Origin of the sequence: Nocardioides imazamoxiresistens (genome assembly GCF_032378595.1) — a bacterium.
GTDB classification, from domain to species: domain Bacteria; phylum Actinomycetota; class Actinomycetes; order Propionibacteriales; family Nocardioidaceae; genus Nocardioides; species Nocardioides imazamoxiresistens.
Map to the genome: position 1 here is coordinate 314,074 of NZ_JAVYII010000005.1, position 57,671 is coordinate 371,744.

A 57,671-nucleotide genomic window follows, 5' to 3' on the forward strand; every position below is an offset into this window, starting at 1 on the left:
CGTCGTCACCGTCCCCCGCGCGGGCTCGACGTTGGTGGAGTAGCGGTAGGTGGGCTGCGGGAAGGGGAACGGGAACCCGGCGACCAGGTCGCGGGCCAGGTCGCCGGCCGGGGCGGGCGTGCGCGGGGTCGCGGCGAGGGTCACAGGGCCACCTCCAGGTGGGCGCGGCCGTCGGCCGCGGGCAGGGCGCGGGAGACGCAGGCCATCACGACGTCGCCGCGGGCCCGCTCGTCGTCGGACAGGAACAGGTCGCGGTGCAGCACCGGGCTGCTCCCGGCCGCGACCGGGACGCGGCACTCGCCGCAGACGCCCTGGCGGCAGAGGTTCGGCACCACGCGACCGGCGTCCTCGAGGGCCTCGAGCAGGCTGGTGCCGGACGGCACCTCGACGACCTCGCCGCCGAGCCCGACCGTGAACGGCTCGCCGGGGTCGAGCGCCTCGACGCCGAAGGGCTCGAGGTGCACCCGGCTGGCGGGCCAGCCGAGGTCGGTCGCGGTGGCGACGACGGCGTCCATGAACCCGGGCGGCCCGCAGGTGTAGAGGTGCGTGCCGAGGGGCTGGTCGGCCAGGCGGACCGCGAGGTCCGCCGCCAGGTCGGCGCGGTCGTGCAGCACCGTCACCCGGTCGCCGGCGAGCTGCGCCAGCTCGTCGACGTGGGCGCCCCGGCCGTCGCGGCACACGTGGACCAGCTCGACGTCGCGGCCCCACCGCACGTGGGAGCGCAGGTGCGAGAGCAGCGGGGTGATGCCGATGCCGGCGCTCACCAAGAGGTGCCGGGTGGCCCGGTGGACGGGCGCGAAGGCGCTGCGGGGCGGGGTCGCGGTGACGCGGTCGCCGACGGCGAGACCGTGCACCCAGGCGGACCCGCCCGCCGCCGTACCGCCCTCGGCGGCGGGTGCGCAGCGCAGCACGGAGACGGCGTAGTGCTGCGGGTCGATGCTCTCGCCCGTCAGGGAGTACGCGTTCGCGCCGCGGCGGGCGCGTCCCTCACCGGCCGGCACGTCGATCACGAGGTGGCTGCCGGGCGTGTAGGAGGGCAGCCGCCCTCCCCCGGGCGCCACGAGGGTCAGCGACCGGGTGCCCGGGACGGAGTCGTCGACCGTCGCCACGACGAGGTCGAGACGGGCGCTCACGCGGCGGTCTCCGCGTCCACCATGAAGCCGAGGTGCGCGCCGGTGCGGCGCGAGACGTGCGGGTAGACGAGCAGGCGGCGTCCGCACCCGGTGCAGGCGACGACGTCGTCGATCGCGGCCGCGGCGAGGTTCGTGGTGTCGCAGTGCACGCACCACACCGCCCGCTCGGCGGTGTCGAGGACCCCGAAGGTCATCTCGTCGTCGGCCAGGCCGGCCCGCACACCGGCGCCCCGCACGGCGAGGCACTCCCGCGCCGAGCCCGCCACGAGCACGCGGTGGCCGACCCGGGCGGTCGCCAGGTCGGCGCGCAGCGCCGCGACCGCCGCGTCGGCGTCGGGGCAGTCGTGCCGTCGCACCGCGCGGCCGGCCAAGGCCTCCGCCCAGGCGTCGGCCACCACCCGGGCCCCGGGCAGGACGAGGAGCGTGAAGGTGCGCCCGCGCGGGTCGGGTGCCTCGAGGGGCGCCTCGTCGTCCCACGCCCAGCGCGGCACGCTGGTCTGGCTCATGCTGACCACGACCACCCTCCCCTCGTCCGGCGCGGAGCCCGCTGCTCGCGGGCGGTGCGCCCAGTCGACACGTGGCTCGTTTCCGCGCCGTGAAGCGCCTGTTCCACGTCCACGTCACCCCCGTGGATCCCCGTGATTTGGCTCACGACGACCTCCCGCGCAGCCCTGCGGAGCCCGTCAGAGCAGCGTCGCGTCGCGGTCGCCGGCGTAGAACGCCAGGGCGTACGACGGCGTCGAGAACGCGATCCGCGAGCCCTTCGGGAAGAAGATCGCGTCCTTCGCCCGGGCGACGGTCCGCTGCCCGGTGTCCACGTTCTCGAGGAGGAACTCGCCCTCGAGCACGACCTTCATCTCGTCGTACTCGTAGAGGTAGACCAGCGGCTCGTCGGTGTGCTTGAGCTCGAAGAAGCCGGAGCACATCGTGCTGCCCTCGGGGTTCTCGTAGACGTCGCCGATGTAGCCCTCGGCCTGCGGGAAGTCGGTCATCCGCGGCAGGCCCTCCCAGGCGCCGGCGGTGACCCGGAACGCGGGAACGGGGGTGGTGGCGGCGGGGGCGTCGGGTGTGGTCGTCACGGCGGGGCTCCAATCACAGCAGGAAACGATGTCCGCTCTGATGAAACTCATGCCAGGTTTCGCGCCGTCCGACGCGACGTAACGATCGCGTGACGGGGCCCGCCGACGGCAGGCCCCGCCACGGCGAGGAGGGAGAGGGCGCGGGCCTACGCCGAGGTCGCGTGCCAGCGACCGTTGAGGCGACCCACCTGGATCGGGTGGTCGAAGGCCGCGCTGACCAGCTCGCTGGTCAGGACCTCGTCGACCGGCCCGGCCGCGACGAGCACGCCGCCGCGCACGAGCGCGGCGTGGCTGGTCGTGCGGGGCAGCTCCTCGAGGTGGTGGGTGACCAGCACGGTCGAGGCCGTCGGATCCTCGGCCACGACGTCGTCGACCGCGGCGAGGAACTGCTCGCGGGCCGCCAGGTCGAGCCCGGTGGTCGGCTCGTCGAGCAGCAGCAGCCCGGGGCGGCCCACCAGGGCGCGCGCGATGAGCGTACGGCCCCGCTCGCCCTGCGACAGGGTCGGCCACCGCTCCCCCGCACGCGTGGCCATCCCGACCCGCGCGAGCAGCTCGTGCACGCGGGACGCCTCGTCGGGCGTCGGCTCCCAGCGCCGCGGCAGGTCGGCCGAACCGGTCAGCCCGGTGAGCACGACCTGCTCGACGGTCAGCGAGGCGCCCGCGGTGTGCCGCGGGTTCACGTGCCCGATCATCCGCCGCAGCGTCTGCACGTCGATGCGGCCGAGCTGGTGGCCGAGGATCCGGACGGTGCCCGACGTCGGGTGGTTCTGCGCCCCGCACAGGCTGAGGATCGTGCTCTTGCCGGCGCCGTTGGAGCCCAGCACCGCCCAGTGCTCGCCCTGGCGCACCCGCAGGTCCACGCCGCCGAGCAGCTCCTTGCCGTTGCGTCGCAGCGTGACGGCCTCGAGCTCGAGGACGGGCGGGGCGCCCGCCTCGGAGGTCGTCGCGTCGGACGTCGTGGACAGGACCGCGGCGGTCGTCACGGCAGGGAGCTCCTCGTCAGGACGGGGTGGTGGGCACCGTGAACGGTAGTCCTACGACGCGTCGGGCCGGGCGGCCGGTCCACCCACCGGGAACCGGGTGGTCGCGGGACCGGCCAGCTCCTCGGCGTAGTTGGCCAGCAGCGCCAGGTTGCGCTCCTCGAGGTGGTCCCAGCGCTGCGCGACGCTGGAGCCGGGGGTGAGCCGGGCCATCGCCTCGTCGGGGTGCAGCCGGGCGCTGACCCAGCCCTCGTGGCTGGCCGCCCGTCCGACGACCTCGGCGATCGGGGTGACGATCATCGAGTTGCCGAAGTACGGCGCGCCCGCGGGGTCGACACCGGTCGCGTTGGAGGCGACGACGTACACGTGGTTGTCGTACGCCCGCGCCCGCGTGGTCAGCTCCCACAGGTCGGCGCTGCGCAGCAGCGCGGAGGGCCGCGCGATGATCTCGGCGCCCTTGACCGCGTTGATCCGCGACAGCTCGGGGTAGTCGCCGTCGAAGCAGATGATCATGCCGATGGCACCGATCTCCGTCTCGACGACGGTGACGTGCTCGCCGCGCGTCACCCAGCCCCCGCGCTCCACGTCCTCGCTGCAGAACGGGTGGGTCTTGTGGTAGGTCCCGAGCACCGTGCCGTCGGGGCCGGCCAGGTGCGCGGAGTTGTAGACGACGCCGCGCTGCTCGCCCGGCTCGTACGCCCCCCACACCAGGTGGATGCCGAGGCGCTGGGCCAGCGCGGTGTACGGCTCGGTGCCCGCACCCGGGGCGCTCCTCAGGAGGTCCCACAGCTCCTCGGGACCCATGGCCGGCCCGAAGCCGGTGGTCACCGTCTCCGGCAGCACGAGCAGCTCGGCGCCGGTGGCCTCGACGGCGCGGGCGACCTGGTCGAGCGCACGCTCGGTGTTGCCGGCGATCGTCTCCACGCTCAGCGGCGAGGAGTCGGGGGCCACCTGCACGGCGGCCACGGTCACGTCACGCATCAGGAGCTCCTCCGCGACAGCAGGGCGCCGGCGACGACGCCGGCGAGGACGAGGGCGGCGCCCGTGAGCGCCCCCTTGAGGAACGCGTCGGGCGAGCCCACGGCGGCCGGGGTCGTCGCCGCCGCACCGGGGCGGGCGAACGTGCGCGGGGCCGACGAGGAGGTGCTCTCCCCCGCGGCGGCGTTGCCGGCCCCGCCCTCGGCGGTCTGCGCGGCGGAGCGGTCGGTCTCGCTGATGGCGCCGGCCGTCGGTCCGGCCGGCGCGGCGACCGGGCCGTTCGTCAGGTGGTCGTCGACCGCCTTGAAGAACTCGGCCGCGAGCCGCTTGCCGACGCTGGCGAGCATCCGCTGGCTGACGCCGCCGATCATGCCGCCGACGACGGCGTCGGCGACGAAGGCGATCTTCGTGCCCGAGCCCTCGGGCTGCAGGTCCACGTCGACCTCGACCTGGATCGTGCCGGGGCCGCCGGCCCCGGAGGCCACCATCTTGAGGTAGCCGGGCTCGCGCTTGTCCTTGAGGTGCACCTCGCCCTCGTAGGTGCCGCGGATCGCGGCGACGCCGGCGCTGATCGTCATGCGGTAGGAGTCGTCCTCGACGGTCTCGAGGCGCTGGCACCCCGGGATCGTGGCGACCAGGACCTCCGGGTCGTTGAACGCCGCCCACAGGGCGTCGATGTCGCTGGTCAGGATGGCTTCGCCTGAGACCTTCACGCGCGTGCCTCACTCTCGGTCTGGCTGTCGGTCGGGAGGGCGCCGGGGACGCTGCCGGGGGCGACCCAGCGCACGCTGCCGGTGCCCGGCATGGTGTTGACCAGCGGCTCGGGGCGCTCGGCCCGCCGCAGGTCGAAGAGCTCCGAGGGCGAGATGGGCATCCGCACGATCGGGATGCCCTCCGCGTCCTCGATCGCGGCCGCGATGGCCGCGCTGGTCGGGATGACGCCCGCCTCGCCCGCGCCCTTGATCCCCAGCGGGTTCAGGGGCGACGGGGTCTCGAGGTGGTCGATGTCGATCGACGTCGGCACCTCGGAGACGTAGGGCATGAGGAAGTCCATGAACGACGCGTTCGCGAGCTGGCCCGCCTCGTCGTACGCCATGACCTCGTACAGCGCGCCGCCCACGCCCTGGGCGACACCGCCGTGGATCTGCCCCTCGACGATGCGCGGGTTGATCATCTTCCCGCAGTCGTGCACGACGGCGTACTTGAGGATCGTGATCTCCGCGGTGTCCGGGTCGGTCTCCACGATCACGGCGTGCGCGCCGGCCGCGAAGGTCGAGTAGGGCGGCGAGTAGTAGTCGGTCTCGTCGAGACCGGGCTTGCCGCCCGGGGCGACGGGGGGCTGCGAGTAGTCGACGGGACCGCCGCTGAACTGGGTGGCCGCCTTGCTGGCCTCGTCGAAGGCGTACCGCAGCGGGTTGGACAGCACCGCGACCGTGCCGATGCCCACCGCCGTCGACGGGTCGCCCTTGACCTGCACCATGCCGTCCACGATCTCGAGGTCGCCGGGGTCGGCCTCGAGCGCGTCGGCCGCGAGCCGCAGCGTGCGCTCGCGCACCTTGCGGGCCGCCAGCGCGATCGCGCTGCCGCTCATCACGGCGCCGCGGGAGGCGAACGTGCCCACCGAGTAGCCGAAGCGACGCGTGTCGCCGGTGGTCACGATGACGTCCTCGAACGGCACGCCCAGCTCGGTCGCGACGATCTGCGCGAACGCGGTCTGGTGGCCCTGGCCCTGCGACGTGATGCCCGTGGCGACCTTGACCTTGCCCGACGTCAGCACCTGGACGTGCCCGCCCTCGTAGGGGCCGGGGCCGGTGCCCTCGACGTAGAAGCCGAGGCCGATGCCGACCTGGCGTCCCTCGGCGCGCGCCTCGTCACGGAACTTCTCGAAGTCGTCCCAGCCCACCAGCGCGCGCAGCTTCTCGGCGAGCGCGGGGTAGTTGCCGGAGTCGTAGCGCAGCGGGCGACCGTCCTGGAACATCAGGCCGAAGTCGACCGGGAAGTCCTCGGGCTGGATGAAGTTCGCCGCGCGCACGTCGAGGCGGTCCTTGCCGAGGTACTGCGCGATCCGGTCCATCGTGCGCTCCATGGCGTAGACGCCCTGGGGGCGGCCGGCGCCGCGGTACGGCGTGACCAGCACGGTGTTGGTGTAGAGGCTGGTGAACGTCACCCGGTACGCCCCGGGGCGGTAGGGCCCCAGCAGCTGGGTGGAGGCGTTGATCGGCACGATCAGGCCGTACGGGATGTACGCCCCGTGGTCGTGCAGGATGTCGACCTCGAGGCCCAGGACCCGGCCGTCGTCGTCGAAGCCCACGTCCACCGTGAGCAGCTGGGCGCGCTCGTGGGCGCTCGAGACGAAGTGCTCGCGGCGGTCCTCGGTCCACTTCACGTCCCGGCCGAGGCGGATCGCGGCCCACGGGACCATGATCTCCTCGGGCCACGGGTGCACGATCTTGACGCCGAAGCCGCCGCCCACGTCGGGCGTGATCACGTCGACCTGCGTCAGGTCGAGGCCGAGCTTGGCGGAGACCGCGCCGCGCACGCCGGTCGACGTCTGCGTCGCCGTCCACAGCGTCAGCTTCTCCTCGTGCGCGTCCCAGCGGGCGTGCACGCCCTTGCCCTCCATGGGCATGCAGGCGCTGCGCTCGATGTCCCACTCGAACTGCAGGCGGTGGGGCGCGTCGGCGACCTGCGACGCGGCGTCGCCGTACGCCTGGGTCGAGACCGCGGCCGCGTTGCCCGGGATGTCGTCGTAGACGAGCTCCTCGCCGGCCGCGGCCTTGCGCAGCCCGACCACGGGCTTCAGCACCTCGTAGTCGATCTTGACCAGGCCCGCCGCGTCCTCGGCGACGTAGCGGTCGCGGGCCACCACCATGACGATGGCCTCGCCGACGTGGTTCACCTGGTCGCGCGCCAGGGCGTACCCCGTGCGCGGGTGGGTCAGGTCGGGGTGCGGGATCAGCAGCGGCAGCGGCTCGGCGGCCGGGCCCTGCAGGTCGTCCCAGGTGTAGACGGCGACCACGCCGTCGACCTCGTACGCGTCGTACGGGTCGATGTCGCGGATCCGCGCGCGGGCGTGCGGGCTGCGCACGAACGCGGCGTGCAGCGTGCGGTCGTCGCCGATGTCGTCGACGTAGCGGCCCTTGCCGGTGACCAGGCGCGGGTCCTCGGTGCGCTTGACCGGCTCGCCGAAGGCGCTCGTGCTCATCGGGCGTCCTCCTCGGTGTCCGTCCCGGTCCCGACGTCGGCGCCGCTGTCGGCGGCCCGCTCGCGGGTGATCTCCGCGGCGCGCAGCACCGAGGCGACGATGTTCTGGTAGCCGGTGCAGCGGCACAGGTTGCCGCCGATGGCCTCGCGGGCCTCCTCCGGCGTCGGCTCCGGGTTGTCGCGCACGAACGCGCTGATGGTCGTGAGGAAGCCCGGGGTGCAGAAGCCGCACTGCAGGCCGTGGCAGTCGACGAACGCCTGCTGGGTCGGGCTCAGGGAGCCGTCGGCCTCGGTGAGGCCCTCGACCGTGGTCACGTCGTGGCCGTCGGCGGAGACCGCCAGCATCAGGCAGCTGCGCACCGGCTCGCCGTCGAGCAGCACGGTGCAGGCGCCGCACACGCCGTGCTCGCAGCCGACGTGCGTACCGGTCAGCTCCAGGTCCTGGCGCAGCGCGTCGCACAGGGTGCGCCGCACCGGCAGGTCCAGCCCCCGGGGCACGCCGTTGACCCGCACCCGCACGCTCGCACGCTGCTCGCCCGTCTCGGTGGGCTGGTGGGTGCTCGTCATGAGGGGGCTCCTGCCGTGCGGGGGGACGGGGCGGACGCGTCGGCGGCGTCGGGGGACGCCGCGAGGGCTCGTTCGGCGGCCTCACGGGTGAGGCGCCGGGTGAGCACGAAGGCCAGGTGGCGGCGGAAGTCGGCGCTCGCGTGGATGTCGGCGGCGGGGTCGACGACGTCGCGCACGCGCTGGGCGACGACATCGTGGTCGACCTCGTCGTAGGCGGTGCCCTGCACCAGGTCGGTCAGGTCGATCACCTCGGGCAGGTCGCTGATCGAGACCAGCGAGACCTTCAGCGAGGTCAGCTGCTCGGCCTCGTCGAGCGTCGCGACGACCCCGGCGCCGCACAGGGCGTAGTCGCCGTGGCGACGGGTGATCTCGTCGAACGCCGTGCCGAAGCGGCCCACGGGCGCCGGGAAGAGGGCCGAGACGGCCAGCTCGTCGTAGGCCAGGCACGACTCCATCGGGCCGACGAAGAAGTCGGCCGCCTCGATGGCGCGCTCGCCGCGCACCGAGCGGGCGACGACGTGGCCGCCGAGGAGGGTCAGGACGGTCGGCATCTCCGCCGACGGGTCGGCGTGCGCGAGGCTGCCGACGGTGGTGCCGCGGTTGCGGATGGTCGGGTGGGCGACGTGGCGCAGGGCCTGGCCGACCAGCGGGACGGCGCGGGCCGTCGCGGCGTCGGACTCGAGGCGGGAGTGCCGCACGAGGGCTCCGACGTGGGCGCCCTCGGCGTCGACGTGCAGCCCGCCCAGCTCGTCCGTGAGGTGGTTGATGTCGACGAGGTGGGCCGGCGAGGCCAGCCGCATCGCCATCACCGGGATCAGGCTCTGACCGCCGGCGAGCACCTTCCCGTCCGCGTCGTGCTCGGCCAGCAGGTCGAGCGCCTCCGCGACCGTGCGGGGTGCGTGGTACGTGAACTTCGGAGTCTTCATGGTCTCCCTGTCCGGAGGGGAGGCTCGCACCCTCCTGCGAGCCTCCCCGTGTGACGTCCGTGTTCTGCGGTTGCGTCGATCAGTGCGTGACGGGGCCTTCCGCCGGGCCGCCGGTCGGGCCGGGCGTGCCGGCGCGGTCGTCGGCCGGGGTGTCGCCCAGCCAGTCCTTCGGGGCGAAGGGCTTCACCGCGTGGTACGCGACGATCGTGACGATCGTGCCCAGCGCGATGCCGGTGATCGAGAAGCTGTCGGTGAAGACCAGCGCCACGTCGCCGATGCCGATCACGAGGCCGGCCGCGAGCGGGACCAGGTTGAGCGGGCTGCCGAACGAGACCTTGTTGTCGACCCAGATCTTCGCGCCGAGCAGGCCGATCATGCCGTACAGGACCACCGTGATACCGCCCAGCACACCGCTGGGGACGGCCGAGACGACCGCACCGAACTTCGGCGAGAAGCCGAACAGGATGGCGACCAGCGCGGCGACGTAGTAGGTCGCGGTCGAGTAGACCCGGGTGGCGGCCATGACGCCGATGTTCTCGGCGTACGTCGTGGTCGGCGAGCCGCCGACGAAGCCGGCCAGCGCGGTGCCCGCGCCGTCGCCCATGAACGCCCGGCCCATGTAGGGGTTGAGGTCGCGCTTGGTCATCTCCTCGACGGCCTTGACGTGGCCGGCGTTCTCGGCGACCAGGGCGATCACGCCCGGGACGATGAGCAGGATGAAGGTGGCGCTGAAGGTCGGCAGGTGCGCACCCGAGAGGACGGTGCCGTCCGGCTGCGTGATGCTCTCCGGCAGACCGATCCAGGCGGCGTCACCGACGGCGCTGAAGTTGATCCGGTCGGCCTCCGAGCCGTCGGCCGTGGTGAGCGGGCCCGAGACGACGTCGAGGAGGTAGGAGAACGCCGTGCCGAACAGCAGGCCGAGCAGGACCGCGACGCGGGAGATGAACCCGCGCAGCACGACCGAGACGACGATGACGAAGATCATCGTGGCCAGCGCGGTCCACTGGTCGGCCGGCCAGTAGATGTCGGCGACGACCGGAGCCAGGTTGAAGCCGATCAGCATCACGACGGCGCCGGTGACCGCCGGCGGCAGCACCTTGTCGATCAGCCGACCGCCGAGGAAGTGCACGACCACGCCGATGCCGAACAGGATCACTCCGGCGACGAGGATCGCGCCGGTGACGTCGGAGCTCTCGCCGCCCTGGGCGCGGATCGCGCCCGCGGCCGCGACGAACGCGGCGCTGGTGCCCAGGTAGGACGGGATCTTGTCGTTGACGATCAGCAGGAACAGGATCGTCGCGACGCCGGACATGAGCACGGCGAGCTGGGGGTTGAGCCCCATGATGATCGGGAACACGAACGTCGCGCCGAACATGGCGACGACGTGCTGGGCGCCCAGGCCGATCGTCCGGGGCCAGGACAGCCGCTCGTCGGGGGCCACGACGGCCCCGTCACCGGGCGTGCTGCCGCCGGCGTAGAGCTTCCACTTCAAGGCCATGGCAGGTCTCCTCTCGGGGTCTCGCGCAACGTCTGCCGAGAGCCCAGTGCCGACCAGTGGAGCGAGTGCTCGGGGGTGTCGTGGGCCACATCCGTGCGGCGTGGAGCCGACACTACGAAGACCTCAGCGCGACGCCATCATCCATCCTTGCCATCATCGCACCGGCTTATTGTGCGTTGTCGACAAGGAGGCCTTGCCCGAAACACGCTCGTCGACGGAGCGCAACGTGAGGGCCTGGAGTGCTACGGCCACGTTAAGACGCAGGTGGGGGTCGGTCGTGAAGGGACCGATCATCCGCTCGAGCTTCGTGATGCGGTAGCGCAGCGTGTTGTAGTGGAAGAGCATCTGGCGCGCGGTCTCGGCGACGTTGAGGTTGTGGTCGAGCAGCGCCTGCAGCGTCTGGCGCAGCTCGACCTTGTCGGGCTCGTCGGAGACCAGCGAGCCGAGCGTGTCCTCGACGAACTCGGCGAGCTCCGCCGGGTCCGAGACGAGGCTGAGCAGCCGGTGGATGCCGAGGGAGTCGAACTCGACCAGCGCACCCGGACCGTGCAGCCAGCGCCCGACGCGCACGGCGCTGCGCGCCTGCTCGTAGGCGGCCGGCAGGTCGGCCACGTCGTGGCACAGGCGCGAGAGCCCGGTGCAGAACGTGCGCCGCCCCCCGCCGCCGTCGCCGGTCACCCGGGTGACGAACGGGCGTACGAACTCCTCCGCGTCGCCGTCGAAGCCCGTCGGCACCCCCAGGACGGCCACCACCTCGCTGCTGAGGCCGACGACCGCCGACGTCGGGTCGTGGGCGCGCACCACCGAGCGCCAGGCCGAGATGAAGCGGTCCTGCGGCGGCGACGCGCCCGCGTCGGGACGGAAGTGCGGCGTCGGGTCGTCGTGCTGGGCGACGAGCACCACGACGGGGCGCTCGAGGTCCCAGCCCAGCATGCCGGCGCGCGCGACCACCTCGGCCGGGTCGCCGGCCGTGCCGGCCACGACGTCACGCAGGAAGTCGCCCTCGTACTTGCTCTCCACCGCGGCCAGCTCGCGCTGCTTCGTGATGCTCAGCGCCACGACCGTCGCGGCCCGCTGCAGCGCGTGCTCGTCGGTGCGGGAGAGGGGGGCGTCGACCGCCGTGGCGATCATCCGGCCGTGGTCGTGGCGCCCCGCGACCACGGGCACGACGATCCGCGCCGGGTCGCCGTCCGTGAAGCCGTAGGAGAGGTCCTCGACCCGCACCCGGCCGGTGGCGTCGCGCTCCAGCCCGTCGCCGTGCACCGGCACGGTCGCGACCCCCTCCTCGCCGTGGCTGGCGTCGGTCTCGACGAGCACCCGGCCGTCGGCGGTCGTGACCAGGATCCGGGCCCGCACCAGCCGCGAGACGTGGGCGGCGACGTCGGTGAGTCCCTGCCCCGCGACGATGCGCTGCAGCAGGTCCTGGTGCAGCTGCTCCGAGCGGGCCAGCAGCGCGCTCTGGCGGTCGAGCACCTCGGAGAGCACGACGGTCAGCACCTCGTCGAAGCCGATCGCGGGCAGCGTCAGCAGCGGGATGCCGAGGCGGTCGGCCTCCTCGAGCGCGCCCGGCGGCACCTCGTCGAGGTAGCGACCCAGCTTCACCGCGAGGCCGGCCGCACCCCGCTCGTGCAGGTCGCGGACCAGCTCGACCAGCGCCTCGGGGCGCTCGCGGACGGGGTAGCCGGTCGTCAGCAGCAGCTCCCGCTCGCGCACCCAGGGCGCGATGTCGGGCACCTCCATCACGTTGAGCCGCTCGATGCGCCGCACCAGGCCCTCGGCCCCGGCGACGCAGGCGATCCCGGCCAGCGCAGGCAGCTCGAGCATCTCGGCCACGGAGATGCCGTACCCCCAGGACTCCTGCACCCGGCGCTCGAACACCGCTGACAGGTTTCGGGAAGAATCGGCCGGATCCTTGGCACTTTCGTACATGGGTGGACCGTACTCGCCCCCGATAGCGTCGACGGCGTGACCACCGCCGACGCCGACCTCGCGCTCGCCGCCCGGGTCGCGTCCGCGCCGCAGCCGCTGCGGCTCCAGGTGGCCTCGCGCGCCGCGGCGTACCTCGGCGTCGACGACCGGGCGGTCTGCGCGGTCGTCGAGCACCACGGCGTCGTGGTGCCCGACGCGGTCGTCCTCGCCCCGGGCGTGTCGTGGGAGGCGCTGCTGGACGCGCACCTGCGCGACGGGGCCCCCGTGCTGCTGGGCGAGGGACGTCTGCGCTGCGGCGAGCGCTCGGTCGCCGTGCGGGCGACCCGCGACACCCGCGTGCTCCCCGACGCAGGACTCTCCCCCGCCGACGCCGCCCGGGCCCGCGCCCGCCTGCTGGCCCGCGCCGGCCGGACCACCGACCGTCCCGGACTGGCACACGCCTGGACCGGCGGTCACGCCACCCCGGCCGCGCTCGTGACCGACGCCCCGGGCCTCGTCGGGCGCGGCCCCGGCCTGACCCCGTCGGGCGACGACCTGTGCTCGGGCGTGCTGCTGGTGCACCGCCTCGCCGGTACGCCCGGCACCGCGGCCGCCGCGCGCCTGCTCGACGACCTCGCGCCGCGGCGTACCACCGCGGCCTCCACGCTGCTCCTGCGCGCCGCCGGCGAGGGCCGGGCGGCACCGGTGGTGGGCCGCGCGCTCACCACCCTCCTCGACGCGACCGCGTCCGGGCCGGCGCTCGACACCGTCGTCGACGCGCTGCTCGCCCTGGGCCACACCTCGGGCGCCGACCTGGCCGCCGGCCTCGTCGACGGCCTGGACGCGGTCGTCCACGCAGGGTCCGCGACCCTTGACCCGTCCCACGAGAGGAACTGCGCATGACGCTGAGCACGACACCGGGCGCCACAGGCGTGCAGCACGTCGAGATCCGGCGGGGGCGCTACGTCGACTCCGTCTCCCTGATGCAGGTCTCGGCCGGCGTCGCGGGCGTCGACGGCGTCCGCAAGGCCCAGGTGGCGATGGCCACCGAGCTGAACCTCGACGTGCTGGCCCAGATGGGCTTCACGATCCCGCCGGAGGCCGGGCCGAACGACATGGTCGTCGCCGTCGTCGGCGACGACGACGCGGCCGTCGCGGCCGCCCTGGAGGCCGTGGACACCGCGATCGCGGCGATCGGCACCGGCGGCGGCGCGGGCGGCTTCGGCGGCGAGCCGGACGCCCGCACCACCCGCTGGGCCGCCCGGCGCGCGCACGCCTCGCTGGCCGTCGTCTCGGTGCCGGGGGAGCACGCCTTCGCCGAGGCCATGGGCGCCCTCGAGGCCGGCAGCTCCGTCCTGGTCTTCAGCGACAACGTGCCCGTCGAGCACGAGGTGCGCCTCAAGGAGGAGGCCGACGCCCGCGACCTGCTCGTGATGGGCCCCGACTGCGGCACCGCCATCGTCAACGGCGTCGGGCTGGGCTTCGCCAACGTCGTCGGACGCGGACCGGTCGGCATCGCCGCCGCCTCCGGCACCGGCGCCCAGCAGTTCACCAGCCTGCTGCACGCGGCCGGCGTCGGCGTCTCGCACTGCCTCGGCCTGGGCGGGCGCGACCTGTCCGCCGAGGTCGGCGGCCGCGCGGCCCGCTCCGCGCTGCGGGCCCTCGACGCGGACCCCTCGACCGAGGTGATCGTCGTCGTCTCCAAGCCCCCGCACCCGGACGTGGCGCGCGAGCTGCGGGAGTACGCGGCCACGCTGGCCACCCCGGTCCACTTCGCACTGCTGGGCGCCGGCCAGCCGGACATCACCGCGGGCGTCGAGAACGTGCTCGCCGAGCTCGGGCACGAGGTGCCGGCCTGGCGGACCTGGGGCACCACGACGCCGGCGCCCGCCGTGGTCGGCGAGGCCACCCTGCTGCGAGGGCTGTTCGCCGGCGGCACGCTGTGCGACGAGGCCATGCTGATCGCCGAGGAGAGCCTCGGCGACATCGCCTCCAACATCCCGCTGCGCCCCGAGCTGGCCCTGCCCGCCGACCTGCAGCACGACGGCCACCTGATGATCGACTTCGGCGACGACACCCTCACCCAGGGCCGTCCGCACCCGATGATCGACCCCGCGCTGCGCCTCGCGCGCATCGAGAGGGAGGCCGCCGACCCGCACACCCGCGTGATCCTGCTCGACGTCGTGCTGGGCTTCGGCGCGCACGCCGACCCGGCCGCCGAGCTCGCGCCCGTGCTCGCCCAGGCCCGACGCACCGCGACCGACGCCGGCCGCGACCTCGCCGTCGTGGTCTCCCTGTGCGGCACCGACGCCGACCCCCAGGGCCTCGACGCCCAGGCGAACGCCCTCGCCGAGGCGGGCGCCGTCGTCTTCCTGTCCAACGCGGCCGCCGCCCGTCACGCGGTCGCCCTCGTCACCGGAGGCACCCGATGACCACGCACGACCTCCTCACCGGCACCCCGTCGGTCGTCACGGCCGGTGCGGCCCTGTTCCCGGACGCGCTGCGCACCCAGGGCGTCGAGGTCACCGAGGTGACCTGGGCCCCGCCGACCGCCGGCACGTCGGGCCACCTCGCCCGGGTGCTCGCCGACCCGCGCCGCGTCGAGGCCAACCGCCTCGCCGCCGAGCGGATGCTCGCCGCGGGCGCACACCTCGTCGACGTCCGTCCCGCCTCCGAGGCCCTCGGCCTCGAGCGCGGCCAGTTCCTGCACGCCGGCCCCCCGGTCACCTGGGAGAACGCCTCGGGTCCGCTGCGCGGCGCGCTCATCGGCGCGGTGCTCTTCGAGGGCCTGGCCGCCGACGCCGACGAGGCCGAGCGGCTGCTGGCGTCCGGCTCCTTCTCGTGGGAGCCGTGCCACCACCGGGGTGCCGTCGGTCCGATGGCCGGCGTCGTCAGCCCGTCCATGTGGGTCTTCGAGCTCGTGGACCCCGCCGACGGCCGCACGGCCTGGTGCTCGCTGAACGAGGGCCTGGGCAAGGTGCTGCGCTACGGCGCGTACAACGAGGAGGTCGTCACCCGCCTGCGCTGGATGGCCGACGTCCTCGGCCCGGTCCTGCAGGCCGGCGTCCGGCGCGCGCGCTCGCGCGGCGCCGAGCTCGACATGCTCGCGATCGTCGGCCAGATGATCCAGATGGGCGACGAGGGCCACAACCGCAACCGCGCCGGCACGCTGATGCTGATGCGCGACCTGCTGCCCGACGTCATCGAGAGCGGCGTCGACCCGACCCGCCTCGCCGAGGTCGTGCGCTTCGTCGGCGGGAACGACCACTTCTTCCTCAACCTGGTCATGCCGGTCTGCAAGCTCGTCACGAGCGCCGCCGCCGGCATCGAGGGTTCGAGCGTCGTGACCGTGATGGCCCGCAACGGCACGGAGTTCGGCATCCAGACCTCCGGCACCGGCGACCGCTGGTTCACGGGCCCGGCCCAGACGCCGAACGGGCTGTTCCTCGGCGACTACGGCCCGGACGACGCCAACCCCGACATCGGCGACTCGGCGATCACCGAGACCGCCGGCATCGGCGGCTTCGTCATGGCCGCGGCGCCCGCGATCGTGCGCATCGTCGGCGGCGAGGTCGGCGACGCCCTCACCGCGACCCGGTCGATGTACGAGATCACCACCACCGAGAACCCGCGCTTCGGCGTCCCGATCCTCGACTTCCGGGGCGCGCCGACCGCGATCGACGTGACCTCCGTGATCGGCTCCGGGGTGCTCCCGCAGATCAACACGGGCATGGCCGGCCGGGTGCCGGGCACGGGCCAGGTCGGCGCCGGTCTGGTGACGCCCCCGATGGAGTGCTTCGTCGGCGCGCTCGAGGCGCTCGCCGACGCCGCGCCCCCGCTGGGGTGAGCGACCGGACCGGCCGCTCTGGGGGGTCCGGCCGGTCCGGTCCCTGGCTCGCCGTCGTCCTCGCCGTCGTGGCGGTGGCGGCGAGCCTGCGCTCCCCGCTCACGTCGGTGCCGCCGCTGGCGGCCGACCTCGACGGCGACCTCGGACTGGGAGCGGGAGCGCTCGGCCTGCTCACGGCGCTGCCCGTCCTGTGCATGGGCCTGCTCGCCCCGCCGGCGAGCGCGCTCGCCGCACGCATCGGCCTCGACCGCGCCATCGCGGTCGGGGCCGTCGCCGTCGCGGTGGGGACGTGCGTACGCCCCTGGGGCGGCGCCGCCCTGCTGGTCGCGGGCACCACGCTGGCCGGGGCGGGCATCGCCGTCGTCGGGGCCCTCGTCCCGGCCGCCGTGAAGCGCCACGTGCCGCACCGCCCCGGTGCGGTGACGGGGGCGTACATGGCCTCGATGATGACCACCGCCACGCTGGCGGCCGCGGTCGCGGTGCCGCTCGCCACCGCGCTCGGCTGGCGGGTATCGCTGGCGGTCTGGGCGCTGCCCGCCGTGCTCGGCGCGGTCGTGTGGCTGGCCCGCTCGCGGCCCGGTGCGCCCGGCTCCCCCGATGAGCCGGGTCCGGCCCGCAGCGCCGACCCGGCGGTGGCGGCCGACCCGCCCGCACCGACGGGCCTGCCCTGGCGCAGCCGCACGGCGTGGCTGGTCACGGCGTACCTCACGTGCTGCTCGGTCAGCTTCTACACCCTGATGGCCTGGGTGGCGCCGGCCTACGTCGAGCGCGGCTGGAGCGACGAGGCCGCGGGCGTGCTGCTGGCCGTGTTCAGCGGCGGCCAGCTGGCCGCCGCCCTCGTCGTGCCCGCGCTGGTCGACCGGGTGCGCGACCGTCGGGCGTGGTACGCCGCACCCGCGCTCGCCAACGCCGCCGGGCTGGTCGTGCTGGTCACGGCCCCCGACGCCGCGCCGTGGGTCGTCGTCGGCGTGCTCGGTGTCGCCAACGGCGCCGCCTTCTCCCTCGGCCTCACCCAGCTCGTCGAGCACGCGGCGGGGGCCCACGACTCGGCGCGGCTGGGCGGCCTCGGGTTCGGGGTCTCGTACGCCGTCGCCGCCGCCGGCCCCGTCGTCGCCGGCTGGACCCACGGCCTCACCGGCACGTACGCGATCGCCTTCGGCGCCGTCGCCCTCGTGGCGCTGAGCCAGGTGCTCGTCGCGAGCCGCCTCGGCCCCGGGCGGCAGGTCGGTGCCGGCGCGGACTGAGCGCCGGCGGGCGGCTCAGGCTCCTCTGGATTACCCGGTTCACCGGGTAACGCTCGACTTGGGCCCTGTTTGAACGGGGTCGAGGTCGAGCGTTCCGGCACAGAGTCGGGGGCTCGGCCCTACCCGGTTCCGTCTCTCCACAGCGTGGGTCGGCGTGGGGCGGAACTGTCGGTGGCGGGTGCTTGAGTGGGTCCATGGCAGGGGGAACGGGGACCTTCTCGCCGGGATCGGGGCATCCGGTCTTGGCGGCGATCGGGCGCGCCGACGAGCACGTCGGGGACGCGCTCGAGCTGGGTCTGCTCACACTCGGTGAGGCGGATGCGCGGTCGGCGCTGGTGGCTGCGCAGCAGCTGATCAGTCGCGCGTCGGGGCTGGTCGCCAAGCTGGCCGCGCGGGCCGATGAGCTGCAGGTCGGTCGGGTGGACGGATCGCCGTCGACGGCGGTGTGGTTCGCGAACGCGACCGGGACCACGCGGGGTGAGGCGCACCGGGTGCTGCGGGTGGGCGGTGCGCTTGAGCGGTACGTACGTCTGGCCGCGGCCGCCGCAGCCGGCGCCGTGTCGCTCGACCAGGCCGATGTGATCGTCCGGGCGCTGGATGCGTTGCCGGACGAGGTCGACGCCGACACCGTCCGGCGTGCCGAGCAGGTGCTCGTCGACAACGCCGGCCGGTTCGACGCCCTCGCTCTGCGCAAGCTCGGCAAGCGCATCCTCGACGTCGTCGCGCCCGAGATCGGCGAGGCCCACGAGGCACGGCTGCTGGCGGCCGAAGAACGGTCCGCGATGGCCGCCGCGTCGCTGACGCTGCGCGACCTCGGCGACGGCAGGACGTCTATCCGCGGTGTGCTGCCGACCCTGCACGCCGAGATGCTCGGCAAGGCGCTCGACGCCTACGCCGCACCGGGCCACAAGAACGCCAACCCCGACGAAGCGGACCGGTTCACGACCGGGACCCCGTCGCCGCTGCGCCGCGGTAAGGCGTTCATCGAGCTCATCGAGGCCCTCGACGCCCGCGACCTACCCGAGGTGGGCGGCACGAACGCCACCGTCGTCATCAATCTCGACCTCGATTCCCTGCTGCGTGACCTGGGCGTCGCCACGTTGGACACGGGCGGGCGGATCAGCGCCGCCGAGGCCCGCCGGCTCGCCTGCTCGGCGAACCTCGTGCCGGCCGTCCTGGGCGGCGGCAGCGAGATCCTGGACCTCGGCCGGGCGCAGCGCTATCACTCCAAGGCCCAGCGGCTCGCGATCGCACTGCGGGACAAGACCTGTGTCACCGACGGATGCGACCGACCGGCCCACCAGTGCCAGGTCCACCACTGGACTCTCTGGTCCGCCGGCGGTGGCACCTCGACGAAGGACGCCGGACTGCTGTGCGGCCACCACCACCGCAAGGTCCACGACCCCCGCTACGAGACCCGCCGCACCCGACACCCCCTCGGCCACACCACCGTCAGGTTCGTCCGACGGTCCTAGACCGACCTGGGGAGCTCGACCTGACCGATCAACGGTGGCGACTCCGGACGCCCGCGCCCGCGCACCTCAGCTCGTCGGCGGGTCCGCGCGCAGCAGGCCGGAGTGGATGGGCCCGTCGAGGTCGCGCAGCGGCGTGCCGCGACCGCCACGCTGCAGGCTCACGATCTCCGCCGCGATCGACACGGCCGTCTCCTCGGGCGTACGCGCGCCGAGGTCGAGGCCGATCGGCGAGCGCAGCCGGGACAGCTCCGCCTCGCCCAGGCCGATCTCCCGCAGCCGCTGCTCCCGGTCGTCGTGGGTGCGCCGCGAGCCCATCGCGCCGACGTAACCGGCCGGTCCGCGCAGCGCCACCTCGAGCAGGGGCACGTCGAACTTCGGGTCGTGGGTGAGCACGCAGATCACGGTGCGCTCGTCGACCTCCGTGCCGCCGAGGTAGCGGTGCGGCCAGTCGACGACGACCTCGTCGGCCTCCGGGAAGCGCTCGGGCGTCGCGAACAGCGGGCGGGCGTCGCACACGGTGACGCGGTAGCCGAGCACCTTGCCGACCCGCACCATCGCGCGGGCGAAGTCGATCGCGCCGAAGACCAGCATCCGGGGGGTCGGCGCGAACACCTCGACCAGCACGGTGACGTCGTCGTCGAGCAGCTGGCCCTGCGGGCCGAAGCCGAGGGTGCGGGTCTCCCCCACCGCGAGCAGCGCCCGCGCCTCGGCAGCCACGACCGCGTCGAGCGCCGCGTCGCCCAATCCGCCCTCGGACTCCTCGGCCCACACGGCGAGGCGCGCGCCCAGCGGCGCCGGTCCCCCGATCACGGTGGCCAGCGCCACCGCCCGCTCGGTCTCGATCGAGTCCGCGACCCGTTCGAAGAGCGGGAACGCCTCCGCGTCGACCGGTGCGACGAAGACGTCCAGCACGCCACCGCAGGTCAGACCCACCGCGGCGGCCTCGCCGTCGGAGACGCCGAACCGCTCGAACCGGGGGCCAGCGCCGTCGATGGCCTCACGGCCGAGGTCGTAGACGGCGCCCTCCACGCAGCCGCCCGAGACCGAGCCGACCACCGTGCCGTCCGGGCCGACCGCCATCGTGGCGCCCGCCGGTCGCGGCGCGCTGCGCCACGTCGCCGCGACGGTGCCGAGCGCGAACCGCTCCCCCGCCGCCCACCACGCCCGCGCGGCCTCCAGCACCTCACGCACGACGGCCTCCTCGGGCGATCTCGTCGACCAGCGCCTCCAGCGCGGCCAGGCTGTGCCCGTCGACGAACGCGTCGACGTGCGGCAGGGCGGCCCGCAGACCGGCGGTCGCGGGCTCGTAGCCCGGCCGCGCCCGGTTCGGGTTCACCCACACGACCCGGTGCGCGAGGCGCTGCAGCCGGGCCATCTGCTCGCCCAGCAGGGTGGCGTCGCCGCGCTCCCAGCCGTCGGAGAGCACCACGACCACCGCGCCGCGGGCCAGGCCGCGGCACCCCCAGCCGTCCAGGAACGCCTTCACCTGGTCGCCCAGCCGGGTGCCGCCGCTCCAGTCGGCCACGCGCTGCGCGACGGCCTCGACCGAGCGCTGCGGGTCGCCGGCACCGAGGGCCCCGGTGAGGCGGGTCAGGCGCGTACCGATCGAGAAGACCTCGGAGCCCGGCGCCGAGCGCACCAGGGCGTGGCCGAGCAGCAGGTACGTCTCGGCGTAGCGCCGCATGGACCCCGAGACGTCGAGCAGCAGCACGACGCGACGGGTGCGCACGCCCGCGCGGCGGCGGTGCCAGCGCACCGGCTCGCCGCCGGTGCGGACCGCCTCGCGCACCACCCGCCGCACGTCCGTGCGGCCCCGCGTCGAGGAGCGGGCCCGGCGGGCGCGGCGCAGCGCCGGACGCAGGGCGAGCCGACGCACCAGCGTGTGCACGAGGCGCCGGTCGTCGGCCTCCAGCTCCGCGACGTCGCGGTGCCGCAGGACCTCCAGCCGGCTGGCCGTCGGCGGCGCGGTGCGCGCCTCCTCGCTCGCGGCGTCGGCCTCGTCCCCGTGCTCGGGGGCGTCGCGGTAGGTCGGGACGACGGTGCCGCGGTGCACGTCGCCCGCCCACTCCGCCCGGCTGAACCACAGGTCGAAGACCTGGTCGTAGACGCCGAGGTCGTCCGGACCGGAGCACAGCGTGAGACGACCGGCCCAGTAGGTCGCGGACCGGTCGGGGGTGCCCAGCGCGGCCAGCGCATCGACCGTCGTGGCGACCCCGGCGCTCGGTACGCCGACGCCCGCGCGCCGCAGCGCGGCCGCGAGCCCCGTGAGCTCGCGGACGAGGTCGGGCGCGGCCACGCTCACGCGGGCCCCTCGACGAGCCGGGCCAGGCTCGCGGCGATGCGCTGCTGGTCCTCGCGGTACTTCACGACCGCGCCGAGGGTGCGGGCGGCGGTGGCCACGTCGACGCGGGTGGCGCCGAGCTCGTGCAGCGCCCGCGCCCAGTCGATCGTCTCGGCGACGCCCGGGGGCTTGAGCAGGTCCTCCTCGCGCAGCCGGGCGACGACCCGGGCGACGCCGTCGACCAGCGCGGCGTCCGCCTGCGGGACGCGACGGCGCACGATCGCGATCTCCCGCTCCAGGTCGGGGTGCTCGACCCAGTGGTAGTAACAGCGGCGCTTCAGCGCGTCGTGCACCTCGCGGGTGCGGTTGCTGGTCACGACGACCACGGGCGGCACCTCGGCGCGCACGGTGCCGAGCTCGGGGATGGTGACGGCGAAGTCCGCCAGCACCTCGAGCAGGAACGCCTCGAACTCGTCGTCGGCGCGGTCCAGCTCGTCGACCAGCAGCACGCTGGGGCGCTCCAGCGACGCCAGCAGCGGCCGCGGCAGCAGGAAGCGCCGGCTCCACAGCTCGCCCTCCAGGGCGTCGACGTCGAGGGCGGCGCGGTCGTCACGGGCGTCGCCCCCGCTCGAGCGGGCGTCGCGCTGCGCCGCCTCGAGCGCGCGGACGTGCAGGAGCTGGCGCGGGTGGTCCCAGTCGTAGAGCGCCGCCGCGGCGTCGATCCCCTCGTAGCACTGCAGCCGCACGAGGTCGCGGCCCAGCACCTGCGCGAGCGCGGTGGCCAGGGACGTCTTGCCGACCCCGGGCTCGCCCTCGAGGAGCAGCGGGCGCTGCGTGCGCCACGCGAGCCAGGCCGCGGTCGCCGTGCCCTCGTCGGCGAGGTGGTCGGCCTCGTCGAGCCGGCGCACCAGCTCCGCCACGTCCTGCGGCCCGTCCACGTCCCACCCCGTCTCTCGCCGTCCCCGTGCGTACCCCGTCGTCCTGCTCACCCTAGGTCGCCCCCGGACGGGATTCACCGCGCAGGCCTGCCGAAGGGACCCACCGGGCGTTGGCGCCGGTTGCCAACACCGCACCGCCGCGCGCCGCGCCACGAGCCCGCCCCGACCACGGTGACGCGTTCGTGGAATTCACCCAAGAAACGGACGTTTCTCGGCGAGGTTTGACGAAGCATGTGTCTCCCGCCGCCGCTTGAATGGACGCCGAACGCACCAACGAACCTGGAGGCTGCATGAGCGCCACGCGTCGTATCCGCATCGGCATCGACACCGGCGGGACCTTCACCGACGTCGTCGCCGTCGACGAGGAGACCGGAGAGCTGGTCACCACGAAGACCCCGTCGACGCCCGCGAACCCCGCCGACGGGTTCCTCAACGGCATCGACAAGGTCCTGGGGGTGCTCGGCCTCGACGGAGACGCCGTCACCGCCGTCAGCCACGGCACCACCGTGGCGACCAACAAGCTGCTCGAGGAGAAGGTCGAGAACCTCGGGTTCATCACGACCGAGGGCTACGGCCACCTCCTCGAGATCGCCCGTCAGTCGGTCCCCGACGGCTACGGCAACTCGTACTTCTGGGTGAAGCCCGACCGCATCGTCCCGGTCGACCTGGTGCGCGCCATCGGCGGCCGCCTCGCGGTCGACGGCAGCGAGGTACGCCCGCTGGTCGAGGCCGACGTCGTCGCGGCGGCGCACTACTTCCGCGCCCGTGGCGTCACCACCATCGGCCTATCGTTCCTCAACTCCTACGCCAACCCGGTGCACGAGGAGCAGGCGCTCGCCATCCTCCAGCGGGAGTACCCCGAGGCCGACTACTCGCTGTCCTCGCAGGTGCTGCGGGAGTACCGGGAGTACGAGCGCAGCGTCACCACGCTCGTCGACGCGGCCGTGAAGCCGAACATCCGGGCGTACGTCAACAACATCACCGAGCGACTCAACTCCTTCATCGCCCGCGCCGACGCGAGCGACGAGACGGAGCACCGCGAGGTGCCCTTCTACGTCATGAAGTCCAACGGCGGCGTGCTCTCGGCCGAGGAGGTCGTGCGCCAGCCGATCACCACGGTCCTGTCCGGCCCCGCGGCCGGCGCCCTGGGCGCCGCCGTGATCGCGCAGCGCGCCGGCTTCGACAGCGTGCTGACCTGCGACGGCGGCGGCACCTCGACCGACGTGACCGTCGTGATCGACGGCCACCCGGCGCTGACCACCGAGGGCACGGTCGGCCCGTACCCGAGCAAGATCCCGATGATCGACGTCGTCACCGTGGGCGCCGGCGGCGGCTCCATCGCCTGGATCAGCCCCGAGGGCACGCTCAAGGTCGGCCCGCAGTCGGCCGGCGCGGACCCGGGCCCCCTCTGCTACCGCAAGGGCGGCGAGGAGCCGACGATCACGGACGCCCACGTGCTGCTCGGCCGGATCCCCCCGCACCTGCTGGGCGGCGAGATCCCGCTCGACGTCGACGCCGCGCGCGCCGGCATCGAGGACATCGCCGGCAAGCTCGGCCTGGGCCTCGAGGAGGCCGCGGACGGCATCCTCGAGATCTCGGCCTGGAACCAGGCGAACGCGCTGCGCCAGGTCACCGTCAAGCGCGGTCTCGACGCCCGCGACTTCAACATGGTCACGTTCGGCGGCTCCGGCTCGCTGCTCGCCTGCCGCCTCGTCGACATCCTCGGCCTGCAGGGCGTCATCGTCCCGCTGAACCCGGGCAACACCTCGGCGTACGGCCTGCTCACCGTCGACGTGCGCAACGACTACGTGCGCACGGCGATCAGCAAGCACGACGACCTCGACCGCGAGCGCGTCGAGGGCCTGCTCACCCAGCTCGCGAGCGAGGCCGACGAGGCCCTGGCCCGCGAGGGCTTCGAGCCGGCCGAGCGCCAGTTCTCGCGCACCGCCGACCTGCGCTACGTGGGCCAGGCGTTCGAGGTCCGCGTGCCGGTCCCCGACGGCCCGGTCGACGACACGCTGCTCGCGGCCGTGGCCGACGCCTTCCACGCCGAGCACCACAAGCTCTACGGCTACGACTTCCGCGGCGACGCCACCCAGCCCGTCGAGTGGGTCAACCTGCGCGTCTCGGGCATCGGCCCGATCCGCAAGCCCGAGCTGCGCGAGATCGCCGCCGGCACCGGCTCCGAGGGCGCCGTCACCGGCACCCGCCGCGTCTACTTCGACCAGTGGTACGACGCGCCCGTCGTCGCCCGGGCCCAGCTGGGCGCCGGCGACGTCGTCACCGGCCCGGCGATCGTCGAGGAGTTCAGCTCGACCGTCCCGCTGCACCCCGGCTTCGTCGCCGAGGTCGACCGCTTCGGCAACCTCCTCATCACCCGCAAGGAGAACCTCTCGTGACCGACGTGCTCACCACCCCGCCCGGCGCCGAGACCGAGGCCCCCACCGTCGTGGGCGTGCGCGCGCCCGGCGGCGACGCCCCGTACCGCCTCACCGAGGGCATTGACGTCGACCCCGTCGTCGTCGAGATCGTCGAGGGCTACCTGGCCTCGGTCGAGCAGGAGGTCGAGACCTCCATCGGCCGCACGAGCCGCTCGCCGATGATCCGCGACGCCCACGACTACCGCGCGGGCATCCACGACCGGCACGCCCGCAAGCTGACGGGCCGCTCGTACTCCGCGCTCGTGCAGCCGGTGATCCGCGACTACCCGGCCGACACCATGCGGCCCGGCGACGTCTTCTTCCACAACGACGTCTACCTCTCCGAGGGCGGCATCGGGCACCTGCCCGACCTCTGCATCACGGCGCCGGTCTTCCACGACTCCGGCGACGGCCCCGAGGTCGTGGCGTTCGTGCAGGCCTTCGGCCACCACGACGACATCGGCGGCTCGGTGCCCGGCTCGATGCCGAGCACCGCGACCAGCGTGTTCGAGGAGGGCCTGATGGTCCCCCCGATCAAGCTGTGGGACGCCGGCGTGCCGAACGAGGCCGCGCTGAAGATCATGACCCGCAACTCGCGGATGCCCGACTCGCTGGCCGCCGACCTCGACGCCGAGTGCTCGGCCTGCCTCCTGGGCGCGCGTCGCCTCACGGAGCTGTTCGACCGCTACGGCCGCGACCAGGTGTTCGCCGCGTTCGACGCGATCCTCGACAAGACCACGCAGACGTTCCGCCGCGAGATCCTCTCCAAGATCCCGACCGGCACGTTCGTGTGGGAGGACTACGCGGAGCAGGACGGTGTCGACGACCCGAAGCTGCACACGCAGCGGATCACGCTGACGAAGGAGGAGACCGGCGGGCCCGACGACGGCCCCCGCCTGGTCATCGACTTCACCGGCACGGCCGCGCAGGCCAAGGGCCCGATCAACCACTGCGGCGACTACGCCGACGGCGCGTTCCTCAAGAAGTGGATCGCCCCGATCCTGCGCAACCTCGCCGACACCCCCGAGCGGATGGCCGAGCTCGACGTCAACGAGGGCATCAGCCCGCTGATCGAGATGCGCTTCCCGCCGAAGGGCACGCTGCTGACGCCGGAGTTCCCGGCGCCGACGAACGCGCGTACCTTCGTCATCCTGCGCCTGCTCGGCGTCCTGGCCGGCGTGGTCGCCAAGGCGGTCGACGGGCGGATGCCCGCCGACCAGGAGACCATCCGCTACACCGGCGTCTACGGCAACGACCTCGAGGGCAACCCGTACCTCATGCGCGAGGTCCTGGGCGGCGGCTCCGGCGGTCGCTACTACGCCGACGGCGAGGACACCATCCACGTCGTGCCGGACTCGCGGAACCTCCCGACGGAGTTCACCGAGTCGCGCTTCCCGTTCCGCGTCGAGAGCCTCGGCCTCGCGCTCGACTCCGGCGGCGCGGGCCAGTTCCGCGGCGGCCTGGGCTACGAGAAGCAGATCCGGATGCTCGCCGACGCGCACTTCATGTCGATCGCGGACCGCTCGATCCTCGCCTGCTGGGGCGTCAAGGGCGGCAAGGCCGGCAAGCCGTTCCGCGTGACGATCGACCCCGACGGCCCGAACGAGCGCGAGGTCGACGCCCTCGTCGACGCGATCGAGGTCAAGGCCGGCGAGGTGATCCGCATCCGCACGACCGGTGGCGGCGGCTGGGGCGACCCGCTCGACCGCGAGCCGGCGTCGGTGGCGCGCGACGTGTGGTGGCGCAAGGTCTCGGTCGAGGCGGCGCGCGAGGACTACGGCGTGGTCTTCGCCGGCGACGTCGACCTGGACGCCACGGAGGCGCCCGCGGTGGACGAGGCGGCCACCACGGCCCTGCGCGACGAGCTGCGCGGCGCCCGCGAGGGCGAGGCCCCGTTCTTCGACCGTGGCCCCGGGTACGCCCTGCTGTCCGGCGGCGCGACCAGCTCCCCGTACGACTTCCTCTGAGTCGACGATGAGCTCCCCGCGTCCCACCCTCCGCGTGGCGGTCACCGGCGCGTCCGGCAAGACCGGCGCGGCGGTGGTGGCCGGCCTCCTCGAGGCCGGCCACCGCCCCGTGGGCCTGGTACGCCGACCCGAGGCCGCCGAGGCGCTGCAGACCAGCGGTGCCGAGGCCCGGGTCGTCGACCTCGACGGCGGGCGCGACGACCTCGTCGCCGCGCTCGCCGACGTCGACGCGGTGCACCACGTGCCGCCGAACATGCACCCGGCGGAGGACGAGCTCACGGCGTCCGTCGTCGAGGCGGCCGAGGCGGCCGGCGTCGACCGGTTCGTCTACCACTCGGTCCTGCACCCCTACGTGCCGGCGATGCCGCACCACCTGCGCAAGGCCGTCTCGGAGCTGCGGGTCCGCCGCAGCGCGCTGCGCTGGACGATCCTGCAGCCGGCCAGCTACGCGCAGAACCTCCTGCCCTTCTGGGAGGCGGCCCGCGACACGGGCACCTACCGCGTCCCCTACGACGTCGACCGGCCGTTCACGCCGGTGGACCTGGCCGACGTCGCCGCGGCGGTCGTCGCGGTGCTGGACGACCCGGCCACCGCGCACGGCACCTTCGAGCTCGTCGGGCCCGAGGTGCTGACGAGCCGTGACATGGCGGCGGCACTGGGCGAGGCCGCCGGCCGACCGGTCGTGGCCGAGCCGCAGCCCGTCGCGCAGTGGCGCGCCGGGGTCGACCCGTCCGGCACCCGCCGCGACCTGGACGACCTGGCGGCGATGTTCGACTGGTACGACACCCACGGCCTGGTCGGCAGCTCCCTGGCGCTGCGCACCCTGCTGGGCCGGGAGCCGACCACCCTGCGCGCCGCCCTGCGGCGCGACCTGGGGCTGGGCACCACCCCGGCCCCCTGACCTCCGGCGACACCTCGGGCCGGCCGTCACCGCCACGGCGGGACGGCCGGCCCGACCCGTTCCTCCCCACGCACCACCGCAGCACCACCGCAGCACCACCGCAGCACCACCGCACCGACGGCACTTCCTGCCAACAGCGGGGCCCGAGCTCGGGCACCGCTTGCCCTACGCCCCCAGCGTCGTCCCGCCTAGATTTCGAGGGACGGCGAGAGGCAGATCACACGGACGGAGATTCTCGTGCGCGCGCTCATCGCACTCGGCGGAAACGCCATGACGGCACCGGACGGCACCGCGACGGTCGACGCGCAGCGCGCGGCGATCGGCACCGCGGCCGACCGGATCGCCGACCTCGTCGCGACCGGCACCGACGTCGTTGTCACCCACGGCAACGGCCCCCAGGTGGGCAACCTCCTGGTCAAGAACGAGCTGACCGCCCACGTCGTCCCGATGGTGCCCCTCGACTGGTGCGGCGCCCAGACCCAGGGCACGCTCGGCTACACGCTGACGGCCAGCCTGGACGCCGCCCTCGCCCGCCGGGGACTCGACCGTCGTGCCGCCGCCCTCGTCACCCGCACCGTCGTCGACCCGGACGACCCCGACTTCCTCGCGCCGAGCAAGCCCGTCGGCCGTTTCCTGCCCGAGGCCGAGGCCCAGCGCTTCGTCGCCGAGGGCCAGAACTGGCAGGACCGCGGCGAGCGCGGCTGGCGCCGGGTCGTGCCCTCCCCCCAGCCCCGCGAGATCGTGGACGCCCCGGCCGTGCAGACCCTCGTGGACGCCGGCTACGTCGTCGTCGCCGCGGGCGGAGGCGGCATCCCCGTGCTGCGCGAGGCCGACGGGACGCTCACCGGCGTCGAGGCGGTCATCGACAAGGACCTGGGCGCCGCCCTGCTCGGCACCCTGGTGCGTGCCGACGTGCTGGTGATCGCGACCGACGTCGACAACGCGATCGTGGGCTGGGGCACGCCCGAGGCCCGGGCCCTGGGTCGCGTCGGCGTCCAGGAGATGCGCGACATCGCGGCCGCCGGTCACTTCGCAGCAGGCAGCATGGGCCCCAAGGTCGAGGCGGCCCTCCGCTTCGCCGAGAAGGGCGGGACGTCCGTGATCACCTCGCTGGACCGGATCCGCGACGCCGTCGCCGCCGTCGCGTCCGGCTCGACCGACGACGCCGTCGGCACGGTCGTCGTCCCCGAGCCGTCGACCGCAGGCGTCGCCTGACGCCCCACCGACCACCCCTCCGGCAGCGTTGCCGGAGGGTCCGCACCACCCGCACCACCCGCACCACCCGAACGACGCAGTCCTCGGCCCGCCCCTGCGGGTCGACGCCACCGAAGGAGAGGTAACGCCGTGCCCGACGCCATCGAGGTCCGCAAGGTCCCCATCAAGAACGTCTCGGACGCATCCGGGCTCGCCGAGCTCATCGACGCCGGCACCCTCGAGGCCGACCGCGTCATCGCGGTGATCGGCAAGACCGAGGGCAACGGCGGTGTCAACGACTACACCCGCATCATCGCGGACCGCGCGTTCCGCGAGGTCCTCCTGGAGAAGGGCAGCCGCCCGGCCGAGGAGGTCGCGCAGATCCCCATCGTGTGGTCCGGCGGCACCGACGGCATCATCTCGCCCCACGCCACGATCTTCGCGACCGTCCCGGAGGGCTCGGTCGAGCCGACCGACGACCTGCGCCTCACGGTCGGCTTCGCGATGAGCGACGAGCTGCTGCCCGAGGACATCGGCCGCGTCACGATGGTCGACAAGGTCGCGGCGGGCGTGCGTACCGCCATGGAGCGCGCCGGCATCACCGACCCGGCCGACGTGCACTACGTGCAGACCAAGACGCCGCTGCTGACGATCCACACGATCCGCGACGCGAAGAGCCGCGGCAAGACGGTGTGGACCGAGCACACCCACGAGTCGATGGACCTGTCCAACGGCTGCACCGCGCTGGGCATCGCCGTCGCGCTCGGCGAGATCGAGCAGCCGACCGACGCCGACGTCATGCACAACCGCGACCTGTACTCCTCGGTCGCCTCGTGCTCGTCGGGCGTCGAGCTCGACCAGGCGCAGATCGTCGTCGTGGGCAACGCCCGCGGTGTCGGCGGTCGCTACCGGATCGGCCACTCGGTCATGAAGGACGCGCTGGACACCGACGGCATCTGGGCCGCGATCAAGGACGCCGGCCTCGAGCTGCCCGAGCGCCCGCACACGAGCGACCTCGGCGGCCGCCTGGTCAACGTGTTCCTCAAGTGCGAGGTGTCGCAGGACGGCGAGGTCCGCGGTCGCCGCAACGCGATGCTCGACGACTCCGACGTGCACTGGCACCGCCAGATCAAGAGCGCCGTCGGCGGCGTGACGGCCTCGGTCACCGGTGACCCGGCCGTGTTCGTCTCGGTCTCCGCGGCCCACCAGGGCCCCGACGGCGGTGGTCCGGTCGCGGCCATCGTCGACCTCGGCGAGGACCCGACCGGCTACCCGTCGGCCTGACCTGCCGCACGTGAACGGGCCCCCGGGGCCGGGCCACCGCCCGGCTCCGGGGGCCCGTCCGCGTACCCGGGTCAGTCGTCGACCAGCGGCGTCGAACGCGTGATCTCGACGGTCGTGGGGGCGCCGGGGTCCGGGCGCCGCTCCTCGGCGGCGTAGGTCGCGGTGAAGGTGAACGTCTGCTCGTCGAGGACCGCGTCCGCCGGGACCTCGAAGACCACCAGGTCGACGGGCTCGGCGTACGGCTGGCGCGAGGGCGGCGTGAAGGCCTGCGCCGGCACCACGTCGACGGGATCGGCGTCGCCGAGCCGGTACGCGACCGCGTCGGGCTCGGTGCCCAGCTCGAAGGTCCGGCCGCCGTTCTCGGCGGCCAGGAACGTGCCTCCGACGTCGACGACGACCGCGAGGTACGCGCTGCCCTCCGGCGCGGGCGGCAGCGGACCGACCGCGGGCGTCGGCGGGTGGGCGTCGAGCCGGCACTGGTCGTACTCGTTCTCCAGGCCGACCCACCCGGACGGCCACTGCACGGCACCGCAGGCCGTGGAGACGTAGCGGACGTCCGCGGACGTGGCCGGCGACGCCACCAGCTCGTCGGCGCCCAGGTCGACCTCGACCACCCGTCCGTCGCGCTCGACCTCGAGCACCAGCCCGTCGGTGCCGGACCCGCCGACGGCGACGGCGGTCGTCGTCGCCGCGCGGGCGCCGGCCGGGAGGCCGGGGTCGGTCGCCGCGTCCAGGGCGTACGCCTCGTCGCCGTCGCGCAGCGTGACCACGGCCGGGGGCACCGCGACGTCGACCGAGGGGCCCGACCGGAATCGGGCGTCGGCGACGTCGACGACCACGAAGCTGCCGCCCTCGGGGGCCAGCACCCCGGCGTCGGCGCCGAGCGTCGTCGTCGTGCTCACGCTGAGGGACAACCCGGCCCCGACGTCGAGGTGACGGGCCTCGCCGGTGGCGGTGCCGGCGGCACCGCCCACGAGCGGCACCACCTCCCCCACGGACGCGCGGCGTGGTCCGTCGCCCCCGGTGGTCGCGCCCGCGACGCCCGCGGCGACCACGACCAGGAGGCCGGCGGCCGACACGGCGAGCCAGCCGAGCCAGGGGCGGCGGTCGGACGGGGCGGACGGGACGGGGTCGGTGGTCGACTCAGGCACCGCGCACCTCCGCGGCGTGGTTCACGGTGACGGTCACGGGATCGAGCCCGCCGTCGGGGTCCTCCGCGAGGATCTCGCCGGTGACACGCAGCTCGCCGGGCTCGGCGCCGCCCGCCAGCAGGAACACCGACGGCTCGGCGTCGTCGTCGGAGTTCGGGATCGGCCCGGGCGAGCCCGCGACGGGCGGCTCGCCGTCCAGGGTGACTGCGAGGTCCGCGGTGACGCGGCCCCAGAAGTCGTCCCCGCGGGTCGCGTAGCTGTTCACCACCATCCCGACGCGCAGCACGGCCCACCGGTCGTCCGCCGCCTCGACCCAGCCGGTCCGAGGCGTCCAGGCGGTCAGCTCGATCGCACCGACGGCGCAGGTGGAGGTCAGGGAGACGTCGGCGGGCAGCGCCGCCAGGAGGTCGCACCGCCCGTCGGTGTAGCGGCGCGGCTGCGCGTCATACAGCCCGGCCGCCCGCCCGGTCTCCAGGTCCCCCGACAGCAGGTCGAGCGTCTGGTCGACCCCGTCGAAGGTGACCGTGAGGGTGAGGTCGGCATCGTCCGCCCCGCCCTCGGCGACGCCCAGCACGACACCGCCGCGGGTGACCTCGGTGGCTCCGTACGCGATGCCGGGCACGGAGGTGGTGCCGGCGTCGCCCAGGTCGACGTCGTCGCCGTCCCGGGTCAGCGCGATCTCGACGTCGGGCGTGCCGGCGGGCGGCGCGGCGTCGACCTCGGCGCCCGCGGGCGGCAGCGCGTACCGGTGCTCGATGCTCCAGCGCACCGCGACGACCTGCCCGTCCTCGGCCGCGCGGTGCTCCCTGGTCGAGGCCGCGGGCCGGGTCGCCGCGACGGTGACGTCCGCGCCGGGGGTCGCGACGACCCGCTGCACGCCCGGGCCGGCGACGGACGGGCCGTCGGGCACGCCGACGACCTCGTCGGGAGCCACCTCCGGCAGGTCGGCCGCGCTCTCGCTCGCGCGCACCTGCTCCTCGCCGGGTTCCGGCTCCGCCGCTGCCGCGGCGACGAGGTACGCCGGCACCGCCAGCACGCACGCCAGCACGGCGACGACCCACCACCACCGGCGGACGTCCGGGACGCTTCGCTGTGTCTGCACCCCACCGGACTGCCCCGCCCGGAGCCCGTCCAATCCCCCCTGCCCGCTAGAGGGCGCGCAGGATGTCCTCGACCCGCTCCTTGGCGTCGCCGAAGAGCATCTGGGTGTTCTCGCGGAAGAACAGCGGGTTCTGCACGCCCGCGTAGCCGACGGCCATCGAGCGCTTGAACACGATGACGTCCTCGGCCTCCCACACGGTCAGCACGGGCATGCCGGCGATGGGGCTGGAGGGGTCGTCGTTGGCCGCGGGGTTCACGGTGTCGTTGGCGCCGATGACGAGCACGACGGAGGTGGACGGGAAGTCGTCGTTGATCTCGTCCATCTCGAGCACGACGTCGTAGGGCACCTTCGCCTCGGCCAGCAGCACGTTCATGTGCCCGGGCAGACGGCCGGCGACCGGGTGGATCCCGAAGCGGACCTCCACGCCGCGCTCGCGCAGCTTCTTGGTCAGGTCGGCGACGGGGTACTGCGCCTGCGCGACCGCCATGCCGTAGCCCGGCGTGATGATGACGCTGGTCGCGTTGCGCAGCAGCTCGGCGGTGCCCGCGGCGTCGATCTCGCGGTGCTCGCCGTAGTCGGTGTCGCCCGAGGACGGCGCCTCGATGCCGAAGCCGCCCGCGATGACGGAGATGAACGAGCGGTTCATCGCCTTGCACATGATGTAGCTGAGGTAGGCACCCGAGGACCCGACCAGCGCACCGGTGACGATGAGCAGGTCGTTGGACAGCAGGAAGCCCGCCGCCGCGGCCGCCCAGCCGGAGTAGCTGTTGAGCATCGAGACGACGACCGGCATGTCGCCGCCGCCGATGGAGGCGACCAGGTGCCAGCCCAGGGCCAGCGCCACGAGGGTCACCACGACCAGCAGCCACAGCTGGTTGTCCAGGACGTACCAGACCGTCAGCGCCACGAACGCGACCAGCGCGCCGACGTTGATGAGGTTCTTGCCCGGCAGCACGAGCGGGGCGGACTTGATCCGCGCGCTCAGCTTCAGGTTGGCGACGATCGAGCCGGTGAAGGTGACCGCGCCGATGAACACGCCGATGAACACCTCGGCGCGGTGGATGTTCTCCAGCGCGTCGCTGACGAAGTACGGGTGCGCGAGGTGGCCGTTCCAGCCGACCAGCACGGCGGCGAGACCGACGAACGAGTGCAGCAGGGCGATGAGCTCGGGCATCCCGGTCATCTCGACGATCCGCGCGCGCCACAGGCCGATGGCGCCACCGACGGCCATCGCGACCACGAGCAGGACCACGCCGAGGGCGTCCGAGCCGTCGACGACCACGACGAACGTCGCGACCAGCGCGATCGCCATGCCCGCGATGCCGTAGACGACCCCCTGGCGCGAGGTCTCGTGCTTGCTCAGACCCGCGAGGCTGAGGATGAACAGGAGGGCGGCGACGATGTACGCCGCGGTGGAGATGCTGAGGGCGTCCATCGATCAGTCCTTCGAGAACATGCTGAGCATGCGTCGGGTCACGGCGAAGCCGCCGAAGACGTTGATGCTGGCGACGAGCACGGCCACGAACGCGAGCACCCTCACGAGGGTGTCGTCGCTCGTGAGCTGCAGCATGGCGCCGACCACGATGATCCCGGAGATCGCGTTCGTCACCGACATCAGCGGCGTGTGCAGGGCGTGGGCCACCTTGCCGATCACGTAGTAGCCGATCACGATCGACAGCACGAGCACCGTGAAGTGCTGCGGGATCGGCGCCGGCGCGGTGGCGTTCACGCCGAACAGCGCCAGGATCCCGAGCGCGATCAGGCCGTAGCGGCGGGTGGCCGCCGCCTGGGGCGAGAGCTCCTTCCTCGGCCCCCCACCGGCACCGGCTCCGGCGACCGGGGCGGGTGCTGCGGCAGCCGCCGGCGCGGGAACCGCAGAGACCTGCACCGGCGGGGGCGGCCAGGTCGACTCGCCGTCACGCACGACCGTCACGCCGCGCTGCACGACGTCGTCGAAGTCGAGGCGCAGCACGCCGTCCTTCTCGGGCGTCAGCAGCTTCAACAGGTTGACCAGGTTGGTGCCGAACAGCTGGGAGGCCTGCGTGGGCAGCCGCCCGGCCAGGTCGGTGTAGCCGAGGATCACCACGCCGTTCTCGGTCACGACCCGCTCACCGGCCACGGAACCCTCGACGTTGCCGCCCTGGGCGGCCGCCATGTCCACGACCACCGAGCCCGGCTTCATCGACGCGACGTCCGCGGCGCTCAGCAGCCGGGGCGCGGCGCGGCCCGGGATCAGCGCGGTGGTGATGACGATGTCGACGTCGGCCGCCTGCTCGGAGTAGATCTCCGCGGCGCGGGCGTCGTACGCCGCGCTCGTGGCCTTCGCGTACCCGTCGGAGGAGACCTCCTTCGACTCCTCGGGCACGACCACCTCGAGGTACTCGCCGCCGATCGACCTCACCTGGTCGGCCACCTCGGGCCGCGGGTCCGTGGCACGCACGATCGCGCCCAGCGACGACGCGGCACCGATCGCGGCGAGCCCGGCGACACCGGCGCCCGCGACCAGCACCTTCGCGGGCGGCACCTTGCCCGCCGCGGTGACCTGACCGGTGAAGAACCGGCCGAACTCGTGGGCCGCCTCGATCACGGCGCGGTAGCCCGCGATGTTCGCCATCGAGCTCAGCACGTCCATCGACTGCGCCCGCGAGATCCGCGGCACCGCGTCCATCGCCAGCGCCGTCACCGGCCGCCCCAGCGACTCGCGCCCGAGCTTCGTGACCAGCTCCGGACGCAGGTTGGGGCTCAGCAGGGCGATCAGGGTCGCACCGTCCGCGAGACGCTCCAGCTCCGCGTCGCTCGGCGCGTTGATCTTCAGCACGACCGCGCTGCCCCACGCCTCCGCGCCGCCGACCACGCGCGCGCCGGACGCGGCGTACGCCTCGTCGGTGAACGCCGCGGCGGCGCCCGCCCCCGACTCCACGACCACGTCGTAGCCCAGCGCGACCAGCTGCTTCACGGTCGTCGGCGTGCCGGCCACCCTGGCCTCCCCGGGCGCCGACTCCGCGACGATGCCCAGACGCAGACCCGGCCCCTGGCCCGGCTGCGACTCCGGCACCGAACCCACCGGTGACTCACTCATGCGTGCCCTTCCGTCTTCCGGAGCACCCACGGCGATCCGACTTCCGGCGTGGGGCGCGAGCACGGCTCCGCCCCACCGGTCGCGCGGCGCGCGACCCCGGGGCAGGTTAGAGGTCGACGGACCTCCCGGCGCGGATCCGTCCCAGGATTCCAAACTATGAACATAGATTGGCCGCGCCGTGGCGCCGTTCACACCTCGCGGTGAGAGCGACGTCACACCGCGGGCCAGGTCCGCGACCTCTCCGGACGGAGGGGCGCGACGAACGGTCGGTCGAGCGCGACGAGCGGTCAGCGGGTGGTGTAGGTGAACAGCTCGCCGGGCCCGACGACGTAGCGCCGGGTGGTCGTGCCGACCTTGACCGCGACGACCTGGGACACCGACGTGTGGTTGACGCCGACGACGCCCGTCGAGCCGTCCGGGTTGCGGAAGGCAGCGACCGCCGCGTCCGCGGCCGTGGAGCGCACCGGCAGCACCCGTGCGCCCGGCTGTGCCGCCCGGGTCAGGTGGCCCAGCAGGTAGAACTCCGGACCGGGCGTCACCTGCGAGCCGTCGACCCGCACCAGCCCGCGACACGTGCGGCAGCCCCACCGGGCGCCCGCGTCGATCGGACCGTTGGCGGCGTCGAGCGCCAGGTTCCACATCAGCAGGCCCGAGGAGCCGTTCGCGACCGGGACGGCGACGAGGTTGCGCAACTGCCAGGCGAACGTCGAGGCCCACCCGTCGGTGGTCCCCGTGCACTCGGTGATGATGCGGAACGGCGTCGGCCCGTCCATCTGCGCGGGCGAGCCGCCGTAGCAGTGGTAGGCGGAGCCGTCGAAGGCGCCGGGCGCGGCGGCCACGAGCTGGTCGTACGCCGCGCGGTGCTCCCAGTTGTGGTCCCCCGCCCACAGCGCCACCGACGCCGGAAGGGACGCGGAGACGCGGCGCCCGAGCTCGGCCATCTGCGCAACGGTCATGGTCATCGTCGTGTAGTCCGAGGAGTGGCCGGGCTCGTTGCCGAGGGTGATCGCCGCCAGCGGCACGCCCCGCCGCTGCAGCTCCGCGGACTGGGCGACGAGGAGGTCCCCGTACGTCGCGAGCCCGGCGTCCGCCAGGCCGCCGCCGCGCAGGGTGCGACTCGTCTTCAGCTCGGCCGGGGCGCTCCAGGCCGCGCCGACCACCCGGAGGTCGGGACGCAGCGGCAGCACGTCGTCGGTGAGGGTCGTGATCGCCGCCTCGGCCTGGGCGGTCGGCGTCGCGGTCGTCCCGTCCCAGCCCCACGTCCACGGCGTGGTGGAGAAGTCCGTCGACGACAGGGGCAGGCGCACCGCGTCGAGGCGCGCGCCGCCCTCCGCGGCCGGGTCGAACAGCAGGTCCACCGCCGCCGGAGCGGAGGCGAGGAGCTCGACCGAGGCGTCGGTGAGGGCCGCGCCGGTGCCCCACCACGTCTGCTGGGGCCGGGCGGTGTCGACCGTGAACGTCACGGTCGCCGCCCTGGTGGTGGTCGTGACCGGCGTGAGCCGACGTGCGGTCGTGGCCGGGGAGGTCACCACGAAGGTGGGCGCGGCGCTGGACGACCACACGGCGGCGGCGCGCGGGGCGTCGCTCACGGGCGCGCCCGCGGCGGCCGGCTGGAGCGCCGGGGCGAGCAGCGCGAGGAGCGCGGCGGCGGGGAAGGACGAGGCGAGGGAGGGCATGGGCACGACCTGGGAGGAGAGGGGAGGTACGCCCTCCCCCATCGGCCGCACCGGCCGGCACCTGAGCGACTCACGCGTCGCTCGACGCGTCCTCCTCGGCGAGCGGGTGCGCGTCCACGAAGGCCTTGGTCTCCGCGTACATCCGCTGGATGTAGCCCTCCAGCTGCTCCGACTCGACCCGCCACTGCCCGCGGCCGCCGATCTTGATCGCCGGCAGGTCGCCGCGCCGCACCAGTGCGTACACCTGCGCGCTCGAGGTGTTCAGCACCTCCGCGACGTCGGCGAGGGTGAGGAAGCGCGGGGCGGGGGCCATGGTCCTACTGTGCCACCGGGCGGGGGCCGGTGCCGCGACCGCCGCACCGCACTGTGGACAACGGCGTCAGCCCGTCTGCTCGCCCAGGGTCACGTCGGCCTCGAACTCGTCGCCGTCGCGCAGCACCGTCAACGTCACCGCGTCGCCGGGCGCGAGGCTGCGCAGTGCGACGATCAGCTCCTCGCCGGTGCCGACCCGCAGGTCGCCCACGGCGGTCACCACGTCGCCGTCCTCGATCCCGGCCCGGGCGGCCGGGCTGTCCGGGTTGACCTCCTCGACGAGGGCGCCCTGACCGGTCTCCTCGCCGCCGACCTGGACCTGGGCGCCGATCACGGGGTAGGTGGCCTCGCCGGTCTCGATGATCTGGGCGGCCGTGCGCAGCACCTGCTCGGAGGGGATCGCGAAACCGACGCCGATGCTGCCGCCCGACCCGGCGACGCCGCCCGTGGTCGCGATGGCCGAGTTCACGCCGACGACCTGGCCGGTGAGGTTGACCAGCGGCCCTCCCGAGTTGCCCGGGTTGATCGCCGCGTCGGTCTGGACGGCGTTGATGTAGGACGCGTCGTCGTTCGAGCTGCCGGTGGTCACCGGGCGGTTCTTCGCGCTGACGATCCCGTGGGTCACGGTCGCCGCGAGACCGAGCGGCGAGCCGATCGCGACCACGCCCTGCCCCACCACGAGGTCGTCGGCCGCGCCGAAGGCGACGGCCTCCAGGTCCTGCGCCTCGTCGGCCTGCAGGACGGCGACGTCGTAGACCGGGCTGCGGCCCACGACCTCGACCTCGAAGCGCTGGCCGTCGGTCGACTGCACCTCGACGGTGCCGCCGTCCGCCGCACCCGCGATGACGTGGTTGTTCGTGATGATGTGGCCCTGCTCGTCGAAGACGAAGCCCGAGCCGGTCGCGTCCTCGTCGCCGCCCGTCGCGAAGATCTGCACCGTGCTCGGCAGCAGCTGCGCGGCCACCGCCTCGACGGAGGTGTTGTCCTCGTCGAGCGGCGCGGTCGTCGCGACGCCGAGGCCCTCGAGCGAGGAGCTCGGCCCGCGCGCGGTGTCGTCGCCGGTCTCCTGGTAGATCACGGACCCGAGCACCCCTCCGCCCAGGCCGAACAGCAGCGCCACGAGGGCGACCAGCGGGATCAGCCAGCGCGGTGTGCGCGCCCGCGGGGCCGTGGACCGGCCCTCCGGCGGACCGCCGGCGCCCTGGGGTGCTGCGAACGGCTGCGAGGCCGCCTGGCCCACGGGCGGCAGCGCCGCCCAGGCCGCGTGGCCCGGCGGCTGCTGCCACGGGTCCTGCTGCGGCTGGTGGGTCGCTCCGGCCGGCTCGCCGGCGTGGGTGGGCACGTAGCCCTCGCGTGGCCGCACCGACGTCGGCTCGCCGATCTCGGCCGGGCCGCCGCCGGGGGCCGAGTGACCGCCCGCCGGCTCGGAGGACCCGGGCGAACGGACGAACGCGGTCGCGCCGTCGTGGTCCTGGGAGCCGTGGGAGCCCTGGATGTCCTGGGAGCCCGGGGTCTCCGCGCCCGGCGCGGGGCGCACCTCGGTGCGGTCGTCCTGCTCGTCCGGCTCCGGGGAGCCGTACGGCTGCAACGGTCGCGTGGCGTCGTCCTCGGCCGGACGCTCGTCGCGCCCGCCCGTCTCGTCGGCGTTCACCGCTGGCTCTCGTCCTCCCCGACCCCGGGGGTCGCGGTCCCGGCGTCGACGGGCAGGCCCGAGCCGACGCTGCGGGCCGGCTCGGACTCCGGTCCGGTCGGGCCCTGCGGGTCGACGTCCGTGCGGATGTTCGTGACGGGCACGCGCGGCGCCGGGGCCTGCGTGGGAGCCGCACCGAGCGCCACGACGCCCAGCATGGCCGCGCCGATGGCACCGCCGCCGATCATGCCGACCGCCCAACGGTGGCGTCGCTGCTCGGCCGGGTCGGGCGCCTCGGTCACCCAGTCGGGAGCGTCGGCGTACGAGGCCACCAGCACGTCGTCGCTCAGCCAGCCGCGCAGGTCGTCGGGCGCGCGGTCGCCCTCGCAGGACCCGAGCGCGGACAGCGAGCGCTTGAGCCACGCCTCGGACTCGACCTGCGACCGGCAGGCAGGACAGCCGTCGACGTGCAGCCAGGCCGCGGCACTCTCGTCCGCGTCGAGCTGCTCGTCGAGGAGGTCGCTGACCTTCGGTCCCAGGTGGCCGAGGAACGTCACCTGATCACCTCGGCCCCGCGGGGGCGACGCGGTGACCGGCGAGGCCCTCCGCGGCGCTGCCGGTGGCGCGCCGGGCGGCCTGGGCCGCGGACCGCACGACGGGCAGGGGGCCGGTGCGCGGTCCCGCGTACCGCGTGCGTCCCGCCGTCGGCGCGCGGTGCGCGAGCGCCTGGCGCAGCTGGGCGCGGCCGCGGTGGATGCGGGAGCGGACGGTGCCGAGCTTCACGCCGAGGATCTCGGCGATCTCCTCGTACGCCATCCCCTCGATGTCGCAGAGGACCACCGCGACGCGGAACTCGGGCGCCAGCTGGGCCAGCGCGTGCTCCACGTCGTCGTCGAAGGTGCGGTCGCCGACCGCGGTCGCGGGGCCGGGGACGTTGGCGGCCATCGACTCCGCCCGCTCCACCGACAGCTGGTCGAAGCGGAGACGCTGACGGCGACGCGCCTGGTCGAGGAACAGGTTCGTGGTGATCCGGTGCAGCCAGCCCTGGAACGTGCCGGTGCCCGTCTCGGTGAAGGAGTCGAGGCTGCGGAAGACGCGGACGAAGACCTCCTGCGTCAGGTCCTCGGCGTCGTGACGGTTGCCCGTCAGGCGGTAGGCCAGGCGGAAGACCCGGTCGGAGTGCTGGTCGACGATCGTCTCCCAGGGCGTGGTCGCGTCGACCCGCAGGGCCGTATCCGTGCCACCGACGACCGGATGGTCGCCTCGTCCGTCCTCGCTCACTCGTGCCTCTCCTCGTGGTCGCCGACCCATCGTCTCATCTGCCGCAACCCGGGGGTCCCGGCGGGCGACGGGGCGCTTCGTACCCCTCCACCGCGCCGCTGACACCCGGTGTGGACGAAAACCTAGGGACGGGCGCTGAGAGGAGTCTGTGAATTGGCCCGCGACTTCGGTGAAGCCGCGTTCTCCCCCGCTCCCCGGGTGCGGCGCGGCGCCGATCGGGGCGTCGGCGGGACTAAGGTTGACCACGCCGAACGCGACCCAGGAGGCCGTCATCACCACCCCGATCACCGCAGCGAGCTGGACCTACTCGGAGGAGTTCGTCGTCGAGGACGACGTCCTCGTCGCTGCGCGTGCCCGCGCGGAGGAGGTCGGCGTCGTCCCGATCAGTCCCGGCGCCGGCGCCGCGCTGCGGTTCCTGACCGCCGTGCTGGACGCGCGCGCCGTCGTCGAGATCGGCACGGGCACCGGCGTCTCCGGTCTGTGGATGCTGCGCGGCATGCGTGCCGACGGCGTCCTGACCAGCGTGGACGTCGAGGCCGAGCACCAGCGGCTGGCCAAGGTGGCGTTCACCGAGGCGGGTGTGGCGACGCAGCGGGTGCGCGCTATCCCGGGCGCGGCGCTGGACGTCCTGCCGCGCCTGACCGACGGCCACTACGACCTGGTCCTGTGCGACGGCGACAAGCTGGAGTACGAGGCGTACCTCGCCGAGGCGCTGCGGCTGCTGCGCCCCGGCGGAGTCGTGGTCTTCGACAACGCCCTGTGGCACGACCGGGTCGCCGACCCGGCCCGCCGCGACGAGACGACCGTGGCGATCCGCGACCTCGGCCGCGCGGTCGCGGAGCACGAGGGCCTCGTGCCGGTGCTGCTGCCCGTCGGCGACGGGCTCCTGGCCGCCAAGCTGCTCTGAACCACGCCGGCGGTACCTGAGCCGCCGGGCCACGCGCCCCGACGGGGCGCGCGGCCTTTAGAGCTCGCGCGGGTCGAGGCCGGTGAGCCAGTCGAGCAGCAGGCGCGGACCGAAGCCGGTCGGGCCGCTCGTCCACTCGTCGGCGTCCTTGGCGGCGTCGCCCACCGAGGCGATGTCGAGGTGCACCCACGGCGTCGCGCCCACGAAGTGCCGCAGGAACAGCGCGGCGGTGATCGCCCCCGGGCCGCCCGGCGCGTTGTCGGCGTCGGCGATGCTCGAGGCCAGCTTCTCCTCGTAGACGTCGGCCAGCGGCAGGCGCCACAGCGGCTCCCCCGACGAGCGACCGGCCGCGAGGAAGGCGTCGGCGAGCGCGTCGGTGGTCGCGAACAGGCCCCCGGTGCGCAGGCCCAGCGCGACCTTGCCCGCCCCCGTCAGCGTGGCGACGTCGACGAGCACGGCCGGGTCGAGGCGGTCGACCGCGTACGCCAGGGCGTCGGCCAGCACGAGGCGGCCCTCGGCGTCGGTGTTGGTGACCTCGGAGGTGCGACCTCCGTAGTGGCGCAGGACGTCGCCGGGCCGCAGCGCGGCGCCCCCGATCGCGTTCTCCGCGGTCGCCACGAGCCCCGTGACGCGCACGGGCACCTCGAGCTCCGCGAGCGCGGCGAGGGTGGCGATCACGACCGCCCCACCCGTCATGTCGCGCTTCATCGTGCGCATGCCGTCGGCCGGCTTGATCGAGAGGCCGCCGGTGTCGAAGGTGATGCCCTTGCCCACCAGCACGATCCGCGGCGTGCGGCGCGCGGCCGCGCGGGACAGTCCCGGCGGCGTGTAGTCGAGGCGGATCAGCACGGGCGGGGTGGCGGAGGCGCGACCGACGCCGACGATGCCGCCGAAGCCGCGCCGCTCGAGCTCGTCGACCTCCCACACCTCGGTCTCGAGGCCCCGCTCGGCGCCCAGCGCGACGGCCTGCTCGGCGAGCCAGGCGGGCGACTTCACGTTCGACGGAACGGTGGCCAGCAGCCGCGAGGTCCACCCGGCGCGCCCCAGCACGACGCCGCGGTGCACGGCGTCCGCGGCGGGACCGTCCACGCCGTCGCCCAGCAGCCCGAGCGCCACGGCGCCGACCGGGCCCTGCTCCGACGGCTCCCGGGTCCACGAGAACGCGAAGGAGCCGAGGGTGGCGCCCACGACGTACGCCGTCACCGCGGCGTCGTCGGCAGCCGCGGCCGGCACGGTGGACACGACCCGCTCCCGGCCGCGCGTGGCGCGGGCGGTGGCCGCACCGGCACGGCGCAGCTCGGCGACGGAGGCGTCGCCGACGCCGACCAGCAGGAGCAAGCCGACGGCGGGCTCGTCGGAGGGCGCGGAGGCGTCGGAGCCCTCGGGACCGACCAGCGGGACGCGCACGACCTCTCCCGCCGCCCCCGTCGCACGGTGTGCGGCCAGGAGGGCGAGCAGGTCGAGGCGCCAGCGGTCGGCGACGTCGGCGGCGCCGGGCCCGAGCAGCAGCGCGGGTCCCTCGGCCGGGTCGGTCGTGTCGGCCGCGTCCGCCGTGTCGCTCGGGTCGGCGGTGTCCGGCTCCGAGGAGTCGCGGAGCACCGCGACGGCGACGACCGGCCCGACGCGTTCGAGCTCGTCACCCAGGTGGGTGACGAGCTCGAACGTCGGCGGAGCCGGCTGCTCGGGAAGACCGGTCAGGGGCAGCGGGATCTGCGATGTCACGGCGTCGGTGCGACCGTCAGGGGACCACTGCCTTGAGGGCGTCGCCGAGGTTCCCTGCCTCCTCGGCGTTCAGCTCCACGACGAGCCGGCCACCTCCCTCGAGAGGGACGCGCATGACGATGCCGCGACCTTCCTTGGTGACCTCGAGCGGACCGTCGCCGGTCCGCGGCTTCATCGCCGCCATCCGTGCACCTCTTCTCTCATCAGGATCGATCGAACCACCGGGACGTCGTCGGACCGGTGGTCGATGTGCTGTGGGTCATTATCCCCCATGCCGTCGTCGAAACCTCGGAGACGACCGAGTTTCGCGCTCAGACGGTGGCGAAGAGGTATCCCAGGGTGAACACGACCGCCGAGAGCGCGACGCCGACGTGGCCGACGAGCGCGACGACGAACGGCAGGACCCAGCCGTGGTCCTGGGCGTCGGAGTGCCGGCCGCGGCTGGGCAGCCAGCGGCCGAGCAGCAGGAGGCCGAACCAGCCGGTGATCCACCAGCCGCCGAGGCCGAGGACCCCGATCAGGGAGTGCCAGGTCTCGCCGTCGAAGGGCAGCGACAGGAAGCCGCACCACAGCACCGCGCCGACGACGCCCGCGGCCGTGTGCACGTTCAGCAGGCCGGGCGAGACGCCGTGGCCGTGCCCGCCGGCGCGCGAGGGGCTCAGCACCCAGCGGGTCGCCGCGACGACCACCACCGAGAAGACGGTGAGCACGTACACGAGGAACGTGTCGGGGACGGGGACGGGCACGGCGGGTCAGTGTGCCTCAGTCGGGGCGTCGTCGCCATCCGAGGCCGGGGCGGGGTCCGTCGCCGGGCGCGCCGGCGGGCGGTACGCGTCCTCCGCCTCCCGCTCCGCGACCAGGCGCTCGACGAGGGCGTCGACGTCGGCCATGCGGTAGCCGCGCAGCACGACGGGGAACCGGACGGCGCGCAGGTCGTCGGCGGTGACGGGGCCGGTCCGCGGCAGCCCGGCGTCGGGACGGTCGCCGTGCTCCTCGGCCATCGGCTCGCCGTGGCCGGCCGCGACGACCGCGACACCGGCCATGGCCGCCACGGCCAGCAGGGCGAAGATCCACGTCATCGGTCGGTCCTCACTCCGGGTACGACCCCGAGGGCCGTGAGGCGCCCTCGATCTCCTCGAGGACGAGCCGCACCGCCTCCTCCGGGTCGTCGGTGAGGTGCAGCTGGTCGAGGTCGGACTCGCGGATCTTGCCGTCGGCGAGCACCACGTCGCGCATCCAGTCGATGAGCCCCTGCCAGTACGCGGTGCCCAGCAGCACGACGGGGAAGCGCGTGACCTTCTGCGTCTGCACGAGCGTGAGGGCCTCGAACAGCTCGTCGAGGGTGCCGACGCCGCCGGGCAGGACGACGAAGCCGCTGGAGTACTTCACGAACATCGTCTTGCGGGCGAAGAAGTAGCGGAAGTTGATGCCCTTGTCGACCCACGCGTTGAGGCCCGACTCGAAGGGCAGCTCGATGCCCAGGCCGACGCTGACGCCGCCGGCCTCGGAGGCGCCCTTGTTGGCCGCCTCCATCGCGCCCGGCCCGCCGCCGGTGATGACGGCGTACCCCGCCTCGGCCAGCAGGCGGCCGGTCAGCTCGGCCTGGGCGTACTGCGGGTGGTCGGCGGGGGTGCGCGCGGAGCCGAAGACCCCGATGGCCGGGCCCAGCTCGGCGAGCGCGCCGAAGCCCTCGACGAACTCGGCCTGGATCCGCATCACCCGCCAGGGGTCGGTGTGCACCCAGTCGGCCTCGCCCGTGGAGTCGAGGAGGCGCTGGTCGGTGGTCGTGAGGTCGACCTGCGAGCGGCGCAGCAGCATCGGCCCGCGGCGCTTGATCCGCTCGCGCAGCGGCACCGCGGCCTGCGGCGTGCGCTCCGGCCCCGTCGGCATCGGCGCCTTGGGCCCGTCGACGACCTCGCCCGGCTCCTGCTCCTGGCCCACGGCGTCCCCCTCCTCCGGACGGCTCACGCCGGCGCCCCGAGCCAGGCGCGCAGCTGCTGCTCGCAGCGGCGCACGTCGTCGGCGGGCACGAACTCGTCCTGCTTGTGGGCGTACATCGGGTCGCCCGGTCCGAAGTTGACGGCCGGGATCCCCAGGCCGGTGAAGCGCGCGACGTCGGTCCACCCGAACTTGGGGCCGACCCGGCCGCCGACGGCCTCGACGAACGCCGCGGCGGCCGGCACGTCCAGGCCCGGGCGGGCGCCGGGGGCCGAGTCCGTCAGCACGACGTCGTAGCCGGCGAAGAACTCACGGACGTACGCCTGCGCCTCCGCCTCCGAGCGGTCCGGCGCGAAGCGGTGGTTCACGGTGACGACGCACTCGTCGGGCACCACGTTGCCCGCGACGCCGCCGGAGACGAACACCGCGTTCAGTCCCTCGTGGTACTCCAGCCCGTCGATCACCGGGCGGCGCGGCTCGTAGGCCGCGAGGCGGGCGAGCACGTCGGCGGCGGCGTGGATCGCGTTGGAGCCGCGCCAGCTGCGCGCCGAGTGGGCCCGCTCCCCGCGCGTGCGCACCTCGACGCGCAGCGTGCCCTGGCAACCGGCCTCCACCGAGGCGTTCGACGGCTCCATGAGGATCGCGAAGTCGGCGGCGAGCAGGTCGGGGTCGGAGAGCGCGAGACGGCGCAGCCCGTTGTGCTCCTCCTCGATCTCCTCGGCGTCGTAGAGGATGTAGGTGACGTCGCGGTTCGGCTCGACCAGCGACGCGGCCAGCGTGAGGATGACCGCGTCGCCGCCCTTCATGTCGCACGTGCCGAGGCCGTGCAGCAGCTCGCCGTCGGGGGTCTGCTCGCGCCGGTGCGGCAGGTTGTCGTTGACCGGGACGGTGTCGAGGTGCCCGGCGATCACGACGCGCTCGGGCCGACCGAGGTCGGTGCGGGCCACCACGGTGTTGCCGCGTCGGGTCACCGTCAGGTGGTCGAACGGGGTCAGAGCCGCCTCGACGGCGTCCGCGAGGGCGTGCTCGGCCAGGCTGACGGACTCGATGTCGACGAGCTGGGCGGTCAGCGCGACGACGTCCGCCGACAGGTCGAGGTGCGGCGTGGGCTGCATGGCCCCATCCAACCAGGGAGCACCGTCGCGGCGGCGCAGCGCCGTGGGGTCAGGCGCCCCCCTCCGCCTTCGCCAGCTCCTGCTTCCAGACCCGGAAGCCCTCCTCGGTGCGGCCGCGGCGCCAGTACGCCGAGACCGACAGGTCGCCGCGCGCGACGCCGTTGCGCTTGAGCAGGGGCCGGATCTGGTGCATCACCGCGTCCCCCTCGCCGTGCACGAAGGTCTGGACCCGGCCCTCCGGCCAGCCGTCGGCCTCGAGGGCGCGCACGGCCTCGACCATCGGCGAGCGCTCGCCGACGAGGTCGGTCTCGTGCGAGGAGGCACCGCGGTGCAGCCAGCGGAGCGTGACGCCGTCGGGCACCGGGAGGTCGAGCTCGTCCCCGGGGCCGGCGACCTCGACGATCACGTGGCCGCGGGCGTCGGCCGGCAGCTCCGCGACCGCGGCGGCGACCGCCGGCAGCGCGGACTCGTCGCCGACGATGAGGTGCGCGTCGGCGGCCGGGTCGGGGGCGTACGCCCCGCCGGGGCCGTTGACCCACAGCACCGTCCCGGCCTCCACGGAGGCGGCCCACGGGCCGGCGACGCCCTCGTCGCCGTGGACGACGAAGTCGATCGCCAGCGTGCCGGCGGCGACGTCGAGCTCGCGCACCGTGTAGGTGCGCACCGTGGGGACCTGCTCGGGCGGCAGTGTCGCCATCATCTGCCGCAGGTCGAAGCCCTCCTCGAGCTCCGTGCCGGCCGGCGCGAAGATCAGCTTCACGTAGCGGTCGGTGTCGGTGCTCTCGGCGAAGCCCGCGAGGTCGCCCTCGAAGGTGACGCGGACGAGGTGCTCGGTCAGGGCGGCGCGACCGGTCACGGTCAGGCGGGTGGGCATGCGGGGACTCCTCGGTGGTGAAACGACTTAGGTCAGCCTAACTCGACCCGCCTCAGACCTTCGCCAGCGCGATCGTCGCCGACAGGCCGTCGCCGACCGCGGCCTCGGCCACGAACGCACCGGTCGGCACCATGCCCGTGCCGACCACGTAGGACGTCGCGAGCGTCTCGCCCGCGACCAGCGCCTCGTGGGTGCGCAGCGCCTCGGCCACCGCGTCGTCGCCCCCGAGCACCAGGGTGATCCGGTCGGAGACGTCGAGCCCCGCGTCCTTGCGGGCCTGTTGCACGGCGCGGACGACGTCACGCGCCACGCCCTCGGCGGCCAGCTCCGGGGTGACGCTCGTGTCGAGCACCACGAACCCGCCCGCGGGCAGCACGCCGATGGCCTCGCCCTCCGAGCCGGCGGCGACGGTCTCGAGGGTGTACTCCCCCTCGGCCAGCAGCAGGCCGCCCGCCGTCACGGTGCCGTCCTCGGCCACCGACCAGTCACCCGACTTCGAGCCCTTGATCGCGACCTGGACGTCCTTGCCGAGCCGCGGTCCCGCGGCGCGCGCGTTGACGCTGAGGCGCTGGGAGACGCCGTACGCCGACGCCTCGGCCGCGTCGGCCGCGACCAGGCGCACGGCCTTGAGGTTCAGCTCGTCGGCGACCAGGGCGCCGAAGCCCGGCAGCACGGCCTCGACCGCGGCGGGGTCCTCCACGACGACGGTCAGCGACGCCAGCGGCAGGCGGTTGCGCAGCCGCGCACCCTTGCGCAGCGCGGAGCCGGCCGAGCACACCTCGCGCACCAGGTCCATCGCGTCGACCAGCGCGTCGTCGCCCGGCAGGTCGCCGACGGTCGGCCAGTCCGCCAGGTGCACCGAGCGGCCGCCGGTCAGGCCGCGCCAGACCTCCTCGGTCGTCAGCGGCAGCAGCGGCGCGGTGACCCGGCAGACCGTCTCGAGCACCGTGAACAGGGTGTCGAAGGCGTCGGCGTCGACGTCCTCGCCGCTCGACCAGAACCGCTCGCGGGAGCGGCGGATGTACCAGTTGGTCAGCACGTCGAGGAAGCCGCGCGTGGTCTCGCAGGCGTCAGCGATCGCGAGGTCGTCGAGCTGGGTGGTCATGGTCGCGACGTACTGGCGCAGCTTGGCCAGGATGTAGCGGTCCAGCGGGTCGCTCGCGTCCGTGCGGGTGCGGGCCTCGACGGCCTCCGCGTTGGCGTAGAGGCTGAAGAAGTACCAGCTGTTCCACAGCGGGATCATCACCTGGCGCACGCAGTCGCGGATGCCCTGCTCGGTGACCACGAGGTTGCCGCCGCGCAGGATCGGGCTGGCCATGAGGAACCAGCGCATCGCGTCGGCGCCGTCGCGGTCGAAGACCTCCGAGACGTCGGGGTAGTTGCGCAGCGACTTGCTCATCTTGTTGCCGTCGCTGCCCAGCACGATCCCGTGGCTGATGCACGTCGAGAACGCCGGCCGGTCGAACAGCGCCGTGGCCAGGATGTGCAGCGTGTAGAACCAGCCGCGGGTCTGGCCGATGTACTCGACGATGAAGTCGGCCGGGCTGTGGGCCTTGAGCCCCGGCCCCTCCGGACCGGCCGGGGTGCCCTCGAACCAGTCGCGGTTCTCGAACGGGTAGTGCACCTGCGCGAAGCTCATCGAGCCCGAGTCGAACCACACGTCGAGCACGTCGGTGACGCGGCGCATCGTGCTGCGCTCACCCTCGGGACGCGGGTCGTCGGGGTTGGGACGGGTGAGGTCGTCGACGAACGGGCGGTGCAGGTCGGGCTCGCCGGCCGCGTTGCGCGGCAGGCGGCCGAAGTCGCGCTCGATCTCGGCGAAGGAGCCGTAGACGTCGAGGCGCGGGTACGCCGGGTCGTCGCTCTTCCACACCGGCACCGGGGAGCCCCAGAACCGGTTGCGGGTGATCGACCAGTCGCGGGCGTTCTCCAGCCAGCGGCCGAACTGGCCGTCCTGGATGTGGTCGGGCACCCAGCGGATGTCCTGGTTCAGCTCGAGCATCCGGTCCTTGAACGCGGTGACCTGCACGAACCAGGACGAGACGCCCTTGTAGATGAGCGGCTGCCGGCAGCGCCAGCAGTGCGGGTAGGAGTGGTCGTAGGTCTCGCGCCGCAGCAGCACCGTGCCGGGGCTGACCGCGCCCGTCTCGGCCGCCGCGGGTGCACCGTCGTCGGGCGTCTCGAGCGCGCCGGTGAGGTGGTTGCCGGCGTACGTCGCCGCCTTCAGGTGGTCGATGATGTGCGGGTTCGCGTCGAAGACCTGCATGCCGGCGTAGTCGTCGACCGGCGCGGTGAACCGGCCGTCCTTGCCGACCGGCATGACCGCCTCGATGCCCTCGCGGTCGGTGACGACCTTGTCGTCCTCGCCGAACGCGCCGGCGGTGTGGACGAGCCCGGTGCCGTCGGTCGTGGTGACGAACTCGGCGGTCACGACGCGGAAGGCGTTCTCGTGGCCCAGGTAGTAGGAGAAGGGCGGGGTGTACGCGCGCCCGGCCAGCTCGGCGCCGCGGTAGCGGGCCACGACCTGGTCCTCGAGGGAGTCGCTTCCCTCGTCCTTCAGCTCGCGGGCGTACGCGGCCAGGCGCGGCTCGGCCAGCACGTAGCGCTCCGGGGTGCCCGTGAACGACGACTCGACCACGACGTAGTCGATGTCCTCGCCGACCATGACGGCGAGGTTCGAGGGCAGGGTCCACGGGGTGGTCGTCCACACCAGGGCCAGCGCGCCGGCCAGCGGGTCGTCGCCGCCGTCGGGGCCCGCGCCGTGCAGGCGTACGCCCACCGTCACCGCCGGGTCCTGCCGGTTCTGGTAGACGTCGTCGTCCATCCGCAGCTCGTGGTTCGACAGCGGGGTCTCGTCGTTCCAGCAGTAGGGCAGCACGCGGAAGCCCTCGTAGACCAGGCCCTTGTCGTGCAGCGTCTTGAACGCCCAGATCACCGACTCCATGTAGTCGGGGTTGAGCGTGCGGTAGTCGTTGTCGAAGTCGACCCAGCGGGCCTGGCGGGTCACGTAGTCGCGCCACTCGCCGGTGTACTTCAGCACCGACGCGCGGCAGGCCGCGTTGAACTTCTCGATGCCCAGCTCGAGGATCTCGTCGGTCGTCTTGATCCCGCCCAGGCGCATCGCCTCGAGCTCGGCCGGCAGACCGTGGGTGTCCCACCCGAAGCGGCGCTCCACGCGACGCCCGCGCATGGTCTGGTAGCGCGGCACGATGTCCTTGACGTAGCCCGTCAGCAGGTGGCCGTAGTGCGGCAGGCCGTTGGCGAACGGCGGGCCGTCGTAGAAGACGTACTCGTTCTCGCCGTGCTCGCCCGCGTCCCGCGCGTCGATGCTCGCCTGGAAGGTGTCGTCCGACTCCCAGTAGGCCAGCACCCGCTTCTCGATCTCCGGGAAGCGGGGGGACGTGGGGACGCGGTCGGTGCCGCTGGTCGAGACCTTGGGGTACGCCATCGCGTGTCTCCTGGTGCCGTCGCTCGTGGGCCGGGGCCCGCACGAGGACGACTGCCCGGACCGGCCGGGACGCCGCGGTACCACCTCGCTTGCCGTCGCCCCCGGCTCGGGAGCGACGACCGCTCGTTCGCGGGCTGTCACGGGCCCACCCGTCCGGTTCTACTGGGCGGTCCGCTGCTGCGCGGACCCGCCGTTCTTCCGGAGGCTCGCCGCTGATGACGGCTCGGACGCCTCTGCCGGGGATGGTACGCCGCGGGGCCGGGCGCCGCGAATCAGCTGCGGCGCCCGGCCCCGGGCGTACTCCTCGCGCTCGTCGTCACATGTCGGTGCGCGACTCCCGCACGCTCTGCGACCCGTCGGGGTGCGTCGTCGTCGTGGCGGTGCGGGCCCGGCCGCGCCGACCGAGCGTGAGCGCCGTGAGCAGCAGCAGGACGACGCCGACCGCCGTCATGATCCAGCCGACCATCGTCAGGTCGACCGCCTCGACCCGGTCCTGCACGGCCAGCGCCAGCACGAGACCGACCACGACCAGGAATCCACCGAATCCGTAACCCATGACACGACTCCGCTCTCGAGGGGACGCCGCGGACGGACGCCGCGGCGATCCGACCAGCATGGCACCCCTCAGGTGACGGGCAGGCCCGCCGCGTCGAGGGCGCGGGCCGCGAGCTCCTGCCCGAGATCGATCATCTCGGCGGCTCGGTGGAAGTCGAGGGTGCGGCAGGCGTCGACCGGCACGTCGATCGTCACGTCGGCGGGGAACGCGGCCTGGCGGTAGCGGTGCACCAGCCCCTGCATGGCCTCGAACGCCTGCCCGGTGACGTCGGTGAGCCGCAGGTCCTTGGGCAGCGGGTCGATGCCGAGCAGCGGCTCGACGGGCTCGACGGGCTCGACGACCTCCACGGCCTCGGCGGAGGCGGGCGCCTTGTGGTCGGCGGGCTCGTCGGCGTCCTTGGGGTCGTCGGCCCCCTCGCGTCCCGCGATGCTGGCGACGGTGCGGCGCAGCCGGTCGCGCCACTCCTCGCGCCGCTGCGGCGCGCTCGACTCCTGCGCCGGCGCCTGGCGCGCGTGCGTACGCCGCCCCAGCAGCGACACCGCGACCGTGAGGTCCGAGGGCACCGCGGTCGTCGGGTCGATGGGCACGGGGTTGAGCAGGCCGCCGTCGACGAGGAGGCGGCCGTTGATCATCACCGGTGTGAAGAAGCCGGGGATCGCGATCGAGGCCCGCACCGCCGGCAGCAGCGGGCCGCGCTGGAACCACACCTCGCGCCGCGACCCGAGGTCGGTCGCGACCGCCGTGAACGGGACCGGGAGGTCGGCGATGTCGGTGTCGCCGAACAGCTCGCCGATGGCGCCCAGCAGGCGGTCGGCGGCGACCGCGCCGGGCGCGGAGAGCTTGAAGTCCATGAGCCGCAGCACGTCGCGCTGGCGCAGCCCGGAGGCCCACGCGGCGAAGTCCTCCTCACGCCCCGCTGCGGCCAGGCCGCCCACGACCGCACCCATGGAGGTGCCGGCGACGGTGACGACCTCGCAGCCCCGGGCCCGCAGCTCGCGGATCACGCCGAGGTGGGCGTACCCGCGCGCGCCGCCGCTGCCGAGGGCGAGCGCGACGCGGGGGCCGGGACGACGGGGCAGGCTGCTCACGCCTCGAGGTTACTCGCGCGTACGCACGCGCGTCAGCGGGCCGGTGCGCTCGGCCGGCCGGTCAGCAGACGCCCTCGAACGGCTCGCCCGCGACGCGCGCCGCGGTCCACGCGACGAGGTCGTCGACCAGCGGCGAGCCGGCGTCGGTGAGCGAGTTGTGGTCGCGGTCGGCGTACTCGACGTAGCCCGGGGACTCCCCCGCCGCGCACCGCTGCTCGACCCACGCCCGCTGGCGGGCCGCCGAGACGAGGGCGTCGTCGGCTCCCTGGGCGACGACGACCGGCGCGTCGGTGGCCGCGGTGGGCACCTGGGCGGCGAGCAGCTCGCCCGTCACCCCCGTGCGTGCCTGCGTCGGGCTCAGCACGTCCTCGGTGAGCTGGCTGCCGGCCGCGACGGCGGCGGCCGCGTCGCGCCCGAGCAGGCAGCGCGCGGCCATCCGGTCGATCGCGCGCCCCTCGAACCACCCCTCGTCGGCGCGCACGTCGAGGTCGGGGTGGAGCGCGTCCCAGCTCTCGACGAGGTAGGAGGCCAGCACGCGGCCGACCGCGGTGCTCGAGACGTCCTCGACGATGCCCGGCAGGTCGGTGGCCGGAGCCATCGCCGCGACCCCGAGCACCTCGAGGTCGGGGGCGTACGTCGCCGCGGAGGTCGCCGCCCACAGCGCCGCGTGACCGCCCTGGGAGTGGCCCCACAGCACCACCTCGCCGGTGGTCGCGACGAGCTCGTCGGCCGCGCGCGTGGCGTCGAGGAGGGCACTGGCCTCGCTGGGGCCGTCGAGGTACGCGTGCACGCCGTCCGGGCTCTCCACCCCCAGGCCGACGTAGTCCGGCGCGACGCCCACGGCACCGGAGACGGCGACGGGCTCGAGCGCGGCGCGCAGACCGCCGTACGCCTCCCCCGTCGCCGAGGGGGCGCACTCGGGGCGGATGCCCGACGTGCCGTGGCCGACCGTCACCACGGGCAGCGGCCCGGCGACCTCGCGCGGCGCCACCACCGCGGCGCTGGCGACGACCGGCACGCCGGACGCGTCGACCGTCGTGTAGAGCATCCGCCAGCCCTCGAGGTCCGCCGAGCCCGCGTCGAGCGGCTCGGAGGCCACGAGCCGGCCCGCCTCGGCGGGCACGTCGTCGGGCGGGGTGTAGAAGTCGCCGACCGTCGGACGGCTGCCGACCTGGACCACCGCGGTCGCCGCGACCAGCAGCACGGTGACGGCGGCCGCCACGAGCCACACGGTGGTCGGGAGCCGACGCCGCCCCCGCACCCGCTCGCGCCACGCGCCGCCGCGCACGTCGCGCGGGTCCTGGATGTCGCGGCGCCACACCGAGCGCAGGCCCACGACGACACCCGCCACCACGAGGACGACGAGCGCGAGGCGCGGCAGCAGCCACAGCGACGTCACCGGCCACGCGACGACGAGCGCGAGCAGCCCGAGGAGGGTCACGGCGAAGGCGGTCCGGCGCAGCACCGCTCCATCGTCGGGCATGGCGCCGCTCCTTCGGGTCGCGGTACCTCCGGTAGTCGACAACTATCGGAGATACCGCAACCCAGGACGGTCGCGCCGCTGCCTGTGGAGGAGGCCCGCCACGAACGGGCTCGCGCGCCCACAATCGGGCGGCATGAGCCTCGCCCCGCCCGACGACCGGCGCCGCGCGCGCCGCGAGCCGTGGCGGGTCGACCTCGACCGGCTGGCCGGCGACCAGGCGGGAGTCGTCAGCCGTCAACAGCTCCGCCATCTGGGCGTGCACCGCGAGGAGGTGCGCCGGCGGGTGGCGCTGCGCCAGTGGACGGCGCGTACGCCGAACGTCGTCGGTCTGACGACGGGCGTCCCCGACGTCCTGCAGCGGCGCTGGACCGGCGTGCTGCACCCTCCCGGGGACGCCGCCCTGGCCGGGCGGACGGCGCTGGAGGTCCACGGGGTGCGGGGGTGGGAGTCGCCGCTGGTGTGCGTCGTCGTCCCCGTGGGTCAGCACCATCCGGTCGCGGGATTCGAATGGGTACGCACGCGACGTCCGTTCGTCGCGTGGACCGTGCGGAAGGACGGGCTCCCGACGCTGCGCGTCGAGCCCGCCGCGCTGCTGCTCGCCTCGCGCCTGACGCACCCTCGGTCCGCCGTGGGGGTCGTGGCCGCCTGCGTCCAGCAGCGCAGGACCACGGCCGAGGCCCTGCGCGTGTGGCTGGACCGGCTGCAGCCGCTGCCCCGGACGAAGCTGCTCACCGCTGTCCTGGAGGACATCGCGGGCGGGGCGCAGTCGGTCGCGGAGATCGACCTCGGGCACGTGTGCCGCCGTGCCGGGCTGGCGCCGCCCGCCCGTCAGCGTCGTCGGCGTGACAGCGCGGGACGCCGACGGTGGACGGACGCGGAGTGGGACCTGCCGGACGGGGTCGTCCTGGTCCTCGAGGTGGACGGGGCGTTCCACATGGAGGCGACCGCGTGGACCGACGACAAGCGGCGCCATCGGCGGCTCACCTCGCGGCACCGCATCGTGATCGGGTGCACCGCGCTCGAGCTGCGGGTCGCGCCGGACGACGTGGCCCGCGATCTCGCCGCGCACGGCGTACCGCGAGCGTGACCGCCGCGACCGGGGTTGCGGTATCTCCGGTAGTCGACACCTATCGGAGGTACCGCAACCCGGGGACCCAGCGCTCAGCGCAGGACCGGCTCCGGGCCCTTGATGGTGTCGATCCAGAAGGTGACCTCGGCGGGTGCGGGCCACGTGCGCACCGGCGTGGGGCCGCCGGTGCCGCCGCCGTCGAGGGCCGCGAGCCGCAGGTAGGCCAGCCGCCCCTCGTCGACGCGCAGGGACACGGCGTACGCCTCGCCGTCCGGCCCCACGAAGCGCGCGCGCACCGGGAACTCGGCGTCCGCGGGCACCGCGAACGGGACGTCGTCGGGCACCTCGAAGGTCTGGAAGTCGACCGGCTCCTGCGGGTGGCGGCGGGCGTCCGTCGTCGCGGCGCGCAGCAGCTGGGCGCGCAGGGCCAGCGCGCCGAAGTCCTCGGTCTGGGACAGCAGGGCGTCGGTCAGCAGCCGCACGTCGGCGTCGAGCTCACGGGTCTCCCAGTCGCCGGGCTCGACGTCGGGCACGAAGTCGAGGTCGTCGCCACCGCCGCGCAGCCGCGCGATCCGGTCGCGCACGGCGCCCGCCGGCACGACGGCGCGGGCCGCCTCCCAGCCGGCCCAGGCCAGCCCGCCGACCAGCGAGGCGGCGGCTCCACGGCGTACCAGTCGCAGCGCCTCACGGCGCCCGTTCGAGTCCGGGTGCATGGTCGAGACGGTACTGGAGGCCACACCGGCCCGGGCGGTGCCGGGCGTCGGGAGCGCCTGGCGGCCTCGTCGGTGGACGGTCGGTGGAGGTCCGTAGCATGACGGGCGTGACGACGACTGACGCTCCCGCCGCTCCGACCGCCCCCACCCGCGCCTGGGGCGTCGGCCTCGCCACCGTCGCCGCCGACGGCACGGTGCTCGACGTGTGGTTCCCCGCCCCCGCGCTGGGCGAGGCCCCGACGGCCGACGGCGACGGGCCGGTCGACGCCGCCGCGGGCTCCGACCTGGACGCGCTGGCCGGGGTCGACGAGCTGCGCGGCGTGACCCGCGAGGTGCGCCACGTCGTGGCCGACCTGCAGTCCGCGCCGACCTCGACCGAGGACGTCTGGCTGCGCCTGCACCTGCTCTCCGCGCGCCTCGTCGCGCCCCACTCGATCTCGCTCGACGGCCAGTTCGGCCTGCTGGCCAACGTGGTGTGGACCTCCGCCGGGCCGTGCGCGGTCGAGGGCTTCGAGCTCACCCGCGCCCGCCTGCAGGCGGCCGGGGTGCACGTCAGCGTCTTCGGTGTCGACAAGTTCCCCCGGATGACGGACTACGTGGTGCCCACGGGCGTCCGGATCGCCGACGCCGACCGCGTCCGCCTCGGCGCCCACCTCGCGTCCGGCACGACCGTCATGCACGAGGGCTTCGTGAACTTCAACGCCGGCACGCTCGGCGCGTCCATGGTCGAGGGCCGCATCTCGGCCGGCGTCGTGGTCGGCGACGGCTCGGACGTCGGCGGCGGCGCCTCGATCATGGGCACGCTCTCGGGCGGCGGCAAGCAGGTCATCTCGGTCGGGCGCCGCTGCCTGCTCGGCGCCAACGCCGGTCTGGGCATCTCGCTCGGCGACGACTGCGTCGTCGAGGCGGGCTGCTACGTCACCGCCGGCTCGAAGGTCACCGTCCTCGAGCCCGGCGCCGAGCCCCGCGTCGTGAAGGCCGCCGACCTCTCGGGCGCCTCCAACGTGCTGTTCCGCCGCAACTCCGTCTCCGGCGCCCTCGAGGCCGTGCCGTGGAAGAGCGAGGGCGTGTCCCTCAACGCAGCGCTGCACGCGAACGACTGACGTCGGGCCGGCCGGCCCGGAGGGAGGAGACCCGTGCGCGCCCGTCGTGCGTTGACCGTCCTGGTCGTCACCGGCCTCGTCGCCGGCGTGGTCGTCGTGGCCGGCGTCTGGGTGGTGCGCAGCGTGCAGGACCTGCTGCCCGGCGCCCGCGGCTGCGTCGCGAGCGTCGAGGACCTCGAGGTGGAGCTCACGCTCGAGCAGGCCGAGAACGCCTCGCTGATCGCCGCCGTCGGGATGGAGCGTGGCCTGCCCGCCCGGGCGGTCACGATCGCGCTGGCGACGGCGTACCAGGAGTCCAAGATCCGCAACCTCTCCTACGGCGACCGCGACTCGGTCGGGATCTTCCAGCAGCGCCCCTCCCAGGGCTGGGGCACGGTCGACGAGCTGCAGGACCCCTACTACGCGACGGCCGCGTTCTACGACGCGCTCGTCGACGTGGAGGGGTACGCGGACATGCCCGTCACCGTCGCGGCGCAGGCGGTCCAGCGCTCGGCGTACCCGGACGCGTACGCCGACCACGAGGCCGACGCCCGCGTGCTGGCCTCCGCGCTGACCGGGTGGTCGCAGGCGGCCTTCACCTGCAACGTCGACGGTGACCCGCGCGACGAGGCGGACGCCGCGGCCGACGAGGCGTCGGTGGCCGAGACCGGCCTGACGGTGCGGGCGGCGACGCTGCGCACCGAGCTCGCCGCGGCCTACGGCGAGCTCTCCCTCGGTGGGTTCGCGCCGGGCGGCGTCGACTCGGGCCACTCGGCCAACTCCGCGCACTACGACGGCCGGGCCATCGACGTGTTCACCCGGCCCGTCACCGACGAGACGCAGCGGCTCGGCTGGTCGGTGGCGCAGTACCTCGTGGCGCACGCCGAGCGGCTCGACGTCGCGACCGTCATCTACGACGGGCAGATCTGGACGGCGCGGCGCTCGGGCCAGGGATGGCGCACCTACGACATCGACACCTCGGACGTGGACGCGGCGACGGCCGCGATCCTGGAGCACCGCGACCACGTGCACGTCGACGTGCACTGACCCGCACGCCGCCTCCGCACCTCAGCGCTGTCGCAAGAGAGTCGCAAGACCCCTCCGATGCGGCGCGTGCCTGCCGCAGGGTCCTCCCGAGGAGGACACCATGCGGATGATGGACCAGGAGCACGCGCGCGCCGGCCGGCCCGTCGCGCCCTCGCTGCACGCCGGCATCGTGGCGGCCGTGCCCGACGCGGTCGTCGTCGTCGACGACGCCGGACTGATCGTCCTCGCCAACCCGCACGTCACCGAGGTCTTCGGCTGGGCCGAGCACGAGATCTGCGGACAGCCCGTCGAGGTGCTGATGCCGCCGCGCTTCCGGGCCCTGCACCCGGGGCGGCGCGGCGGCTACTCCGGACACCGGATGGACCTGCTCGAGCTGCGCGGCCACCGCAAGGACGGCACCGAGTTCCCCGCCGAGATCTCGCTCGCGACGATCGAGGAGGACGGGCGCCGCTGGGTGTGCGCGACCGTCCGCGACATCACGGCCCGCAAGCGCTCCGAGGAGCGCTTCCGCCAGCTCGTCGACGCCGCGCCCGACCCGCTCGTCATCACCGACGCGGCGGGCACCATCGTCCTG

51 protein-coding genes (2 of these 51 only partly in view) are annotated in these 57,671 nt (G+C 74.3%); 15 read left to right on the forward strand and 36 right to left on the reverse strand.

Features of this window, described 5'->3' with window-relative positions; translation table 11 throughout:
- From RDV89_RS13055 to RDV89_RS13110, 12 genes are all read right to left on the reverse strand, one after another.
- Positions 1 to 144, reverse strand: the 5' end (the start) of a protein-coding gene (locus tag RDV89_RS13055; protein WP_315733489.1) for a heme-dependent oxidative N-demethylase family protein. 900 nt of this gene lie to the left of the window's left edge; only the first 144 of its 1,044 coding nucleotides appear in the window; its start codon is at positions 142 to 144; the stop codon falls past the left edge of the window.
- Entirely contained in the window at positions 141 to 1,133 is a 993-nt protein-coding gene (locus RDV89_RS13060) for a PDR/VanB family oxidoreductase (RefSeq protein WP_315733490.1), read from the reverse strand. The genes RDV89_RS13055 and RDV89_RS13060 overlap by 4 nt, the downstream gene beginning before the upstream one ends.
- On the reverse strand, positions 1,130 to 1,639 hold the full coding sequence (locus tag RDV89_RS13065) for a dimethylamine monooxygenase subunit DmmA family protein (protein ID WP_315733491.1): 510 nt from the start codon (positions 1,637 to 1,639) through the stop codon (positions 1,130 to 1,132). The genes RDV89_RS13060 and RDV89_RS13065 overlap by 4 nt, the downstream gene beginning before the upstream one ends.
- 177 nt (positions 1,640 to 1,816) lie before the next feature.
- Positions 1,817 to 2,212, reverse strand: coding sequence for a cupin domain-containing protein (locus tag RDV89_RS13070; RefSeq protein ID WP_315733492.1), 396 nt, complete (start codon positions 2,210 to 2,212; stop codon positions 1,817 to 1,819).
- A gap of 146 nt (positions 2,213 to 2,358) precedes the next feature.
- On the reverse strand, positions 2,359 to 3,195 hold the full coding sequence (locus RDV89_RS13075; protein WP_315733493.1) for an ABC transporter ATP-binding protein: 837 nt from the start codon (positions 3,193 to 3,195) through the stop codon (positions 2,359 to 2,361).
- A gap of 51 nt (positions 3,196 to 3,246) precedes the next feature.
- Positions 3,247 to 4,173, reverse strand: a complete 927-nt coding sequence (locus RDV89_RS13080; protein WP_315733494.1) for a carbon-nitrogen hydrolase family protein — start codon at positions 4,171 to 4,173, stop codon at positions 3,247 to 3,249.
- Positions 4,173 to 4,883: an SRPBCC family protein gene (locus RDV89_RS13085; protein ID WP_315733495.1), complete on the reverse strand. Its 711-nt coding sequence runs from the start codon at positions 4,881 to 4,883 to the stop codon at positions 4,173 to 4,175. The genes RDV89_RS13080 and RDV89_RS13085 overlap by 1 nt, the downstream gene beginning before the upstream one ends.
- Complete coding sequence (cutA, locus tag RDV89_RS13090) at positions 4,880 to 7,375, reverse strand: aerobic carbon-monoxide dehydrogenase large subunit (RefSeq protein ID WP_315733496.1); 2,496 nt, start codon at positions 7,373 to 7,375, stop codon at positions 4,880 to 4,882. The genes RDV89_RS13085 and cutA overlap by 4 nt, the downstream gene beginning before the upstream one ends.
- Positions 7,372 to 7,941 carry a (2Fe-2S)-binding protein gene (locus RDV89_RS13095; RefSeq protein ID WP_315733497.1) on the reverse strand — a complete coding sequence of 190 codons (570 nt, stop codon included), beginning with the start codon at positions 7,939 to 7,941 and terminating at the stop codon, positions 7,372 to 7,374. Before RDV89_RS13095 ends, cutA begins: the two co-directional genes overlap by 4 nt.
- Complete coding sequence (locus RDV89_RS13100; RefSeq protein ID WP_315733498.1) at positions 7,938 to 8,867, reverse strand: FAD binding domain-containing protein; 930 nt, start codon at positions 8,865 to 8,867, stop codon at positions 7,938 to 7,940. The genes RDV89_RS13095 and RDV89_RS13100 overlap by 4 nt, the downstream gene beginning before the upstream one ends.
- A 79-nt stretch (positions 8,868 to 8,946) precedes the next feature.
- Entirely contained in the window at positions 8,947 to 10,359 is a 1,413-nt protein-coding gene (locus tag RDV89_RS13105) for a uracil-xanthine permease family protein (RefSeq protein WP_438823281.1), read from the reverse strand.
- Between the two features lie 159 nt (positions 10,360 to 10,518).
- Positions 10,519 to 12,243, reverse strand: coding sequence for a PucR family transcriptional regulator (locus tag RDV89_RS13110; RefSeq protein ID WP_315733500.1), 1,725 nt, complete (start codon positions 12,241 to 12,243; stop codon positions 10,519 to 10,521).
- A gap of 87 nt (positions 12,244 to 12,330) precedes the next feature.
- Between RDV89_RS13110 and RDV89_RS13115 the strand changes: the two genes are divergently transcribed.
- The 5 genes from RDV89_RS13115 to RDV89_RS13135 all read left to right on the forward strand — a co-directional run bounded on the left by RDV89_RS13115 (position 12,331) and on the right by RDV89_RS13135 (position 18,839).
- Positions 12,331 to 13,176, forward strand: a complete 846-nt coding sequence (locus tag RDV89_RS13115; protein WP_315733501.1) for an oxamate carbamoyltransferase subunit AllH family protein — start codon at positions 12,331 to 12,333, stop codon at positions 13,174 to 13,176.
- Positions 13,173 to 14,705, forward strand: a complete 1,533-nt coding sequence (locus RDV89_RS13120; RefSeq protein ID WP_315733502.1) for an AllF/FdrA family protein — start codon at positions 13,173 to 13,175, stop codon at positions 14,703 to 14,705. The genes RDV89_RS13115 and RDV89_RS13120 overlap by 4 nt, the downstream gene beginning before the upstream one ends.
- Positions 14,702 to 16,120, forward strand: a complete 1,419-nt coding sequence (locus tag RDV89_RS13125; RefSeq protein ID WP_315733503.1) for a YlbE family protein — start codon at positions 14,702 to 14,704, stop codon at positions 16,118 to 16,120. The genes RDV89_RS13120 and RDV89_RS13125 overlap by 4 nt, the downstream gene beginning before the upstream one ends.
- Complete coding sequence (locus RDV89_RS13130) at positions 16,117 to 17,364, forward strand: MFS transporter (protein WP_315733504.1); 1,248 nt, start codon at positions 16,117 to 16,119, stop codon at positions 17,362 to 17,364. Before RDV89_RS13125 ends, RDV89_RS13130 begins: the two co-directional genes overlap by 4 nt.
- A 194-nt stretch (positions 17,365 to 17,558) precedes the next feature.
- Positions 17,559 to 18,839: an HNH endonuclease signature motif containing protein gene (locus RDV89_RS13135; protein WP_315733505.1), complete on the forward strand. Its 1,281-nt coding sequence runs from the start codon at positions 17,559 to 17,561 to the stop codon at positions 18,837 to 18,839.
- 66 nt (positions 18,840 to 18,905) lie between these two features.
- On the opposite strand, the gene RDV89_RS13140 is transcribed toward RDV89_RS13135, so the two are convergent.
- The 3 genes from RDV89_RS13140 to RDV89_RS13150 are packed head-to-tail and all read right to left on the reverse strand — an operon-like array spanning position 18,906 to position 22,058.
- The gene (locus RDV89_RS13140; RefSeq protein ID WP_315733506.1) at positions 18,906 to 20,030 is read right to left on the reverse strand and encodes an XdhC family protein; all 1,125 of its coding nucleotides are present in this window, start codon (positions 20,028 to 20,030) and stop codon (positions 18,906 to 18,908) included.
- Positions 20,023 to 21,141, reverse strand: a complete 1,119-nt coding sequence (locus RDV89_RS13145; RefSeq protein WP_315733507.1) for a vWA domain-containing protein — start codon at positions 21,139 to 21,141, stop codon at positions 20,023 to 20,025. Before RDV89_RS13145 ends, RDV89_RS13140 begins: the two co-directional genes overlap by 8 nt.
- Positions 21,138 to 22,058, reverse strand: coding sequence for an AAA family ATPase (locus tag RDV89_RS13150; RefSeq protein ID WP_315733508.1), 921 nt, complete (start codon positions 22,056 to 22,058; stop codon positions 21,138 to 21,140). The genes RDV89_RS13145 and RDV89_RS13150 overlap by 4 nt, the downstream gene beginning before the upstream one ends.
- 290 nt (positions 22,059 to 22,348) lie before the next feature.
- Between RDV89_RS13150 and RDV89_RS13155 the strand changes: the two genes are divergently transcribed.
- The 5 genes from RDV89_RS13155 (at position 22,349) to bar (ending at position 29,824) form a co-directional block, all read left to right on the forward strand.
- Positions 22,349 to 24,457, forward strand: coding sequence for a hydantoinase/oxoprolinase family protein (locus RDV89_RS13155; protein WP_315733509.1), 2,109 nt, complete (start codon positions 22,349 to 22,351; stop codon positions 24,455 to 24,457).
- On the forward strand, positions 24,454 to 26,445 hold the full coding sequence (locus tag RDV89_RS13160) for a hydantoinase B/oxoprolinase family protein (protein ID WP_315733510.1): 1,992 nt from the start codon (positions 24,454 to 24,456) through the stop codon (positions 26,443 to 26,445). The genes RDV89_RS13155 and RDV89_RS13160 overlap by 4 nt, the downstream gene beginning before the upstream one ends.
- A 7-nt stretch (positions 26,446 to 26,452) precedes the next feature.
- Positions 26,453 to 27,346 (forward strand): SDR family oxidoreductase, encoded by an 894-nt coding sequence (locus RDV89_RS13165; RefSeq protein ID WP_315733511.1) that lies wholly within the window; start codon positions 26,453 to 26,455, stop codon positions 27,344 to 27,346.
- A 237-nt stretch (positions 27,347 to 27,583) separates the two neighbouring features.
- The gene (locus RDV89_RS13170) at positions 27,584 to 28,561 is read left to right on the forward strand and encodes a carbamate kinase (RefSeq protein ID WP_315733512.1); all 978 of its coding nucleotides are present in this window, start codon (positions 27,584 to 27,586) and stop codon (positions 28,559 to 28,561) included.
- Between the two features lie 129 nt (positions 28,562 to 28,690).
- Positions 28,691 to 29,824 carry a barbiturase gene (bar, locus tag RDV89_RS13175; RefSeq protein ID WP_315733513.1) on the forward strand — a complete coding sequence of 378 codons (1,134 nt, stop codon included), beginning with the start codon at positions 28,691 to 28,693 and terminating at the stop codon, positions 29,822 to 29,824.
- 71 nt (positions 29,825 to 29,895) lie between these two features.
- Here the strand turns inward: bar and RDV89_RS13180 are convergent, their stop codons facing one another.
- From RDV89_RS13180 to sigE, 9 genes are all read right to left on the reverse strand, one after another.
- Positions 29,896 to 30,975: a hypothetical protein gene (locus RDV89_RS13180; RefSeq protein WP_315733514.1), complete on the reverse strand. Its 1,080-nt coding sequence runs from the start codon at positions 30,973 to 30,975 to the stop codon at positions 29,896 to 29,898.
- Positions 30,968 to 32,077, reverse strand: a complete 1,110-nt coding sequence (locus RDV89_RS13185; protein WP_315733515.1) for a hypothetical protein — start codon at positions 32,075 to 32,077, stop codon at positions 30,968 to 30,970. Before RDV89_RS13185 ends, RDV89_RS13180 begins: the two co-directional genes overlap by 8 nt.
- Positions 32,078 to 32,123: 46 nt before the next feature.
- Positions 32,124 to 33,512: a Re/Si-specific NAD(P)(+) transhydrogenase subunit beta gene (gene pntB / locus RDV89_RS13190; RefSeq protein ID WP_315733516.1), complete on the reverse strand. Its 1,389-nt coding sequence runs from the start codon at positions 33,510 to 33,512 to the stop codon at positions 32,124 to 32,126.
- Positions 33,513 to 33,515: 3 nt separating this feature from the next.
- Positions 33,516 to 35,156 (reverse strand): Re/Si-specific NAD(P)(+) transhydrogenase subunit alpha, encoded by a 1,641-nt coding sequence (locus RDV89_RS13195; RefSeq protein ID WP_315733517.1) that lies wholly within the window; start codon positions 35,154 to 35,156, stop codon positions 33,516 to 33,518.
- 287 nt (positions 35,157 to 35,443) lie between these two features.
- The gene (locus tag RDV89_RS13200) at positions 35,444 to 36,832 is read right to left on the reverse strand and encodes a glycoside hydrolase (protein ID WP_315733518.1); all 1,389 of its coding nucleotides are present in this window, start codon (positions 36,830 to 36,832) and stop codon (positions 35,444 to 35,446) included.
- Between the two features lie 70 nt (positions 36,833 to 36,902).
- A complete protein-coding gene (locus RDV89_RS13205) occupies positions 36,903 to 37,145 on the reverse strand; it encodes a helix-turn-helix domain-containing protein (protein WP_315733519.1) in 243 nt (80 codons plus the stop codon).
- Between the two features lie 66 nt (positions 37,146 to 37,211).
- Positions 37,212 to 38,795: a trypsin-like peptidase domain-containing protein gene (locus tag RDV89_RS13210; RefSeq protein WP_315733520.1), complete on the reverse strand. Its 1,584-nt coding sequence runs from the start codon at positions 38,793 to 38,795 to the stop codon at positions 37,212 to 37,214.
- The gene (locus tag RDV89_RS13215) at positions 38,792 to 39,331 is read right to left on the reverse strand and encodes a hypothetical protein (RefSeq protein WP_315733521.1); all 540 of its coding nucleotides are present in this window, start codon (positions 39,329 to 39,331) and stop codon (positions 38,792 to 38,794) included. The genes RDV89_RS13210 and RDV89_RS13215 overlap by 4 nt, the downstream gene beginning before the upstream one ends.
- Before the next feature lie 4 nt (positions 39,332 to 39,335).
- Positions 39,336 to 40,001 carry an RNA polymerase sigma factor SigE gene (sigE, locus tag RDV89_RS13220; RefSeq protein WP_315733636.1) on the reverse strand — a complete coding sequence of 222 codons (666 nt, stop codon included), beginning with the start codon at positions 39,999 to 40,001 and terminating at the stop codon, positions 39,336 to 39,338.
- Positions 40,002 to 40,293: 292 nt separating this feature from the next.
- Between sigE and RDV89_RS13225 the strand changes: the two genes are divergently transcribed.
- A complete protein-coding gene (locus RDV89_RS13225; protein WP_315733522.1) occupies positions 40,294 to 40,962 on the forward strand; it encodes an O-methyltransferase in 669 nt (222 codons plus the stop codon).
- A 57-nt stretch (positions 40,963 to 41,019) separates the two neighbouring features.
- Here RDV89_RS13225 and RDV89_RS13230 read toward each other — a convergent pair whose 3' ends face one another.
- From RDV89_RS13230 to RDV89_RS13280, 11 genes are all read right to left on the reverse strand, one after another.
- Positions 41,020 to 42,684, reverse strand: a complete 1,665-nt coding sequence (locus RDV89_RS13230) for a leucyl aminopeptidase family protein (protein WP_315733523.1) — start codon at positions 42,682 to 42,684, stop codon at positions 41,020 to 41,022.
- Between the two features lie 16 nt (positions 42,685 to 42,700).
- Positions 42,701 to 42,868, reverse strand: coding sequence for a DUF3117 domain-containing protein (locus RDV89_RS13235; RefSeq protein ID WP_315733524.1), 168 nt, complete (start codon positions 42,866 to 42,868; stop codon positions 42,701 to 42,703).
- Positions 42,869 to 42,995: 127 nt separating this feature from the next.
- Positions 42,996 to 43,430, reverse strand: coding sequence for a hypothetical protein (locus tag RDV89_RS13240; RefSeq protein WP_315733525.1), 435 nt, complete (start codon positions 43,428 to 43,430; stop codon positions 42,996 to 42,998).
- Positions 43,431 to 43,436: 6 nt separating this feature from the next.
- Positions 43,437 to 43,763, reverse strand: coding sequence for a DivIVA domain-containing protein (locus RDV89_RS13245; RefSeq protein ID WP_315733526.1), 327 nt, complete (start codon positions 43,761 to 43,763; stop codon positions 43,437 to 43,439).
- A 10-nt stretch (positions 43,764 to 43,773) separates the two neighbouring features.
- Positions 43,774 to 44,502: an LOG family protein gene (locus RDV89_RS13250; RefSeq protein ID WP_315733637.1), complete on the reverse strand. Its 729-nt coding sequence runs from the start codon at positions 44,500 to 44,502 to the stop codon at positions 43,774 to 43,776.
- Between the two features lie 146 nt (positions 44,503 to 44,648).
- Positions 44,649 to 45,737 (reverse strand): succinyl-diaminopimelate desuccinylase, encoded by a 1,089-nt coding sequence (gene dapE / locus RDV89_RS13255; protein ID WP_315733527.1) that lies wholly within the window; start codon positions 45,735 to 45,737, stop codon positions 44,649 to 44,651.
- A gap of 49 nt (positions 45,738 to 45,786) precedes the next feature.
- Positions 45,787 to 46,611 (reverse strand): siderophore-interacting protein, encoded by an 825-nt coding sequence (locus RDV89_RS13260; RefSeq protein WP_315733528.1) that lies wholly within the window; start codon positions 46,609 to 46,611, stop codon positions 45,787 to 45,789.
- Positions 46,612 to 46,663: 52 nt separating this feature from the next.
- Positions 46,664 to 50,059, reverse strand: a complete 3,396-nt coding sequence (gene ileS / locus RDV89_RS13265) for an isoleucine--tRNA ligase (protein ID WP_315733529.1) — start codon at positions 50,057 to 50,059, stop codon at positions 46,664 to 46,666.
- A gap of 316 nt (positions 50,060 to 50,375) precedes the next feature.
- Positions 50,376 to 50,615 (reverse strand): DUF6458 family protein, encoded by a 240-nt coding sequence (locus RDV89_RS13270; RefSeq protein ID WP_315733530.1) that lies wholly within the window; start codon positions 50,613 to 50,615, stop codon positions 50,376 to 50,378.
- Positions 50,616 to 50,683: 68 nt separating this feature from the next.
- On the reverse strand, positions 50,684 to 51,703 hold the full coding sequence (locus RDV89_RS13275) for a patatin-like phospholipase family protein (protein ID WP_315733531.1): 1,020 nt from the start codon (positions 51,701 to 51,703) through the stop codon (positions 50,684 to 50,686).
- A 61-nt stretch (positions 51,704 to 51,764) separates the two neighbouring features.
- Entirely contained in the window at positions 51,765 to 53,186 is a 1,422-nt protein-coding gene (locus tag RDV89_RS13280) for a lipase family protein (protein WP_315733532.1), read from the reverse strand.
- 133 nt (positions 53,187 to 53,319) lie between these two features.
- On the opposite strand from RDV89_RS13280, the gene RDV89_RS13285 reads away from it, so the two are divergent.
- Entirely contained in the window at positions 53,320 to 54,273 is a 954-nt protein-coding gene (locus RDV89_RS13285; RefSeq protein WP_315733533.1) for a putative endonuclease domain-containing protein, read from the forward strand.
- A 74-nt stretch (positions 54,274 to 54,347) separates the two neighbouring features.
- On the opposite strand, the gene RDV89_RS13290 is transcribed toward RDV89_RS13285, so the two are convergent.
- The gene (locus RDV89_RS13290) at positions 54,348 to 54,968 is read right to left on the reverse strand and encodes a hypothetical protein (RefSeq protein WP_315733534.1); all 621 of its coding nucleotides are present in this window, start codon (positions 54,966 to 54,968) and stop codon (positions 54,348 to 54,350) included.
- Positions 54,969 to 55,066: 98 nt separating this feature from the next.
- Here RDV89_RS13290 and dapD point away from each other — a divergent pair, with 98 nt between their 5' ends.
- The 3 genes from dapD to RDV89_RS13305 form a co-directional block, all read left to right on the forward strand.
- Positions 55,067 to 56,071: a 2,3,4,5-tetrahydropyridine-2,6-dicarboxylate N-succinyltransferase gene (dapD, locus tag RDV89_RS13295; RefSeq protein ID WP_438823280.1), complete on the forward strand. Its 1,005-nt coding sequence runs from the start codon at positions 55,067 to 55,069 to the stop codon at positions 56,069 to 56,071.
- A gap of 33 nt (positions 56,072 to 56,104) precedes the next feature.
- Entirely contained in the window at positions 56,105 to 57,097 is a 993-nt protein-coding gene (locus RDV89_RS13300) for a VldE C-terminal domain-containing protein (RefSeq protein WP_315733536.1), read from the forward strand.
- 100 nt (positions 57,098 to 57,197) lie between these two features.
- Positions 57,198 to 57,671, forward strand: partial view of a PAS domain S-box protein gene (locus RDV89_RS13305; protein WP_315733537.1) — the beginning only. It continues 975 nt past the right edge of the window; the window shows 474 of its 1,449 coding nt (coding positions 1-474); it begins with the start codon at positions 57,198 to 57,200; its stop codon lies off the right edge, out of view.

Bases quoted from the DNA above. Each gene is read 5' to 3' on its own strand.
- RDV89_RS13065 (WP_315733491.1), bottom strand. From the start codon at position 1,639: ATGAGCCAGACCAGCGTGCCGCGCTGGGCGTGGGACGACGAGGCGCCC.
- RDV89_RS13080 (WP_315733494.1), bottom strand. From the start codon at position 4,173: ATGCGTGACGTGACCGTGGCCGCCGTGCAGGTGGCCCCCGACTCCTCG.
- cutA (WP_315733496.1), bottom strand. From the start codon at position 7,375: ATGAGCACGAGCGCCTTCGGCGAGCCGGTCAAGCGCACCGAGGACCCG.
- RDV89_RS13095 (WP_315733497.1), bottom strand. From the start codon at position 7,941: ATGACGAGCACCCACCAGCCCACCGAGACGGGCGAGCAGCGTGCGAGC.
- RDV89_RS13100 (WP_315733498.1), bottom strand. From the start codon at position 8,867: ATGAAGACTCCGAAGTTCACGTACCACGCACCCCGCACGGTCGCGGAG.
- RDV89_RS13120 (WP_315733502.1), top strand. From the start codon at position 13,173: ATGACGCTGAGCACGACACCGGGCGCCACAGGCGTGCAGCACGTCGAG.
- RDV89_RS13125 (WP_315733503.1), top strand. From the start codon at position 14,702: ATGACCACGCACGACCTCCTCACCGGCACCCCGTCGGTCGTCACGGCC.
- RDV89_RS13135 (WP_315733505.1), top strand. From the start codon at position 17,559: ATGGCAGGGGGAACGGGGACCTTCTCGCCGGGATCGGGGCATCCGGTC.
- RDV89_RS13155 (WP_315733509.1), top strand. From the start codon at position 22,349: ATGAGCGCCACGCGTCGTATCCGCATCGGCATCGACACCGGCGGGACC.
- RDV89_RS13165 (WP_315733511.1), top strand. From the start codon at position 26,453: ATGAGCTCCCCGCGTCCCACCCTCCGCGTGGCGGTCACCGGCGCGTCC.
- pntB (WP_315733516.1), bottom strand. From the start codon at position 33,512: ATGGACGCCCTCAGCATCTCCACCGCGGCGTACATCGTCGCCGCCCTC.
- RDV89_RS13195 (WP_315733517.1), bottom strand. From the start codon at position 35,156: ATGAGTGAGTCACCGGTGGGTTCGGTGCCGGAGTCGCAGCCGGGCCAG.
- RDV89_RS13200 (WP_315733518.1), bottom strand. From the start codon at position 36,832: ATGCCCTCCCTCGCCTCGTCCTTCCCCGCCGCCGCGCTCCTCGCGCTG.
- RDV89_RS13205 (WP_315733519.1), bottom strand. From the start codon at position 37,145: ATGGCCCCCGCCCCGCGCTTCCTCACCCTCGCCGACGTCGCGGAGGTG.
- RDV89_RS13235 (WP_315733524.1), bottom strand. From the start codon at position 42,868: ATGGCGGCGATGAAGCCGCGGACCGGCGACGGTCCGCTCGAGGTCACC.
- RDV89_RS13245 (WP_315733526.1), bottom strand. From the start codon at position 43,763: ATGACGTGGATCTTCGCCCTGCTGGCCGTGGCGGCCATGGCCGGTGTC.
- RDV89_RS13250 (WP_315733637.1), bottom strand. From the start codon at position 44,502: ATGCTGCTGCGCCGCTCGCAGGTCGACCTCACGACCACCGACCAGCGC.
- dapE (WP_315733527.1), bottom strand. From the start codon at position 45,737: ATGCAGCCCACGCCGCACCTCGACCTGTCGGCGGACGTCGTCGCGCTG.
- RDV89_RS13260 (WP_315733528.1), bottom strand. From the start codon at position 46,611: ATGCCCACCCGCCTGACCGTGACCGGTCGCGCCGCCCTGACCGAGCAC.
- ileS (WP_315733529.1), bottom strand. From the start codon at position 50,059: ATGGCGTACCCCAAGGTCTCGACCAGCGGCACCGACCGCGTCCCCACG.
- RDV89_RS13270 (WP_315733530.1), bottom strand. From the start codon at position 50,615: ATGGGTTACGGATTCGGTGGATTCCTGGTCGTGGTCGGTCTCGTGCTG.
- RDV89_RS13280 (WP_315733532.1), bottom strand. From the start codon at position 53,186: ATGCCCGACGATGGAGCGGTGCTGCGCCGGACCGCCTTCGCCGTGACC.
- RDV89_RS13285 (WP_315733533.1), top strand. From the start codon at position 53,320: ATGAGCCTCGCCCCGCCCGACGACCGGCGCCGCGCGCGCCGCGAGCCG.
- RDV89_RS13290 (WP_315733534.1), bottom strand. From the start codon at position 54,968: ATGCACCCGGACTCGAACGGGCGCCGTGAGGCGCTGCGACTGGTACGC.
- dapD (WP_438823280.1), top strand. From the start codon at position 55,067: ATGACGGGCGTGACGACGACTGACGCTCCCGCCGCTCCGACCGCCCCC.